Annotated in this window: 54 protein-coding genes, 1 pseudogene and 1 riboswitch (1 of these 56 running past the window's edge); of the genes and pseudogenes, 15 read left to right on the plus strand and 40 right to left on the minus strand. The window is 38.8% G+C overall.

The features are described from left to right. Positions 1 to 420 precede the first annotated feature (420 nt). From BUA72_RS07965 to BUA72_RS08050, 18 genes are all read right to left on the minus strand, one after another. The gene (locus BUA72_RS07965; protein WP_034728673.1) at positions 421 to 1,368 is read right to left on the minus strand and encodes a transketolase family protein; all 948 of its coding nucleotides are present in this window, start codon (positions 1,366 to 1,368) and stop codon (positions 421 to 423) included. Positions 1,369 to 1,453: 85 nt separating this feature from the next. Further along, on the minus strand, positions 1,454 to 2,308 hold the full coding sequence (locus BUA72_RS07970; RefSeq protein ID WP_291875108.1) for a transketolase: 855 nt from the start codon (positions 2,306 to 2,308) through the stop codon (positions 1,454 to 1,456). A gap of 283 nt (positions 2,309 to 2,591) precedes the next feature. Further along, complete coding sequence (locus BUA72_RS07975) at positions 2,592 to 3,281, minus strand: SGNH/GDSL hydrolase family protein (RefSeq protein ID WP_072922530.1); 690 nt, start codon at positions 3,279 to 3,281, stop codon at positions 2,592 to 2,594. Between the two features lie 104 nt (positions 3,282 to 3,385). Beyond that, on the minus strand, positions 3,386 to 4,825 hold the full coding sequence (locus BUA72_RS07980) for a sodium:solute symporter (RefSeq protein ID WP_072922531.1): 1,440 nt from the start codon (positions 4,823 to 4,825) through the stop codon (positions 3,386 to 3,388). Between the two features lie 95 nt (positions 4,826 to 4,920). Further along, entirely contained in the window at positions 4,921 to 5,283 is a 363-nt protein-coding gene (locus tag BUA72_RS07985) for a hypothetical protein (protein WP_072922532.1), read from the minus strand. 175 nt (positions 5,284 to 5,458) lie between these two features. Further along, positions 5,459 to 5,740, minus strand: coding sequence for a GNAT family N-acetyltransferase (locus BUA72_RS07990; RefSeq protein ID WP_175548867.1), 282 nt, complete (start codon positions 5,738 to 5,740; stop codon positions 5,459 to 5,461). A gap of 1 nt (position 5,741) precedes the next feature. Further along, positions 5,742 to 6,137 carry an OsmC family protein gene (locus BUA72_RS07995; protein WP_072922533.1) on the minus strand — a complete coding sequence of 132 codons (396 nt, stop codon included), beginning with the start codon at positions 6,135 to 6,137 and terminating at the stop codon, positions 5,742 to 5,744. Then, on the minus strand, positions 6,137 to 6,355 hold the full coding sequence (locus BUA72_RS08000; RefSeq protein WP_072922534.1) for a (4Fe-4S)-binding protein: 219 nt from the start codon (positions 6,353 to 6,355) through the stop codon (positions 6,137 to 6,139). The genes BUA72_RS07995 and BUA72_RS08000 overlap by 1 nt, the downstream gene beginning before the upstream one ends. Before the next feature lies 1 nt (position 6,356). After that, the gene (locus BUA72_RS08005) at positions 6,357 to 6,935 is read right to left on the minus strand and encodes a TMEM175 family protein (protein ID WP_072922535.1); all 579 of its coding nucleotides are present in this window, start codon (positions 6,933 to 6,935) and stop codon (positions 6,357 to 6,359) included. Next, positions 6,928 to 7,467 (minus strand): NADPH-dependent FMN reductase, encoded by a 540-nt coding sequence (locus BUA72_RS08010; protein WP_047455045.1) that lies wholly within the window; start codon positions 7,465 to 7,467, stop codon positions 6,928 to 6,930. The genes BUA72_RS08005 and BUA72_RS08010 overlap by 8 nt, the downstream gene beginning before the upstream one ends. 23 nt (positions 7,468 to 7,490) lie before the next feature. Further along, entirely contained in the window at positions 7,491 to 8,390 is a 900-nt protein-coding gene (locus tag BUA72_RS08015; RefSeq protein ID WP_072922536.1) for a pirin family protein, read from the minus strand. Between the two features lie 57 nt (positions 8,391 to 8,447). Next, positions 8,448 to 8,759 (minus strand): GNAT family N-acetyltransferase, encoded by a 312-nt coding sequence (locus BUA72_RS08020; RefSeq protein WP_047455050.1) that lies wholly within the window; start codon positions 8,757 to 8,759, stop codon positions 8,448 to 8,450. A 210-nt stretch (positions 8,760 to 8,969) separates the two neighbouring features. Beyond that, a complete protein-coding gene (locus BUA72_RS08025; RefSeq protein ID WP_072922537.1) occupies positions 8,970 to 9,845 on the minus strand; it encodes a pirin family protein in 876 nt (291 codons plus the stop codon). Positions 9,846 to 9,933: 88 nt separating this feature from the next. After that, complete coding sequence (locus BUA72_RS08030) at positions 9,934 to 11,337, minus strand: MFS transporter (protein WP_047455053.1); 1,404 nt, start codon at positions 11,335 to 11,337, stop codon at positions 9,934 to 9,936. A 139-nt stretch (positions 11,338 to 11,476) separates the two neighbouring features. After that, complete coding sequence (locus BUA72_RS08035) at positions 11,477 to 12,289, minus strand: hypothetical protein (RefSeq protein ID WP_034728649.1); 813 nt, start codon at positions 12,287 to 12,289, stop codon at positions 11,477 to 11,479. 416 nt (positions 12,290 to 12,705) lie between these two features. Next, positions 12,706 to 14,379 carry an asparagine synthase B gene (gene asnB / locus BUA72_RS08040; protein ID WP_072922538.1) on the minus strand — a complete coding sequence of 558 codons (1,674 nt, stop codon included), beginning with the start codon at positions 14,377 to 14,379 and terminating at the stop codon, positions 12,706 to 12,708. Positions 14,380 to 14,697: 318 nt separating this feature from the next. Next, positions 14,698 to 16,365, minus strand: coding sequence for a GLPGLI family protein (locus BUA72_RS08045; protein WP_072922539.1), 1,668 nt, complete (start codon positions 16,363 to 16,365; stop codon positions 14,698 to 14,700). A gap of 198 nt (positions 16,366 to 16,563) precedes the next feature. Continuing rightward, positions 16,564 to 17,769, minus strand: coding sequence for an RsmB/NOP family class I SAM-dependent RNA methyltransferase (locus BUA72_RS08050; protein WP_034728643.1), 1,206 nt, complete (start codon positions 17,767 to 17,769; stop codon positions 16,564 to 16,566). Between the two features lie 387 nt (positions 17,770 to 18,156). Between BUA72_RS08050 and BUA72_RS08055 the strand changes: the two genes are divergently transcribed. Next, a complete protein-coding gene (locus BUA72_RS08055) occupies positions 18,157 to 18,501 on the plus strand; it encodes a zinc ribbon domain-containing protein YjdM (protein WP_072922540.1) in 345 nt (114 codons plus the stop codon). A gap of 304 nt (positions 18,502 to 18,805) precedes the next feature. On the opposite strand, the gene BUA72_RS08060 is transcribed toward BUA72_RS08055, so the two are convergent. Continuing rightward, complete coding sequence (locus BUA72_RS08060; protein ID WP_072922541.1) at positions 18,806 to 19,741, minus strand: sulfate/molybdate ABC transporter ATP-binding protein; 936 nt, start codon at positions 19,739 to 19,741, stop codon at positions 18,806 to 18,808. 75 nt (positions 19,742 to 19,816) lie between these two features. Between BUA72_RS08060 and BUA72_RS08065 the strand changes: the two genes are divergently transcribed. From BUA72_RS08065 to BUA72_RS08075, 3 genes are all read left to right on the plus strand, one after another. Further along, positions 19,817 to 20,476 carry a YceI family protein gene (locus tag BUA72_RS08065; protein ID WP_034728637.1) on the plus strand — a complete coding sequence of 220 codons (660 nt, stop codon included), beginning with the start codon at positions 19,817 to 19,819 and terminating at the stop codon, positions 20,474 to 20,476. 126 nt (positions 20,477 to 20,602) lie between these two features. After that, positions 20,603 to 21,613, plus strand: a complete 1,011-nt coding sequence (pheS, locus tag BUA72_RS08070; RefSeq protein ID WP_034728634.1) for a phenylalanine--tRNA ligase subunit alpha — start codon at positions 20,603 to 20,605, stop codon at positions 21,611 to 21,613. 369 nt (positions 21,614 to 21,982) lie between these two features. Continuing rightward, entirely contained in the window at positions 21,983 to 22,540 is a 558-nt protein-coding gene (locus BUA72_RS08075) for a hypothetical protein (RefSeq protein ID WP_072923133.1), read from the plus strand. Between the two features lie 65 nt (positions 22,541 to 22,605). Here the strand turns inward: BUA72_RS08075 and BUA72_RS08080 are convergent, their stop codons facing one another. Continuing rightward, positions 22,606 to 23,376 (minus strand): DUF3108 domain-containing protein, encoded by a 771-nt coding sequence (locus BUA72_RS08080; protein WP_072922542.1) that lies wholly within the window; start codon positions 23,374 to 23,376, stop codon positions 22,606 to 22,608. Positions 23,377 to 23,533: 157 nt separating this feature from the next. On the opposite strand from BUA72_RS08080, the gene BUA72_RS08085 reads away from it, so the two are divergent. Together BUA72_RS08085 and BUA72_RS08090 are read left to right on the plus strand one after the other, a co-directional pair. Next, positions 23,534 to 24,589, plus strand: coding sequence for an NAD(P)/FAD-dependent oxidoreductase (locus tag BUA72_RS08085; RefSeq protein WP_047455067.1), 1,056 nt, complete (start codon positions 23,534 to 23,536; stop codon positions 24,587 to 24,589). 12 nt (positions 24,590 to 24,601) lie between these two features. Continuing rightward, positions 24,602 to 24,931, plus strand: a complete 330-nt coding sequence (locus tag BUA72_RS08090) for a 2Fe-2S iron-sulfur cluster-binding family protein (protein WP_072922543.1) — start codon at positions 24,602 to 24,604, stop codon at positions 24,929 to 24,931. A gap of 56 nt (positions 24,932 to 24,987) precedes the next feature. Here the strand turns inward: BUA72_RS08090 and BUA72_RS08095 are convergent, their stop codons facing one another. From BUA72_RS08095 to BUA72_RS08115, 5 genes are all read right to left on the minus strand, one after another. Further along, positions 24,988 to 25,536 carry a hypothetical protein gene (locus BUA72_RS08095; protein WP_072922544.1) on the minus strand — a complete coding sequence of 183 codons (549 nt, stop codon included), beginning with the start codon at positions 25,534 to 25,536 and terminating at the stop codon, positions 24,988 to 24,990. Positions 25,537 to 25,539: 3 nt separating this feature from the next. After that, on the minus strand, positions 25,540 to 26,121 hold the full coding sequence (locus BUA72_RS08100) for an LOG family protein (RefSeq protein WP_072922545.1): 582 nt from the start codon (positions 26,119 to 26,121) through the stop codon (positions 25,540 to 25,542). A 213-nt stretch (positions 26,122 to 26,334) separates the two neighbouring features. Continuing rightward, positions 26,335 to 27,777: an aminoacyl-histidine dipeptidase gene (locus tag BUA72_RS08105; RefSeq protein WP_072922546.1), complete on the minus strand. Its 1,443-nt coding sequence runs from the start codon at positions 27,775 to 27,777 to the stop codon at positions 26,335 to 26,337. Between the two features lie 109 nt (positions 27,778 to 27,886). After that, positions 27,887 to 28,378 carry a hypothetical protein gene (locus tag BUA72_RS08110; protein WP_072922547.1) on the minus strand — a complete coding sequence of 164 codons (492 nt, stop codon included), beginning with the start codon at positions 28,376 to 28,378 and terminating at the stop codon, positions 27,887 to 27,889. A 20-nt stretch (positions 28,379 to 28,398) separates the two neighbouring features. Beyond that, entirely contained in the window at positions 28,399 to 29,004 is a 606-nt protein-coding gene (locus BUA72_RS08115; protein ID WP_072922548.1) for an LURP-one-related family protein, read from the minus strand. Positions 29,005 to 29,338: 334 nt separating this feature from the next. Between BUA72_RS08115 and recR the strand changes: the two genes are divergently transcribed. Both recR and BUA72_RS08125 read left to right on the plus strand, forming a co-directional pair. Next, positions 29,339 to 29,950: a recombination mediator RecR gene (gene recR, locus BUA72_RS08120; protein ID WP_072922549.1), complete on the plus strand. Its 612-nt coding sequence runs from the start codon at positions 29,339 to 29,341 to the stop codon at positions 29,948 to 29,950. Positions 29,951 to 29,952: 2 nt separating this feature from the next. Then, positions 29,953 to 30,786, plus strand: a complete 834-nt coding sequence (locus tag BUA72_RS08125) for a glycosyltransferase family 2 protein (RefSeq protein ID WP_072922550.1) — start codon at positions 29,953 to 29,955, stop codon at positions 30,784 to 30,786. Positions 30,787 to 30,837: 51 nt separating this feature from the next. On the opposite strand, the gene secG is transcribed toward BUA72_RS08125, so the two are convergent. The 3 genes from secG to BUA72_RS08140 all read right to left on the minus strand — a co-directional run bounded on the left by secG (position 30,838) and on the right by BUA72_RS08140 (position 34,732). Continuing rightward, positions 30,838 to 31,200 carry a preprotein translocase subunit SecG gene (gene secG, locus BUA72_RS08130; RefSeq protein WP_047455085.1) on the minus strand — a complete coding sequence of 121 codons (363 nt, stop codon included), beginning with the start codon at positions 31,198 to 31,200 and terminating at the stop codon, positions 30,838 to 30,840. Positions 31,201 to 31,333: 133 nt separating this feature from the next. Next, on the minus strand, positions 31,334 to 33,364 hold the full coding sequence (locus tag BUA72_RS08135; RefSeq protein ID WP_072922551.1) for a M16 family metallopeptidase: 2,031 nt from the start codon (positions 33,362 to 33,364) through the stop codon (positions 31,334 to 31,336). A gap of 54 nt (positions 33,365 to 33,418) precedes the next feature. After that, positions 33,419 to 34,732 carry a M16 family metallopeptidase gene (locus BUA72_RS08140; RefSeq protein ID WP_034728606.1) on the minus strand — a complete coding sequence of 438 codons (1,314 nt, stop codon included), beginning with the start codon at positions 34,730 to 34,732 and terminating at the stop codon, positions 33,419 to 33,421. Positions 34,733 to 34,901: 169 nt separating this feature from the next. On the opposite strand from BUA72_RS08140, the pseudogene BUA72_RS24410 reads away from it, so the two are divergent. The 3 genes and pseudogenes from BUA72_RS24410 to BUA72_RS08160 all read left to right on the plus strand — a co-directional run. Next, a pseudogene (locus BUA72_RS24410) lies at positions 34,902 to 35,225 on the plus strand (thrombospondin type 3 repeat-containing protein); the annotation flags it as partial. A gap of 648 nt (positions 35,226 to 35,873) precedes the next feature. Beyond that, on the plus strand, positions 35,874 to 38,204 hold the full coding sequence (locus BUA72_RS08150; RefSeq protein WP_047455091.1) for an ATP-dependent helicase: 2,331 nt from the start codon (positions 35,874 to 35,876) through the stop codon (positions 38,202 to 38,204). Positions 38,205 to 38,653: 449 nt separating this feature from the next. Continuing rightward, positions 38,654 to 41,380 carry a TonB-dependent receptor plug domain-containing protein gene (locus BUA72_RS08160; RefSeq protein ID WP_072922553.1) on the plus strand — a complete coding sequence of 909 codons (2,727 nt, stop codon included), beginning with the start codon at positions 38,654 to 38,656 and terminating at the stop codon, positions 41,378 to 41,380. Between the two features lie 416 nt (positions 41,381 to 41,796). Here BUA72_RS08160 and tenA read toward each other — a convergent pair whose 3' ends face one another. From tenA to BUA72_RS08185, 5 genes are all read right to left on the minus strand, one after another. Continuing rightward, entirely contained in the window at positions 41,797 to 42,447 is a 651-nt protein-coding gene (gene tenA, locus BUA72_RS08165; protein ID WP_072922554.1) for a thiaminase II, read from the minus strand. After that, positions 42,434 to 43,267, minus strand: coding sequence for a bifunctional hydroxymethylpyrimidine kinase/phosphomethylpyrimidine kinase (gene thiD, locus BUA72_RS08170; RefSeq protein WP_072922555.1), 834 nt, complete (start codon positions 43,265 to 43,267; stop codon positions 42,434 to 42,436). Before thiD ends, tenA begins: the two co-directional genes overlap by 14 nt. After that, entirely contained in the window at positions 43,264 to 43,899 is a 636-nt protein-coding gene (gene thiE / locus BUA72_RS08175) for a thiamine phosphate synthase (protein WP_072922556.1), read from the minus strand. Before thiE ends, thiD begins: the two co-directional genes overlap by 4 nt. Next, positions 43,896 to 44,693 carry a hydroxyethylthiazole kinase gene (gene thiM, locus BUA72_RS08180; RefSeq protein WP_175548868.1) on the minus strand — a complete coding sequence of 266 codons (798 nt, stop codon included), beginning with the start codon at positions 44,691 to 44,693 and terminating at the stop codon, positions 43,896 to 43,898. The genes thiE and thiM overlap by 4 nt, the downstream gene beginning before the upstream one ends. A 62-nt stretch (positions 44,694 to 44,755) precedes the next feature. Next, positions 44,756 to 44,849: riboswitch (TPP riboswitch) on the minus strand. Between the two features lie 54 nt (positions 44,850 to 44,903). Further along, on the minus strand, positions 44,904 to 46,745 hold the full coding sequence (locus BUA72_RS08185; RefSeq protein ID WP_072922557.1) for a carbon starvation CstA family protein: 1,842 nt from the start codon (positions 46,743 to 46,745) through the stop codon (positions 44,904 to 44,906). A gap of 476 nt (positions 46,746 to 47,221) precedes the next feature. Between BUA72_RS08185 and BUA72_RS08190 the strand changes: the two genes are divergently transcribed. Together BUA72_RS08190 and BUA72_RS08195 are read left to right on the plus strand one after the other, a co-directional pair. Next, positions 47,222 to 49,300: a hypothetical protein gene (locus tag BUA72_RS08190; RefSeq protein WP_072922558.1), complete on the plus strand. Its 2,079-nt coding sequence runs from the start codon at positions 47,222 to 47,224 to the stop codon at positions 49,298 to 49,300. Positions 49,301 to 49,341: 41 nt separating this feature from the next. Beyond that, the gene (locus BUA72_RS08195; RefSeq protein ID WP_072922559.1) at positions 49,342 to 49,830 is read left to right on the plus strand and encodes a hypothetical protein; all 489 of its coding nucleotides are present in this window, start codon (positions 49,342 to 49,344) and stop codon (positions 49,828 to 49,830) included. Between the two features lie 58 nt (positions 49,831 to 49,888). Here BUA72_RS08195 and BUA72_RS08200 read toward each other — a convergent pair whose 3' ends face one another. Further along, positions 49,889 to 50,272 (minus strand): DUF3037 domain-containing protein, encoded by a 384-nt coding sequence (locus tag BUA72_RS08200; protein ID WP_047455103.1) that lies wholly within the window; start codon positions 50,270 to 50,272, stop codon positions 49,889 to 49,891. Continuing rightward, the gene (locus BUA72_RS08205; RefSeq protein WP_034728589.1) at positions 50,259 to 51,032 is read right to left on the minus strand and encodes a HipA family kinase; all 774 of its coding nucleotides are present in this window, start codon (positions 51,030 to 51,032) and stop codon (positions 50,259 to 50,261) included. The genes BUA72_RS08200 and BUA72_RS08205 overlap by 14 nt, the downstream gene beginning before the upstream one ends. Before the next feature lie 145 nt (positions 51,033 to 51,177). On the opposite strand from BUA72_RS08205, the gene BUA72_RS08210 reads away from it, so the two are divergent. Next, positions 51,178 to 52,020, plus strand: a complete 843-nt coding sequence (locus BUA72_RS08210) for an alpha/beta hydrolase family protein (RefSeq protein WP_072922560.1) — start codon at positions 51,178 to 51,180, stop codon at positions 52,018 to 52,020. A gap of 64 nt (positions 52,021 to 52,084) precedes the next feature. Continuing rightward, the gene (locus BUA72_RS08215; RefSeq protein WP_072922561.1) at positions 52,085 to 52,597 is read left to right on the plus strand and encodes a hypothetical protein; all 513 of its coding nucleotides are present in this window, start codon (positions 52,085 to 52,087) and stop codon (positions 52,595 to 52,597) included. Positions 52,598 to 52,978: 381 nt separating this feature from the next. Here BUA72_RS08215 and BUA72_RS08220 read toward each other — a convergent pair whose 3' ends face one another. The 5 genes from BUA72_RS08220 to BUA72_RS08240 form a co-directional block, all read right to left on the minus strand. Continuing rightward, on the minus strand, positions 52,979 to 53,803 hold the full coding sequence (locus BUA72_RS08220; protein ID WP_072922562.1) for a flavin reductase family protein: 825 nt from the start codon (positions 53,801 to 53,803) through the stop codon (positions 52,979 to 52,981). Between the two features lie 134 nt (positions 53,804 to 53,937). After that, the gene (fahA, locus tag BUA72_RS08225; protein WP_072922563.1) at positions 53,938 to 55,185 is read right to left on the minus strand and encodes a fumarylacetoacetase; all 1,248 of its coding nucleotides are present in this window, start codon (positions 55,183 to 55,185) and stop codon (positions 53,938 to 53,940) included. Between the two features lie 68 nt (positions 55,186 to 55,253). Next, entirely contained in the window at positions 55,254 to 55,712 is a 459-nt protein-coding gene (locus tag BUA72_RS08230; protein WP_072922564.1) for a hypothetical protein, read from the minus strand. 71 nt (positions 55,713 to 55,783) lie between these two features. Continuing rightward, positions 55,784 to 56,914 carry a 4-hydroxyphenylpyruvate dioxygenase gene (gene hppD, locus BUA72_RS08235; protein WP_034728580.1) on the minus strand — a complete coding sequence of 377 codons (1,131 nt, stop codon included), beginning with the start codon at positions 56,912 to 56,914 and terminating at the stop codon, positions 55,784 to 55,786. Between the two features lie 234 nt (positions 56,915 to 57,148). Beyond that, positions 57,149 to 57,671: the 3' portion of a hypothetical protein gene (locus tag BUA72_RS08240; RefSeq protein ID WP_072922565.1), read on the minus strand. It continues 272 nt past the right edge of the window; only the last 523 of its 795 coding nucleotides appear in the window; its start codon lies beyond the right edge, outside the window; it ends in the stop codon at positions 57,149 to 57,151.

Here is a 57,671-nt window from a genome sequence, read left to right on the forward strand (position 1 = left end):
AAAAAATCTTTTTTTTTGTCTTCTTTTTTGCAGATGTCCAAGGTTCTTGCACTGATATCAATGCCAATTATTACTTTTTCCATAACTTTGGGTTTAGGTTAAAAAAGGGAAAAGAGATTTTTCATTTTTACTCAACTCCTTATAATGGGCCTCAATCCCGTATTTCTATTTGAGTTTTAAATGAATAAAGCATTTAATTCTTTATCAGCCCATGAATCTTATTCGGAGGCACTCTTAGTTTAATTAAATGCTTTCTCTTTCTCTAAAGTTAGTAACTTTTATCCTCTGCTAATCTAAAGGAGGCACTCGAAGCCACCAGGACTATCTGAAATCTGATGTCTAATGTCTGGCATCTCATATAAAAAAGCTCGGGCTGTTTCGAAGAAACAGCCCGAGCCTGTATATCATAGTCTATTCAGACTAGTTAGCTAAAATTCTCTTCACAGCTTCTTTTACAGCTTCTGCATCGATTTTATATTTCTTCATAAGTTCAGCAGGCGTTGCAGACTCTCCGAATGTATCGTTTACGGCTACGAATTCCTGTCTTGTAGGTCTCTTTCTTGCAAGCATACCCGCAACAGATTCACCTAAACCACCAAGATAGTTGTGCTCTTCAGCCGTAACAATCTTACCTGTTTTTTCAACAGATTTTAAGATGATTTCATCGTCTAAAGGTTTGATCGTGTGGATATTGATTACCTCACAAGAGATTCCTTCTTTTTCAAGCTCGTCAGCAGCTACAAGAGACTCCCATACAAGGTGTCCTGTTGCAACAATCGTTACATCAGTACCTTCCTGAAGAAGAATTCCTTTTCCGATTTCGAAAGGCATATCTTCCGGAATGAATACAGGAACCGTAGGTCTTCCGAATCTTAAATATACAGGACCTTCGAAGTCAGCGATAGCAATAGTCGCTGCCTTAGTCTGGTTATAGTCACAAGGGTTGATTACCGTCATACCCGGAAGCATTTTCATCATCCCGATATCTTCCAGAACCTGATGAGTAGCACCGTCTTCACCTAAAGTAAGACCCGCGTGAGATGCACAGATCTTTACATTTTTTCCTGAATAAGCGATAGACTGACGGATCTGGTCATACACTCTTGAAGTAGAGAAGTTCGCGAAAGTTCCGGTAAAAGGAATTTTTCCTGTGATGCTTAAACCTGCAGCAATTCCCATCATATTAGCCTCTGCGATACCTATCTGAAAGAATCTTTCCGGTGCTTTTTCAATGAATTTCTCCATTTTCAAAGAACCGATAAGGTCTGCACAAAGTGCCACTACGTTAGGGTTTTTGTCGGCAAGTTCTGCTAATCCGGCGCCGAATCCTGAACGCGTATCCTTTTTTTCTGTATATGTATATTTCATTTTTTTTTACTAAAGTTTTTAATAATGGATAAATGACATTTCTAAAGATGTAAAAACACCATCACTTATCATGGATTATTGATGATTAATAATCAGCGGGAGCTTCCAGATATAATTGTTTGAATGCTGTTTCAAGCTGCTCATCATTAGGAGCTTTTCCATGCCATGCATGAGAACCCATCATATAATCTACACCGTAACCCATTTCTGTATGAAGAATGATCACTACAGGTTTTCCTTTTCCTGTTTCAGTTTTTGCTTTCTCAAGGATTGCAATCACTGCTTCAAGATCGTTACCGTTTTTCTCTTCCAGAACAGTCCATCCGAATGCCTCAAGTTTAGCATGAAGATTTCCTAAGCTTAATACATCGTCTGTATCACCATCAATCTGGCGTCCGTTGTAGTCAATGGTTGAAATAATGTTGTCAACTTTTTTAGCCGCAGCATACATCAAAGCTTCCCAAACCTGACCTTCCTGAAGTTCACCATCACCGTGAAGCGTGTAAACAAGAGAAGTATCTCCGTCCAGTTTTTTACCCTGAGCTACACCAAGCGCTACAGAAAGTCCCTGACCCAGAGATCCGGAAGCAATTCTGATACCCGGAAGACCTTCATGAGTAGTAGGGTGGCCCTGAAGTCTTGAATCCAGCTTTCTGAAAGTTTTAAGTTCTTCTACCGGGAAAAAGCCAAATCTCGCCAATGTAGAATAGAAAACCGGCGAAATATGCCCGTTTGAAAGATAAAAATGGTCCTCATTCTTACCCTCCATTGTAAAAGGCAGCTTATAATTCATTACCTTTCCATAAAGCGCTGTGAAGAATTCCGTACAACCTAAACTTCCGCCCGGGTGTCCTGAATTGACAGCGTGAACCATTCTTAAAATGTCTCTTCTGATCTGCGTAGTAAGAGATTTTAACTCTTCAATACTTTTACTCATTATATCTGATTTATTTACACGCGAATTTACAATTTTTTACTGGCTTACGGAAATGCAAAAACCCGGACTTGTGATCCGGATTTAGAATTATTTCAGAGAAATACTGGTTTTAACAGCCTTCGTTGAGGTATGCCGATATTTCTGTAATGATGTTGTTAACAAATTTAAAAGTAAGTTGAGTGCAGGTTGCTGGTTCGAATCTCGGAACACGAATCTCAAAACCCATATCCCGGAACATATTAAAATCTAATGTCTGATGTCTGAAATCTGATGTCTAACATCTAAATTAATTCTTTCCTAATGCTTTATCAATAGCTTTCTTGACAATAGGCTCCATAATAGTATATCCAGCAGGATCGGGATGAATGCCATCACCTGAGAGACCGTCACGCATACCGCCTTTGTCATTACGCATGGCTATATTATAATCAATGAAAGTGATTTTGCTGCTGTGAGAATACTGTTTTAATCTGCTGTTCAAAGCATCTACTTTTTGAGGAACATCGGTGATTTCTTTACGCCACGGAAATGCAGCTGCAGGAAGTATAGAGGCAATAATTACCTTAATTCCATTGCTTCGGGCAATATCCGCCATTGCTTTAATATTGTTGAATGTAAAGTCCGGATCATACGCTCCTGAGTTTTGAGCAATATCATTAGTACCGGCATTAATGATCACCAGTTTCGGCTTTAGAGCAATTACATCATTTTGAAACCGTAAAAGCATTTGCGAAGAAGTCTGTCCGCTGATGCCTCTGCCTACATAATTATTTTCAGAAAAAAAGGTAGAATGGCTTTTTACCCATCCTTCCGTAATGGAATTGCCCATAAAGACCACATCCACTTTTTTCTTTGTATTTAAAATGGCTGTATTATCGTCTTTATACTTGGTCAGATTAGCAAAATCAACAGAACTTTGTGCGTGTACAAATTCGCCTGCAAAAAGGCCAATGGCTATGAATAGGGATAATTTCATATCGAATGTTATCTGTTAGAAAATTCAATTTTCAATAGGAACGGGCTTTAGCGCGTTTGCATCAAAATGTAATAGGGTGATCAGGCTTTAGCCAAATCTAATCATTATTTCTTTCTGATCAGCCAGAGTCCTATGAAAGTCAACAATCCGTTGATGATCAGTAATTCCAGACCGATTTTGAAATCCCCGAACATGTTTTCCTGGTATTTGTCGATAAAGTATGAGATCACAGGTGCTGCAATACATACGTAAGGAACCAGTTTATCATTTACCTTGTATTTGGTGAAAATTCCAAAGGCAAAAAGCCCGAGAAGAGGTCCGTAAGTGAATCCTGCAAGCTTCAGAATAAGCCCGATCATGGAATTGTCATTGATCATTTTAAAAATAACCACCATAATCAGGAAAGAAAGGGCCACAATTAAGTGTATATTTTTTCTGAATTTTTCTTTTTTGGAATCATCCCAGTCTTTCTTTTCTTTCATCCCAAAAATATCGATGCATAATGAAGAGGTAAGAGCGGTCATAGCACCGTCTGCACTTGGAAATAATGCCGAAATCAGTGCAATAATGAAGATGATGGAAATAAAGCCGGGCATATGATTCAGGGCAACATCAGGGAAAAGCTGGTCTCCTGCACTCGTCACATGCTCCTGTGCTCCGTAAAGATGAAGAAGTCCTCCCATATAAAGGAATAATGAGATAACGCCAAGAAGAATAAATCCTAAAGTCACCATATTTTTCTGTGAATCCTTCAGTCTCGTTACCGATAAACTTTTCTGCATCATTTCCTGATCGATTCCCGTCATGGTAATGGTGATGAAAGCCCCGGCCAGGATCTGTTTAACAAAGAAACTTTTCTGGTTCGGATCAAAATCAAAAATTCTGGTGTAGCCTTTGTCCTGCATCGCAGTAAAACTTTCGCCAAAGCTTAGACCCAAATGATTCAGCATATACACCGTACAGATGATTAATCCCAAAAGCATACATGACGTTTGTAAGGTATCTGTCCAGACAATGGTTTTTACCCCTCCTTCATACGTATACAGAATGATCATTCCTAAAATAATCAGTGTTGTTACAATGAATGGAATGCCTAAACTGTCCAGAATAGTAATCTGAAGGATATTCACGACCAGATACAGTCTTGCCGTGGCGCCTACCAATCGGGAAACAATAAAAATCCAGGCTCCTGATTTATAGGAAAGCTGGCCCATTCTCTGCTGGAGATACCCATAAATAGAGGTCAGTTTAAGACGGTAATACAACGGAAGAAGAACGTAAGCTACCACAATATATCCGATGAGATATCCCAGTGTGATCTGCAGATAGCCGAACTTATCATTTCCTACGGCCCCCGGAACGCTTACAAAGGTGACACCGGAAAGTGATGTTCCGATCATCCCGAAAGCGACCAGCATCCAATTGCTCTTACGGTTTCCGATAAAGAAACTCTCATTATCACTTCCTTTTCCTGTTTTGTAGGCTACCCACAACAAGAGTGCGAAATAGGCAATAATGATAATCAGCAGTAGATACGGGGACATATTTATGAATTTTTAAATTTCACAAATATAGTTTTTTTAAAGAAATTTTGAAGTTTAAAAACAATTTCGTTTTGGGTACCGGCGATCTTGAAAAATTAAATCAATCTGCAGGGGATTTCCAAATCTTCATTCAGATAATAACTGGCACATATCCTGTGATAGCCATCTGCAATGATGAGTTTATTGCTCCCACGAACTAACAGAATAGGGGATAGTTTGATGCTGTCTTTGATTTTCTGTAAATCTTCCCGGACATATTTATTTTCGTGGGGTAGCAAAGGAAGCTCACTGGCCCGAAGAATGTCTTTGCATTTTTTATAAATAGTTTTAGCTTCGGTAAGATTTTTAACGAGCTCTGTGGTTTTCTGCTCATCATATAAAAGTTCTAAATAATCTGCAGCGGCCGGGAAATCATGTTTTTCAGGATTTTTTTTAAAAATATCGTTTGTCTTTTTCATATATTCTGGATTGTAATTTTATATTTCGAACAGTAATGGCATTATATCAATCACTGATAATAAATGAACAATTGTTTAATAGAAGGTAATGACAGTGCGATCTTTAAAAGATCAAATCCTGTAAACTTATTAATTACAGGATTTGAAAATATTTTAATTAGTATAGACTGGAATCTTACAAAACGTCTTTTAAGCTTTCATCTTTTTGAAAACTGGCTTTTGCAAAAGGGCAAAGAGGAATGATCTTTTTTCCTCTATCTCTTGCGAAATTTACAGCTGTCAAAAGCATTTCTTTACCTACCCCTTTACCGTTATAAGCTTCTTCAACTTCGGTGTGATCTATAATGAATCTATCTTCTCCGGCCCAGGTATACGTCATCAGGCCTGCGTGGTTTCCATCTATGAAAGCCTCAAAACTTCCGTGTTTTTCGTCGTTGTTTTGTTTTACTTCGATCATATTATGAGAATTTTGTTAGTATTTCTATATCGTTAGTTAATATTTTGTGTACAGGGCAGGCATCGGCGATGGTATGCAGTCTTTTCAGCTGCTCATCATCCAGAACACCTTCGAAGCTGATGTCTCTTTTGAAAATAGCTCTTTTCGTTAAAGGAAAATTTTCGAGTTCTACTTCTACGCTGATGTTTTCAACGTCCCATTCCTTTCGTTCGATGTACATTCGCAAAGTAGCTGCTGTACAGCTTGCCAGAGATGTGGCTAAGATTTCCATAGGGTTGAAACCTTTATTTTGACCGCCTTTATCGATGGGTTCATCGGTAATGATCTGGTTTTCGCCGGCCGTTACCTCAGTATAATATTTTGTTTTTCCTAAACTTGCTTTTACGGTTACCGCCATTATTGTTCTGTATTGAATTTATAACTTAATGCGCCTGACGGGCATTGGTCTATTTGGTTTTTAAGTTCTTGAGGAGTAGCGTTTTCAGCTTTTATCCAGGGTCTGTCTTTGGGATTGTAGACTGTGGGAAGCAGTTTTACGCAGACAGCCGAGTGGATACACTTCTGGGGCTGCCAGAGGACAGTGATACTGCCGTTGGGATATTCGTGTATGTCCATATCAATTTTCTTTTAGTGATTTTTCGATTCTTCGGTCCGGAATCAGCCATATGAGAGCCACGATATAATAAAAACCTATGGCAATATAAGGATAAAAAAATGAAACGGCGATTCCGAGGACGTAAAATATAAGCGAGATATATTCTTTAAATTTTGAATATATAGCCTCTTTCAGCAGAGAACTTTCCCCTTCACAGCGCACGATTACATGCTCAAGAATCGTATAGGCCACAGCAGCCATGATGAGACAGATCCCATAAGCTGCCACCGGATTTTTTGCAAAATGGGTCGTACCTATCCATTCTGTAGCAATCGGCATCAGCGAAAGCCAGAACAGCAGATGAAGATTGGCCCAGAGAATACTTCCGTTGACCTTTTTTACTGCCTGAAAGAGGTGATGATGATTGTTCCAGTAGATGCCTACATAAATAAAACTGAAAATATAAGCGAGAACTCTTGGGATAAGAGGCTTTAAACTGGCCCAGCTGCTCCCTTCCGGAACCTTCAGCTCAAGGACCATGATGGTAATGATGATGGCCAAAACCCCATCACTGAAAGCTTCCAGTCTCCCTTTAGTCATTGGTCTTAACCGCGTTTTTAAAGTTTCCTATTTTGTCCTTAAGCTCTTTAAGCATATCAGGGTTAATAACGCCGCTTTCCAGATCGAAATTTTCATAAAACTTGGGAAGGGAGAACGTATCCTTGATATCTGCTGCAAACTGAGGGAAAAACGTTTTTGCCGTATTCATTACATTCCCGCCGCCGTAGCCTCCCGGAGAAGTGCTCATCAGAAGCATCGGTTTGTTTTGAAATACCTTGACGTTGATCCTTGATGACCAGTCGAAAACATTTTTAAAAGCAGAGCTGTAAGATCTGTTATGCTCTGCAAGCGAACAAATGATCACATCACAATCTCCGATCTCCTTTAAAAAGTTGTGGGCTTGCTCCGGAAATCCTTTCTTTTCAAGGTCAACGGAGAAAACGGGCATGGTGAAATCGTTGAGGTCAATCAGATTGATTTCTTCATCCTGAAAATCTTTCAGAACAAATTTTACCAGTTCCCTGTTGATCGAAGTGGAAGACGTACTTCCCGCAAATGCTAATATTTTCATGGTTAATGAATGTGGCCTTACTGTTATTTTCTGTTTAAAATAGCCTTAGGTAGCGGGACGTATTCTTTGTCGTCACCGGGTACCAAAGGAAACGCATCATGGTTCTGATCATTCCAGTTGACTTTGGCCTGATCAAGCAATTCTTTGTCTGAATTTACAAAATTCCAGAATATAAAACGCTCCTCATCAAAAGGTTCGCCACCAAAAAGATAGACCGTACCGTTTTCACTCATATCAAATTCACACAGTTTGGTATCTTTAGCGATCATCAGCTGTTTTGAACCGTAGGTATTTCCTTCTGTGGAAACTGTTCCGTCCAGTACATACATCGCTGCTTCACCGTAAAGATCTTTTCCAATGCTTATTTTCTTTGCTTCTTTGGTTTTGATTTCAATGAAAAATAATTTACTGTGAACAGGAACCGCAGAAGTTCTGCCGAAAGCCTCACCAGCAATCAGTTTATACTGAATTCCATCCTCTTCCCATGTAGGGATTTCATCCGCTTCGATGTGATGGAAACTAGGTTCTGTCTGCTCCAGATGCTTCGGAAGACCTACCCAGATCTGGAATCCGTGAAGTCTTTTATCGCTGTGTCTTAAATATTCAGGCGTTCTTTCTGAATGCACTACGCCTTTTCCGGCAGTCATCCAGTTTACAGCGCCCGGTTTGATTTCAATCGCGCTTCCGATGCTGTCTCTGTGAAAAATAGATCCTTCCAAAAGGTAGGTTAAAGTTGACAGACCGATATGAGGATGCGGAGGTACATCAAGATTTTGGTAGTCCTTCAGCTCTGAAGGTCCCATATGATCGATGAAAACAAAAGGTCCCACCGCTCTTTTTTCACGGAAAGGAAGAAGTCGTCCCACCAGGAAATTTCCTATATCTGCTGCTTTTTCTTCTATGATAAGTCCGATATTTGACATAATAAAGTAAATGTTTTTGAATTGTGTTTAAGCCGATGAATTTTTTTGAATCTGAGATTACAGTTTGTCGTAGCCTTCAAATTTTTCATCAACAATGCGTTTCCATTCCGGATGTTTCTTGATGTAGGCAAAAACATAAGGGCAGAAAGGAAGAAGCTTTTTTTCATTCTCTTCAATATAAGCCAGTGTTTTTTCTACCACAGCAACAGCTGCCCCCGTTCCGGCCAGTTCCGGATCTGCTTCTGTGTGTACCAGAGCGATCTGGTGACCCATTTCACGGTAATCGATAAAGGCAAAATGTCCGTCTATTTCTATTTCAAATCGTGTTGCTGCTTTTACAAGCGGTATATTTTCAAATTCTGGTTTCATAAATTTTTATAGGATAAATAGGTTGGCGGACCGCAAAGAGAAAAGATCAAATATGAGAATGCTTTTCATTATTTCACTAAACCTATAAGGTTTGATGCATTGATTAAACATTACATTTCAATTGAACTTTCGTCTTTGCGTTTCACCAAACACATTAGATAAAGTTAATAAAAAAGGAATAATGTAAGATGAAGAGAAATTTAAATTCTGTTAATCTTCCAGATAACCGAACTTCCCGGTATTGTAATCTTCGAACGCCTGCATAATTTCCTCCCTTGAATTCATTACAAAAGGTCCGTGAGGATAAATCGGTTCATTGATTGGTTCTCCACTAATGATCAGAACTATGCTGTCATCATGAGCTTCAATACTGAACGTTTCACCTTCATTTTTAAATAAAACAAGATGATCCGCTGCTGCTTTTTGCTCTCCGTTTACGGTAATACTTCCTTCAATGACCAATGCTGCGGTATTAAAGTTGGCAGGGAAACTGAACTCAGCTTTTCCGCCTGCCTTTAATTTAGCATTCATCATATTTAAAGGAGTGAATGTTTCCGCAGGACCTTTATGTCCGCTATATTCTCCGGCGATGATTTCCACTAAACCGTTTTCACCCAGATCAACATGTTCCATTGCTGCATTTTCTATGGCCTGGTATTTCGGACAGCTCATTTTATTTTTTGCGGGAAGATTGACCCATAACTGGACCATCTGAAAAATACCGCCTTTTTTAGACCATTCGGTTTCGTGATATTCTTTGTGAAGAACTCCTTTTGCGGCAGTCATCCACTGTACGTCGCCTTCGCCTATGATTCCGCCGCCGCCGGCGCTGTCATGATGTTCTACTTTCCCCTGATAGGCTATCGTTACTGTTTCAAAACCTCTGTGCGGATGAACGCCCACGCCTCTTGGTCTTTCCGAGCCATTGAAGTGAAATTTTGAATTGTAATCAAGCATAATGAATGGGTCCATTCTTTTCATATCCAATCCGTGTACCCCTGGTATAAAATTATGAACCCTAAAACCGTCCCCTACAAAATGGGCTGGTTTTGGAGATACTACGATTTCTACTTTTTTCGCTGTCATAATATTGTGAATTTTATATAACAAAAATACGGTAGAGAGAAATCAGATACATTGATCTGTGTTAAGTTCGGTGGGGAGGTGGCAGTTCTTATTCTTCCTTAGATTTCATGTTTTTTCCATCCGAAATGTGAAGTCTTCTGAAGACAAAACCGGAGATAATGGTTAATATCCCTACAGTAAGGAAAGTATAGCGGAAAGCGTTGTGAGTTTCTCCTTTGATTAGGTCCGAACTTTCAAATAATTTTAATACAATAAGTCCGAAAGCAATTCCGAAACCGATGGCCAGCTGCTGATTAACGGATATTAATGAATTCCCGCTGCTGGTTTGGAAATTTCTAAGATCGGCAATGGAAATGGTATTCATGGAAGTGAACTGGATAGAGTTGAAAAATCCTAATATGGCAATAATGGGGACAAACCAATATAAAGAGGCATGAATATCGGGAATGGCGAGAAGACAGATCAGGGTTCCGATGATGAAGGTGTTCACCATCAATGTCTGTCGGTAGCCATATTTATCTAAAATTTTGATGACCGATGATTTCCCGAACATAGCGGTCAGAGCCATCGGAGCAATGATCCATCCGGAAGTTACTGCCGACTGTTTGTAAGCAATCTGAATCATTAAAGGAAGCAAGAGTGGAACCGAGCTGATTCCCAATCTGGTCGCCAGGTTTCCGACAATACCTACCCGGAAAGTTCTCACCTGAAAAAGATCCAGCGGGAAAATAGGATTTCCTCCTCTTCTTGCATGTTTGTAATAATAGTAAAGGAATAGAAAGCCCAAAATAAATACAAAGAGGACGGGACTTATATTCTGCATATCTCCGAATAGTTCAAGGGAAATAGAAAGCAGAAGCGATGCTGCCGCAAAGATTAAAAATCCTTTTAAATCAAAATCAACATCAGTGGATTTGTAATCCGGCATATATTTTAACCCTAAAACAATTCCTAAAATTCCAATAGGAATATTGATCAGAAAAATCCAGTGCCACGAAAGATAATCCACCATATAGCCTCCGACCAATGGACCAAGTACAGGCCCTATCAGTGCAGGAATGATAGCGAAGTTCATGGCTTTCAGTAATTCACTTTTATCAAATGTTTTAATCAACGCCAGTTTTCCTACCGGTGTCATCAAACTTCCCCCGACACCTTGAATCACCCTTGAAATAACCAAATGCGTAAGATTTTGTGACATGGAACAAAACAGTGAACCTAAGCTGAAAAGAATCAGTGAAAAAATAAATACTTTTTTGGTTCCGAACCGATCCGCCAGGAAACCGCTGGCAGGCATGAAGACCGCCAATGTCAGAACGTAACTGATGATGGCATTCTGCATATTGAGCGGAGATTCATGAAGGTCCTTGGCGATGGAGGGCAGGGAAGTGTTCAGGATCGTGGAATCCAGCATCTGCATAAAGATCGCAGTCGCAAGGATGAGCGGAAGTATTTTTTTTACAGAGATCTGTTGCGGGTTTGTTTCTGTCATTCGGTGTAGACTGAAAATTCAATGATTTCCAGATTTATTTTTATTGAAAAGAATACTGTTTTAAAACAGTCTGATTCTTAGATAAAGAATTTCATATAAAATTAAAAAAGTCCTGTGAATTTTCACAGGACTTTTCAATTTATTTTCTAGGTTTTTCTACTCCTTTCCATTCGTTGCCGGCTTTTCTGTACTGGCTTAAGATGTAAGTTTTGAAATCTTTTGTTTTGTACTCGATGTTATCGGTGTTCTGTTCGAACGGCATGATATAGTAGTAATCGATATCTGTTTTGTCTGATTTGTTTCCTTTTTTCACAGTCGGAACATATTTGGAAAACTTATAGCCTGGAAGATACTGTTTTAGTCTTACGTAGAAATCTTTATCTTCTTTTTCGCTAGGGATGATGTCTACAATGTTTAAGTCATCTTTTTTCTTGTCGATCCACAGGTAGTAGGTTTTTTCTTCTCCTAAGTTTCTGTTTAAAGAGTTGAATGCAAACAGTTCTTTAGGAACAAGCTCCTTGATTTTCTCAGGATCTACTCTTGTATAGAATTGTCCTTTAGACGGATCTACATACGTTTCAAGATTGTACATCAAAACCGAATTGTTCTCGAATTTTTTGTTCTTAAAATATTGATTTAAAGATAATTCAGCCGTTGCTCTAAGCTCTTTTCCTCTGTCGTCCAGTTTTTTGGTAGGATTCTGTGGATTTACTTTTTTCACGAACTCATATAAAACAATTGGTTTTACATCTTTAAGGTGAGGATACGTTTTAAGCTGCTCTGCTTTTACCAGCCAGTAGAACTGCTGATAATAGTCATCCTTGTCCTGATCTTTTACAGTCTTATAAGATAAAGCAAGCTTTTTTGAATTTAAGTATTTGCCATATTTTCCCTGTCCAAAAGCAAAACTGATGGATAGTAAGGCAAATAAAACAGTAAGATTTCTTCTCATTTTTTTATAATTGATATTTTCGTTGTCCAAATATAATTATTTCTTAGATATTATTTTTGATTGTCAGTTAAATTATATTATATTATTAACGTTTATTCAAAAGAAAATCCCGTATTGCTACAGGATTGATAAAATATTATATAGATGTGAGATTTCAGACACGAGACTTCAGACCAGATTAAGGCCGAGATTGAGGTTGAAAATGGTCAATTGTGAATTTTGCTTCGAAAGTGAATGGTGAATGCTGGATTAGAGAACCAAGAACCAAGAGCCAAGAACCAAGATTCTAGACTTTAGACATGTTTCGGGATACGAATTCCCAGATTCGAACCAGTAACTAGCAACTAGTAACCAACAACTCCCTTACTCTCAAACCCTAAAACTCTCCAACACTTAAACTCTCCAACTCAAACTCATCACGAACCATAACTCGTTTCATGCACCTTCACCGCTCTTCCGCTCGGATCGTTCATCTTTTTGAAAGCCTCGTCCCATTCTAAAGCGATAGGCGTAGAGCAGGCTACCGAAGGAACGGAAGGCACTGTTGCTGCTGCCGTTTCACTTGGGAAATGTTCTTCGAAGATCGTTCTGTAGCGGTATTCTTCTTTATTCTGAGGCGTGTTGAGCGGGAATCTGAATCTCGCGTTGGTCATCATTTCGTCAGTGACTTCTTTTTCGGCAACTTCTTTCAAAGTGTCGATCCACGAATAGCCCACACCATCTGAAAACTGTTCTTTCTGTCTCCATACGATAGCATCGGGTAGAACGTCTTCAAAGGCTTTTCTTAGTACCCATTTCTCTATTTTTCCTTCTGCCACGTTGATCATTTTGTCTTTTGGGTTCACGGCCATAGCAATGTCCATGAATTCTTTATCCAGGAAAGGAACCCTTCCTTCAATTCCCCAGCTCATCAATGCTTTGTTGGCTCTTAAACAGTCATATAAATGGAGCTTGCCTAATTTTCTTACCGTTTCGTCATGGAATTCTTTTGCGTTAGGTGCTTTGTGGAAATACAGATAACCTCCGAAAAGTTCATCTGAACCTTCCCCCGAAAGAACCATTTTAATTCCCATAGATTTAATCACTCTTGCCAGAAGATACATCGGAGTGGAGGCTCTGATGGTGGTTACATCATACGTTTCAAGATGATAAATCACATCACGTACGGCATCCAGTCCTTCCTGAACCGTGAAATTAACCTCGTGATGTACAGATCCGATATGTTCAGCTGCTTTTCTTGCGGCGGCCAGGTCGGGTGATCCTACCAATCCTACTGCAAAACTGTGAAGTCTCGGATACCAGGCTTCCTGAGTGTCACCACTTTCCACTCTCTGTCTTGCAAATTTCGCGGTAACTGCTGAAATAACGGATGAATCTAATCCTCCGGAAAGTAATACGCCATAAGGAACATCGCTCATCAGCTGTCTGTGAACGGCATCTTCAAGGCCTTTTCTTATTTTTGAAATATCGGTTTCGTTGTCTTTTACGCTGTCAAAGCTTTCCCAGTCTCTTTTATACCACTGCTGAAGCTCTGTACCGTCCGGACTGTACAAAAGATGTCCGGGCAGGAAAGTTTCTATGGTTTTGCAGATGCCTTCCAATGCTTTTAATTCAGAAGCTACATAATAGTTTCCGTTTTTGTCCCATCCTTGGTAAAGAGGGCAAATTCCCATATGGTCGCGGGCAATCAGATAAATACCTTTTTCTATATCGTATAGGGCAAATGCGAAGATTCCGTTCAGTTTCTCGATAAAATCTTTTCCGTATTTCCCGTACAGAGCAAGAATCACTTCACAATCCGACTGAGTCTGAAATTCAAAATCAGGAAATTCTTCTTTTAATTCTCTATGGTTGTAAATCTCTCCGTTCACGGCAAGAACGATCTTTCCGTCTTTGGTTAATAAAGGCTGCTTTCCTGAAGTAGGATCTACGATAGCCAGCCTCTCATGAGAAAATACGACTTTTTCATCCTGAAACACACCGCTCCAGTCCGGACCGCGGTGACGGATTTTTTTTGACATTTCCAGGACCTGAGGTCTCAGTATTTCAGTCTTTTGTTTGGCATCAAACAAACATACTATTCCACACATATTGTTACTTATTTGAAACAAAATTAGCTTTGATGTTTAAAAATAACAATAAAAAATAAATAAAAGTTAATATTTTTAACTTATTAATTTATTTAAGCGAAAAATATTAACTATTTCGATCAATTATCGCGTATTTAATTAATTTTTTTCGCTGTTGAAAAATGGGGCTTAATCCTATACAAAATTAAAATGAAATAATTAATAATATATGGTAATTTATTATATGAATTTTAGCCCTTACTTTGTGGCTCGAAATAATTTTTTTTCATCATTTGTGTTTTTACCTTCTTGCAATTCTCTTTGCAAGAAGGTTTTGTTTTATTGGGACCCTAACAGAACTCCGGAGACATTCCACGAACTGAAACTTGTGCCTTCTGAAGCTCCCTGAGGGATTTTTACCTGTATGGTATGCGTTCCCGCTTTCAAGTCCCCGAGTGGTATGAAATTAGGATTTGTAACCGTTCCGGGACACCAGTTTGACCTGCTGAGGTCTGATGACGAAAGTCCGTCCGGAAAATTCCCTGATGCAGGGTTGTAAAGACGGTAAGAACCACAATCTGATCTCCATGGAACAAATGAAAACGTCATTTTTCCGTCTAAAAATACAGAATTGGCTTTCGGAACAAATTCATCACCGTTTTCCCAGCCTCCGTGTCCGGTAGTGATGTATCTCAATTGAGCATTTTTCAGATTTTTTTTTAAGGTAAATTCTACAAAAAGACCTTTATCCTTATCGAACATCGTTGAATAATCCTGACCGGCCATTTCCATAATATTTAAAGTGTTGAAAAGAGGAATCACCGTATTGTTTTTGTACACAGTCTGATCACTTTTATGAATGGTGATGTCCAGACTTATTTTATGGCCACCTTTATCATAGTTTCCAATAAAGGCTCCCACCCAAAGTTCTTTTTCGGAAAGCGACGGTTTTAATTCTGTGATATCCTGACGGTATGGGCTCACCGTCTGCCAGTCTTTTCCTTTCAACTGAATATGATTGAATTTCTGAATCCCGAAAGCGGTAAAAAATCTCATCATTTCTATCGCCGGGCTATAATTTTCAGTGGCTGTTACCCCATAATACTGCTTTCCGTTTCCATTGTCATATAAAGGAAGCGTTTTAGCTCCTTTTTCCAGTCCGTCAAAAAAAGAAGACGTTTTATCCTGAGGTATAAAAAATACGGTTCCCGTTCTGTCGTAGGCATCACCATTGGATTGTTGCTTCACTTCTACAAATATATTTTCACCTTCCCTGATGGCTGGAAATTTTATTTTTTTAAGGATAATCGTTCCGTTGGCGAATTTTTTTACATTTTCACTGGATTTGGATTCATCTGAAAAATTGATCGTTTCATTGTCAAAAACCTTCAGTGTGGTAAAACGGCTTTTCCAAAGCAGGTCTTTATACCCTAAGAGATCGGTAGATTGTACGGATCCTTTTATAATAGCATCAATCTCTGTTTTCTTTACTTTTTTAATTGAGCTCGCCGTGATCAGTGAATTTTTATTTCTTTCAATTTCTAATACAAAACCTAAGTTCTGCCCTAAAACAGATGGCCCACCGTTGATTTTTAAATCATTGGTGTACCATACTTCGATGGTATTGGAATTGATTTTTGTGACTGCTTTTTTACAGGTGTAGCCTAGAATTTTTTTCGTTTCATTGGTTAATTCAAAGGACTGTTTTCCGATGGATTCTGCATCTGAAGAAGAGATGATTTCTCCCGGTTTCAGGAAAGCATAGGAAACAACGGTATTGGAAGGCTTCTCGATCTTGGTAATTTCATATGGATAATCGCTTTTCTGCTGCCGGATTGTATTATTCAGAATAAAATTCTCTTTCGCATCTGCCCAGACAAGGGTAGGAGACTGCTCTGTAAGAACTTTTCCATTGTAAGAACTGGTGTACTGGATTTCATAAGTTTGTGCATATGCCAGACAGCATAAGAATAAGGCGAAGAAATTGAATAGCGTTGTTTTATACATATAAGAAAGGTTTTCTGCGAAATAGTTCTAATATTTATGCTAAGTTCTGCATGGTTTTGAAACGGTTCTGCAATATAATAAGTAGGGATTAGTGAAGCAGATGTTACATCTATCTTAAATATTCTCTCCGATTAAAATTTTTTAACAAAAAAAGCTGCCCTGAAATAGAGCAGCTGTATATATTTCGAGGGATTCCTATTAAGAAACTCTTTCAATCAATGCCATATAGAATCCATCGTAACCCTGACTAGGCATTACTTTGTCATCTTTAACCATTTTGTATCCCGCATTGTTTTTCAAAAATTCTTCTACCTGTAAATTATTTTCAGACGGTAAGATAGAACACGTAGCATACACCATTTTTCCTCCTACTTTAAGCATTTTGGAGTAATCCTGAAGGATCTGCTGTTGCTCTTTTTTGATTCTGTCGATAAAATCCTGATCAATTTTCCATTTACTGTCCGGGTTTCTTTTTAAAACACCAAGTCCTGAACATGGTGCATCGATAAGAAGTCGGTCTACTTTATCATGAAGACGCTTGATCACTTTGTTGTCAGAGATCATACGGGTTTCGATATTGTGGGCACCTGCCCTTTTGGCACGACGCTTCAGTTCAGCCAGCTTCCATTCGAAGATATCTAAAGCCACGATCTGACCTTTATTTCCCATCAATGCAGCTAAGTGAAGTGTTTTTCCACCCGCACCCGCACATGCATCTACCACTCTCTGGCCTTCTTTTACATCAAGGAAATATCCTATTTTCTGCGAAGAAGCATCCTGAACTTCAAACAAACCTTCTTTGAAAGCGGTCGTAAGAAAAACATTTTTCTTTTCCTCAAGCTGTACAGCATCAGGATAATTTCTTACCGTATATGCCACAACACCTTCGTCAGAAAGGTCAGAGATCAATTCTTTAGGCGTTGTTTTCAGACTGTTTGCTCTTAATACCGTAGCAGCCTGCTCATTTAAAGCGTGCATTTCTTTTTCCCATCCGGAACCTAATTCTTTTTCCAGGGTTTCAGCCAGCCATTCAGGAATAGAATGCTCGATAGCTTTCGTAGGAACGGTATTCTTTTTAAGTTTGGTAAGGATATCCGCGATTTTGATTCCGTCAAATTCCTCAAATTTCTTATAATTGGTCTTGCTCCAAAGCAGGTACGCAATCATTAGTTTATAGATATTGGTAGGTTTTACCCCCTCACCCATATAATATTCAAGACGTTTTTTCCAGCGGATAATATTATAGAAAATCTCAGAAACAACGGCTCTGTCCTGGCTTCCCCATTTTCTGTGGGCTTTTAATAGTCTTTCGATCACCTTATCGGCGTATTTATTTTTCTCGAAAAAGGTTTCCTGTAAAGCATCGTGAATTCCGATCGCTAAGTTTCTGTGAATAAGTTCCATAAATTTGCTTCGCTGTTTGAATCTGCAAAAGTACGAATTATAGTTGAGAGTTGAGAAGCGGGTTGATGAGTTTGAGAGTGGGAGGGTTTAAGGGTTGCGAGATATGGGGTACGGGTTTGAGAGTCGGAGTGTTTGAGAGTTGCTAGTTGCTAGTTGACGGTTGCAGGTTCGAACCTCGAAACCCTGAACTCGCCTCCCGAAACATGTCTCATATCTCATATCTCATATCTAAAATCTTGGTTCTTGGCTCTTGGTTCTCTACCCCAGCATTCACCATTCACTTGCGAAGCAAAATTCACCATTGACGTCTTCCTCTCTCAGTCTGATGTCTCGTGTCTGAAATCTGAAGTCTAAAACAAAAATCCTACCTTTGCAAAAATCAAAAATATGAGTGATACTGTACTTTGTCCGAAATGCAGCTCTGAATTTACCTATCCAACAGATAATATGATGACCTGTTCACAATGCTTTTATGAATGGAGTCCTGAAGAAGCGGCTGCTGAAACAGCTGGTGAAGGTAAAATTCTGGATTCGAACGGAAACGAGCTTCAGGATGGAGATTCTGTAGTCGTAATTAAAGATCTTCCTGTAAAAGGAGCTCCAAAACCTGTGAAGGCGGGAACTAAAGTGAAAAACATTCGTTTAAGACCGGACAGCGACCATAATATCGATTGTAAAATTGATGGTTTCGGGTCTATGGCTTTGAAATCTGAGTTTGTTAAGAAAGCGTAAGGCTTATTGCAAAAAATAAAAAAAAGGAAAAAATTGGACAGTGTAATCTTTCAAAAAGACTTGATTGCAGGGAGGTGCTAATGTCCGTCTCAAGGCAGAAAGAGAATTAACCAAAAATTTCCTTATGCTGTGGAAATACAAATGTAAGAAAAAGTTTTAAACGGGTTTCTTATATTTGTATTTTTTTTATCCACATATTAACAATAAGTGTAAGGGAATGTAGGAGTTATGATTTTTGAATGATGGGTTTTGAGTCCTGAGAATGGTGAAAAGACGGATCACAAAACAGGCTTCTTTCTTTGCTTTAAACAAATGAAATTTTAATATTTCCTGCTAGCTTTTCATCAGTATACACGACAAGTTCTTTACTGTGAACTTTCACTTTATTCCAGTAATGATTTCCTGCAAATCGGCTCTCTACAAGATCTGCTTCCATTCCATCTTCTGAAATTTTTATTTCTTTAGGATAATATGAGAATTTAGAAATCTGAAATGCTGCTTTTTCTTCTTCGCTGAAAATATTGACTTCACCAAAAAGTTTAGCTACATAAGAATTGTAGGGATTTTTATAGGTTTCTTCCGGACTGTCGTTCTGGATAAGTCTTCCGTCTTTTAGAATAACGATCTGGTCAAGCCACGGCATGATTTCCTGAAGTTCATGAGTGGAAATAATCAGAGAAATCTGATGCTGTTTCACATATCTGAAAAGTCTTTCGCGAAGTTCTATTTTTCTTGAAAAATCCAGATTACTGAAAGGTTCGTCTAAGATAAGTAGTTTTGGAAGTACAGAAAGCGCTCTGGCAATAGCAACACGCTGCTGCTGGCCACCGCTTAAATATTTAGGAAGAATATGAGCGAACTCCTGAAGACCTACCACTTCAAGAAGTTCCATGACGGTTTCTTTTTTCTGAGATAAATTAATATTGGAAATAAATTTACCCACATTTTCGGCAACGGTAGCGTAAGGCATCAGATCAAAATTCTGAGCGACCAGTTTCATTTCCGCTTCTCCGGGAACAAGGTTTCCTTTCGGTCCCAAAAGACGCTTTCCGTTAAAAACAATTTCACCGCTTTCCCAGTCCAGAAGTCCGTAAATAAGATTGAGCATTGTAGACTTTCCACATCCGCTTTCTCCTGCAAGAGCAATGATTCTGCCTTCCTCAAAACCCAGATTAAGGTTCTGAAACAGGGGATTATCTTTGGTGTGGGAAAAATATAAATTGTTTATTTCTAATAGCATAATACAAATGTAAGGTTTTTATGAAAAAATAAAATTTTTTATTATATTAGCGGAAGTAATAAAAATATATCAAAAATGAGAAAAAAACTGTTTTCTTTAGCTATTCCTGCTTTATTTGTGGCAGCTGTAGCGGTTTCTTGTAAAAAAGACAAACCGGTTACCAGCGAAAGCAATGAGGTGGCAACTACAAAAGACGGGAACCAGTACACACTGGATACATTAAACAGTAAAGTGGAGTGGAAAGGATATAAAGTATTCAAGTCTGAAAGCACAAGCCATTTCGGAACCATCAAATTTGAAAGTGGTGATGTGACGGTAAAGGATGGAAAGCTTGAAAGCGGAAAATTTGTTGCTGATATGGCTTCTCTGACATCTGTAGATCTGAAAGATGATGCTGAACAGTTAGGCAAACTGAATGGTCATCTGAAGAGCGGAGATTTCTTCGAAGTGGAAAAATTCCCGACGGCTTCATTTGAAATTACGAAAGTGACCCCTTCTACGGAAGGCGATTACAATACGCTTCTTGATGGTAATTTAACGATCAAAGGCATTTCAAAACCGGTTCAGTTTAAGGCTAATGTCTCTGTGAAAGACGGAGAAGTAAGTGTAGCTACCGAGCCTAAGGATATTAAAAGAGAAGAGTTTGGCGTAAAGTTCCAGGCTCCTGCTGAAAACGGCGTGATCAAGGATGATGTAACTCTTCAGATCAGCGTTAAAGCTTTAGAAAAGAAATAATTTTTTTATTTAAGTGAAATAAGTGATTGAAGTCTGCCTCCCATAAAGGGGCAGATTTTTTTATCACAGATTCATTATTAAACTTAAAAAACGTATTTTTGCAAAACATTTTGAAAGGGTAAAACAATGATAGAAAAGATAGAAGAACTACTTACCGAAGTAAACAGCTTCAATGCTACGTCTAAAGAGGAAATTGAAAACTTCCGGATTAAGTATAATGGTAAAAAAGGTGTTCTGAATGATTTTTTTGAAAAATTTAAAGAAGTTCCAAACGACCAGAAAAAAGAATTCGGACAGAAGATCAATTCTTTGAAACAGGCTGTTGCAGGAAAACTGGAAGATCTTAAAGACTCTTCCCAGTCTGCTATTGTCACAGAAAAAGAAGATCTTACAAGACCTGCTTTTCCATTGGATCTTGGGTCCAGACATCCGATCAATCTGGTGAAAAACAGAATTATTGAGATTTTCAAATCAATAGGTTTCGCAGTAGCCGATGGTCCGGAAATAGAGGATGACTGGCATAACTTTACCGCGCTTAACCTTCCTGAGTACCATCCGGCAAGAGATATGCAGGATACTTTCTTCATTGAGCAGAATCCTGACGTCCTTTTAAGAACGCATACTTCTTCCGTGCAGATCCGTTATATGGAAGAAAATCAGCCGCCGATCAGAATTCTTTCTCCGGGAAGAGTATTCAGAAATGAGGCTATTTCTTCACGTTCACACTGTATATTCCATCAGATCGAAGGTTTGTATATTGACGAGAATGTAAGTTTTGCAGATCTTAAACAGACCATCCAGTTCTTTACGACGGAGCTTTTTGGAAAATCCAAGATCAGAATGAGACCTTCTTATTTCCCGTTCACGGAACCCAGTGCTGAGATCGATGTATATTGGGGATTAAACTCTGAAACCGATTACAGAATTACAAAGGGAACAGGCTGGCTGGAAATCATGGGTTGCGGAATGGTAGATCCTGCCGTTCTGAAAAACGTGAATATCGATGCAGAGAAATATTCAGGATACGCTTTCGGAATGGGTATTGAAAGAATCACAATGCTTCTTTACCAGATGAGCGATATCAGAATGTTCTTCGAAAATGATATCAGAACTTTAGAACAGTTTAAATCACTATAAAAAATAAACCTCCGGAAATTCCGGAGGTTTTTGTTTTTAATTACTGACCTAAGAAACAAAACGTAATTAAAAACGATTTTATTGAAAATGTACAACGTGTATTGTCTTTTTTATCAACTGACATAAAAAACACTTTTCTTATCTCCAAATCATATTCATGGTGTGGTATTTTAAAGTATCCTCCATATCTGCTTCTATTAGTAAGACAACCCACATTAAAAATCTATTACAGACTTTTGAAAAAAAAGAAAATAATTTTCTTAGTCAGAGGTATTGCTTACACCCTATAACGATTAAATGTTAAACAGGAGCCTAACTCCAGCGCCGGATGCTTTTTTATTTACTTTTAATTTCTTAAACAACCTAAAAATGAAAAAAGTATTATTATCGCTATTATTAGCGAGCGGGCTCTTTAGTGCCCAAAAAATAGAGGTTTCTGCGAGTTATGGAATATCTTCTATGTACGGCGGATCTTATGGACTGTCGTATGATATTGCAAACGGTATTATTCCATCCAGTGTTAGCAATGGAGATGGCCGTAGCCCTTCAAGTATGGGAGTTGCTATCATAGGAGTAGCGATGTACAGTGAAAATACGAAATGGCGTTTTGGGGTAGATATTGCGAATGAGTTTTTTAATAACACATCTACTGCCAAAGAAAACATGTTCTCGGTATTACCGAAAGTAGATTATTTCTGGCTTAAAAAAGAAAAATTAGGCTTGTATTCAGGTGCAGGTGCCGGAGTCAATTTTGTAAGCAATACCTACATTAATCAAAACAATAATCAAATAGAGGATAACTATGGGATGTTTGCATTCAACGTTACTCCTATTGGCGTTAAGTATGGCGGAGATCTGAGTGTTTTCCTTGAAACCAACGTCGGGATAAAGGGAATTGTCCAGGGAGGCGTATCCTATCGATTTTAATGACTGAAAATAAAAAAGGAACAGTTTAAAACGGTTCCTTTTTATATGATAGATGATTTTATCTTTTATTTAAGATACTTCAAAGGGTATTTCACATTTTTAAGGTCATCAATACTTGCTTTCAGGGATCCTACAGCCAGTTCGGCTTTCAGAAGCATCGGGATATGGTTTGCATCATTGGTCACCCACATCGTAACACCTTCTTTTTCCTTGAAAACCCTTCCGCTTTTTACAGACGGAATAATTTTAAGACAGTTGATCGTCCCGAATTTTGTTTTCAGATCTTCATTGCCCGTTACTTTCAGCTGAAACGGAAACATTTCATCGTCAATCCAGACATTCATATTGATTACGGTTCCTACTTTCAGTTCGCTGGTGCTTTTGCTTCTCAGATAATAAAAGCAGGAAAGCATATCCTGAACCCCTTTGATGGATTTCAAGACCTTTGAGCCATTAGCCGGAGTTTTTTTATCCGTTAGTATCAGGGTGTGGTTATCGTGGTTGAAAACAGTCTCAAAATGCTGGCGATAGTTGCCTTCACGCACATTTCTCACATAAAAGCTGGGAAGCCCGGTATCTGTATTGATGAAACTTTCATAGAGATCTTCTACTTTAAAGAAGGCTTTTACAGCTCCCGTAGTCTGTCCAGTACCTTTAACGTAGAGATGGGGAGCGCCCATATAAGTTGTTTTTTTGGCGGTTAGATTAGCGGTTCCTGCATTCAGGATTCCGTAGTGGATTCTAAAGGTAATAGACTCACCGTCAGCAATATTATCGATCTGAGCGTAACTCAGCAGGAACGTAAATACTGCAAAAAAACTTAAAATTTTCTTCATGATATGACATTTAACAAAAACACTGCCAAATTTAAGATTCTTAATGATTTACATAGATTTGATAAATCTCAGGTTTTTATTTAGAATCAATTAAATATGCTTCGCATTAAAATTAGTAAATTTGCAGTTACATGTATAATTAAATTATCTTATTATTATGATAACCACTGATATATTGATCATAGGTGCCGGACCTACCGGGCTTTTCGCTGTTTTTGAAGCAGGTTTATTAAAAATGAAGTGCCATATTATTGATGCGCTTCCACAGCCGGGAGGACAGCTAGCTGAGCTTTATCCTAAAAAACCTATTTTCGATATTCCGGGATATCCTTCTGTGAATGCAGGAGAATTAGTAGATAATTTGATGGAGCAGATCAAGCAGTTCCAGCCAGGATTCACTTTGGGAGAAACTGCAGTTTCTTATACCAAGGTAGATGATGAATGGTTTGAAGTGATCACCAACAAAGGAACGGTTCACAGATGTAAAGCGATTGCTATTGCCGGTGGATTGGGAACTTTTGAGCCAAGAAAACCTACTTTCGAGAATGTAGCTGACTATGAAGAGAAAGGTCTTGAATATTTCGTGAAAGAACCTGAACATTTCAGAAACAAAAAAGTAGTGATCGCCGGAGGTGGAGATTCTGCTTTGGACTGGAGTGTTTTCCTTTCGAATGTAGCAAGTGAAGTGACTTTGATCCACAGAAGAAATGAGTTCAGAGGAGCTTTGGATTCTGTAGAAAAAGTACAGGATCTTAAAAACCAGGGAAAAATTAAGTTAATTACGCCTGCAGAAGTGACTGGTATCAAAGGTGACGGAAAAGTAGAAGCGATTACGGTAGAGATTGAAGGGCAGGAAGCTTTTGATATTGAAACAGATTATTTCATTCCTTTATTCGGACTGACTCCAAAATTGGGTGAGATCGGAAACTGGGGACTGAATATCGAGAAAAATGCAATCGTTGTGAACAATGCACTTGATTATCAAACGAACATCGATGGAATCTACGCAATCGGAGATATCAATACCTATCCGGGTAAACTGAAGCTGATTCTTTGCGGTTTCCACGAAGCGACTTTGATGTGTCAGAGTGTTTACAACAGACTGAATCCAGGGAAAAAATTTGTACTAAAATATACGACAGTAAGCGGTGTAGACGGATTTGACGGTAGCCGTAAAGAAGCAGAAAAGGCAGTTGTGAAAAAAATTGACTAATTTTGCATTATTATGTCAGATATTAATATAAAGATCACCGATCGGGAGGGGATCACCCATGATGTTGTAGCACCTACAGATATGTCTATGAACCTGATGGAGATCATCCGTTCTTATGAATTGGCGGAAGAAGGAACTATCGGAGTTTGTGGCGGAATGGCTATGTGCGCCTCTTGTCAGGTATATGTGATCACTGATCCGGGCCTTGAGCCTATGGGCGATGAAGAAGATGCCATGCTGGCGGAAGCTTACCACGTAAAAGACAACAGCAGACTGGGATGCCAGCTGCATATGATGGACTCGATGGAGGGTCTTGAAGTGGCGATTGCTCCTTATCCTTAGAATATATTTAATTTAAGTTAATATAAAAACCGCCTGGAAATTTCCGGGCGGTTTTGCTATAGATTGAATAGGGTAATAAGCTCAGGATATAGTTGATTTAAATATTCTGTATCTGGTGAGCAGTTACCATTATCCATTTCCAGATACTGATCTTTTCGTAAGGCGTATACTAATATTCCACCTCCGTCCATACAGATTGATTCGACTTTGTAATCAGTTTTTTGCCATAAATTATTTTTCGTTATTAATGTTGAAAATTTGTGAAATTGGTCATTGGTTAACCTTTCTTCTTTTAAAATTTCAACTCTTGGTTCCTGATATTCTCCAGTTTTTTGGTTATACCCACTTTTGTAGATTTTTTTCTTTACGATCGTTTTGATCTTTCCTTTTTTTTCAATCCGGATGAGATAATCTTCCTTGAATGCAGACCACTTAAAAAACTGATAAATTTCTTCATCATTTTTAAGTTTCGAGCTATTCATGCACTTTAATGGTTTTTCTTTTAGATCGTTTGAGAAATATTGGCAGATAGCTTCGTCCGTATTCTGAGAATATAGATTGGAAACTCCAAATATCAATACTAAAAGTGAAAGAAGTTGTTTCATAACTTATATTTCATCCTTCGAAATCCATTTCCCAACTGTTGGCGCCTCATAATTCCTCATTTTCTCCAAAAGCTCATCAATGCTACCGCTTATCAAAAGCATATCACGATTCACCAGCTTTAAAAATCCTTTATCTACCATGGTCTGAACCAGTTTTATCAGATCATCATAAAACCCGTCAATATTCAAAATCCCGATCGGTTTTTTATGAAGTCCAAGCTGTGCCCAGGTGATCATTTCAAAAAACTCTTCCAGCGTTCCATAGCCGCCGGGAAGAACGATCACGCCCTCGCAGAGGTCATTCATCTTCGTTTTTCGTTCGTGCATGGTTTCTACGATGATCAGCTCGGTGAGGTTTTTATGGGCGATTTCTTTGGATTGCAGGAAGTGGGGGAGAATTCCTGTCACTTTTCCTCCTGCGTTTAAGGTTCCGTCTGCAACAGCTCCCATCAGACCTGTGTCTGCACCGCCGTAGATCAATTGTATGTGTTGTTTAGCAAGTGTTTCACCAAGCAGGAAAGCCTGTTCTCTAAAAATGTCATCTGTGCCGAAACTTGAGCCGCAGAATACTGTTATACTTTTCATTGTTGTAAATCTTGTTATATAATTTTTGAACCATTAAGATCAATTAAGTTATTAAGGAAAGTTAAGTAAAATATCAAAGATATTTTTAAGTTGTACATTCTAAAGCGAAGCTAAATCTTAATATTCTTATAAGCTTAATAAATCTTAATGGTTTAAATTAAAAATATCCAAAATCATACGACTTTGGATATTCAATATAGTAATTTTATCTTTTTATTTTAAAGGAATATTCGCTAAAATATCTTTAGTGAAACTCCAGAATTTCTGAGCAGAAGGAATATTCGCTTTTTCATCCGGAGAGTGTGCTCCTCTGATCGTAGGTCCAAAGCTTACCATTTCCATTTCAGGATAATTGGCTCCGATGATCCCACATTCAAGTCCTGCGTGACAGGCAACTACGTGAGGTTTTTCGCCAAATTTTTCGGTGTAGATTTTCTCCATCAGCTGTACGATCTCAGAACCCGGTTTTGGTTTCCATCCAGGATAAGAACCACTGAATTCAACGTTCATTCCTGCTAATTCCGCCACAGATTTTAATTGTTCTGCCACAGAATATTTAGATGAATCTACCGATGATCTGGTAAGGTTTAAAATTTTAAGCTCTCCGCCTTTTAATTCCACTCTCGCAACATTGTTGGAGGCTTCTACAAGATCTTTTACGTCCGGACTCATTCTGTAAACGCCATTATGAAGAGATTTTAAAGTAAGAATGATCTTTTTTGAATCTTCCTCAGAAATAGCTAAGTCAGATGTTGTAGAGTTTTCAATATTGATATGAAGACCAGGTTCTACGGTAGCAAATTCTTCTAAAATATCTTTTTTAAGAGCGGTTGCCGCTTCAATGAATTCGTGGGCATTTCTCACGGAAATAAGCGCTGCTCCTTCTCTTGGAATTGCATTTCTCAATCCACCTCCGTCTACAGAGATCAGCTGGATATTCTGATTAGCTAAACCGGTGTAAAGAAGTCGTCCTAAAATAATATTGGAGTTTCCGAAACCTTTGTGAATATCCATTCCTGAATGTCCTCCCTGAAGGCCTTTTACTTCAATTCTTACAATCTGTCCTTTTGCACCTTCTGTTCCGTAGTTTTGAGTAATCGTTACATCTACACCACCTGCACAACCGATATCGATCTCATCGTCTTCTTCCGTATCAAGGTTTAATAGGATTTCTCCAGTTAATTGTCCCGGCTTCAAACCTAAAGCACCCGTCATTCCCGTTTCTTCATCAATGGTAAAAAGAGCTTCCAAAGCTGGGTGAGGAATATCTGAACTTTCCAGGATAGACATGATCGTCGCTACTCCTAAACCGTTATCAGCACCTAAAGTCGTTCCTTTTGCTTTTACCCAGTCACCGTCAACTTCCATTTTAATACCTTCTGTATCGAAATCAAAATTGGTATCGCTGTTCTTCTGGCATACCATATCCAGGTGGGACTGAAGCACGATAGACTTGCGGTTTTCCATTCCTGCTGTAGCCGGCTTTCTGATGATCACATTTCCTACTTCATCTACGGTAGTTTCCAACCCTAAATCTTCACCAAATCCTTTGATGAAGGCAATCACTCTTTCTTCTTTTTTAGACGGTCTTGGAACTGCATTTAGTTTGGAGAAATTTTTCCAGATAATCTGCGGTTCTATATTAGATAATTCCATGAAATTTTATTTTTATCAAAATTACAAAATAAAAAATGCTTCCGTGAATCCGAAAGCATTTTTTATAAGGAGTACTGGGGTAAATTTATTTTTTAACCCTTTCGTTTTTCTAGCATCCGCATTCACCATAAATAGGCATGGTTTCTACGGTACCGTCCGGTTTTTCAATCGTCAGTGTACCTTCGAACAGTAAAGCTTCTTCATGCTTTATTTTTTTACCTTTTACAGAGATCTTGTAGTTGTCGCTTTCAATCTCTTTGGTCAGTTCTTCATCTACTTCCATGTCGCTGGACGAAATAAGATTCATTGCCAGTCTTTGGCCATCCAGTTTCATATAAGCGGTTTTTCCGGCATCGTCAGCATAGATGTATTTTTCTGCTTCAAACTCAGCTTTATTTCTTGCAAAATAGCATGAACATTCTTTGATCTCTTTCGGAAAAGGAATAATGTCTACCTGCACCTTTCCTGATGCAGTATTTGTTTTAGCAGAATCCTTAACAATGTTCAAAGAATCTGTTGAAGCATTATCCTTTACGGTTTCTTTATCTTTTTTACACGCGGTCAAAAGGAGCGCTGAAAAGAAAATGATTAGATATTTCATTGTCTGCGGTTTTTATTGTTTTAGCCTCTTGCTCTTTCCAGAAGAACCATCATCAGTAATGACAGGATCACTAAACTTTCGTCTTCGTCATCAATATCAATTACTCTGTCAAGCTGGAATCTTCTTCCAAAGAATGAAGGCATTTTTTTTAGTTTAAAATATTCCTTTCCGTCTATGCCTCTTACCGTGTAAGCCGGGTTAAGAAAATACCCTGTAAACATTCCTATAATTGGAATCTCGCTTACCATTCCGTCAAAGAATTTTGTCCATCCATTATCCTCTGTAACGATGAATTTAGGTTGGTCATTTGAATCCAGAATGTCATAGGTAGATTTCCAGAGAGAACGCATTCCTTTTCTGGCCAGTCTTCCGTAGTTTTTGTTGTCGATAAGATCATTTAAAGAGTAAGAAGCATTGAAATCGATCCATTGGTTGGCTTTGATTCTGAAAAGCTCCTTAGTTTTGCTTTCGTCATTGAAAACAATTACGTCTTCTTTCAGTTTGAACATTTTCTGACGTACATAAGCAACATAGCTCCCGTTTTTGTCAGTAATATTGAAGTCACTCGATAGAGTGGAGATCTTAAATTTGAAATCCAGAGGATAATTTAGATTCTTAAGTACCATTTAGTTTATTTTTTTCATATTAGATCCCAAAGATAGAGGTTTTTTTAGAATGTTGGCGGGGCAAGAGGTCAATGGTGAATTTTGCTTCGCAAGTGAATGGTGAATGCTGGATTCAGGAACCAAGAAATGTAAGTTCGACGAAGGCAATCAAGATTTCAGATATGTTTCGGGATACGAGTTCCGGGATTCGAAACGGCATCCATCAATCATCAGCTTTTTTTCACCCACAAACTCTAAAAACCTCAAACACCCAAACCCTCTGACTCTCCAACCCTCAAACTCTCCGACTCTCAAACACCTACCAACTCTCAACAATATTCCTTATTTTTGTACTATGGATTACCCTAGTAAAGTTTTAGCAAAAGCCGTAGACGAAATTTCGGGGCTGCCCGGGATCGGGAGAAAAACAGCTTTGAGATTAGCGTTACATCTGTTAAAACAGCCCAGTTCCAGAGCGGTAAGTCTTGGAAACTCATTAATCAACCTTGTCAACGAAATAAAATACTGCAAAGAATGTCACAATTTTTCAGATTTTGAAGTGTGTGAAATCTGCAGTAATGAAAAAAGAAACAGCGAAGTGATCTGCATCGTTGAAGACGTACGTGATGTGATTGCCATTGAAAATACAGGAAAATTTACAGGAAAATACCTGATCTTAGGTGGGAAAATATCACCGATGGAAGGAGTAGGACCGAATCAGCTGAATATTCCAAGCATTGAAAGAAAAGTGAGCGAAGGCGGAGTGAGGGAATTTATTTTCGCATTAAGTGCTACAATGGAAGGAGATACCACAGCGTATTATATTTACAAGAAATTTAAGAACTCCAATGTTAATTTTTCAAGTATTGCGAGAGGAATTTCAGTAGGAGATGAATTGGAATATGCAGATGAAGTATCTTTGGGAAGATCTATTATGAACAGATTACCCTACAACGAAAAGGATTAAATATGAAGCTGTCGATAATTATTGTCAATTATAATGTCACCAGGCTGTTGAGGAACTGCCTTTTGTCTATTCAGAAATATACGGAAGGAGAGGACTATGAAGTGATCGTTATAGATAATGCGTCTACCGATGCTTCCTGGGGTGATCTTATCCCGGAATTCCCTAAAGTACGTTTTATATCTTCAGAACATAATGACGGTTTCGCAATAGCCAACAATAAGGCAATCAATACCGCAGCGGGAGAATATGTTCTGCTCCTGAATCCGGATACCGAACTGGAAGGTTATTATATGAAAGATCTTCTGGATTTTGCTGATTCTAAAGCAGATTTCGGATGTCTTGGTGTAAGAATGCATGACGCGGAAGGTGTTTTTCTCCCTGAAAGCAAGCGTTCTGTACCGGATATGTTCAATTCCTTTGAGAAACTGTTTACGAGTTTTAAAAGAAGCAATTCAAAATCTTATTACAGAAGTGATATTGAGGAAGATGACGTTGCAGAAGTAGATGTTGTGACCGGAGCGTTTTTATTGGTCAAAAAAGACATTTACGAAAAGATCGGAGGGCTGGATGAAACGTATTTTATGTACGGGGAAGATATCGACCTCTGTTATACACTATTGAGAAACGGCTACAAAAATTATTATTACGGAAAAGCTTCTCTTCTTCACCATAAAGGAGAAAGCACGATTAAAGATGAAGTGTATCTTAACCGTTTTTACGGAGCGATGCAGATCTTTATTGATAAATACTACAGAGAATCTAAACCGATGCAGTATTCGTTTTTAAAAGCGGGGCTGAAGCTTCGGCACAAGATTGAGAAAATCAAGCTAAAATAAAAAAGCAGTTCAATTTGAACTGCTTTTGTTGTATATAAGATAGGTCTGTTATTATTTAGCTGGAGCTACAGGTGTTGTCTGAGCCGGAGCAGTAGTTGTAGCCGCCGGAGCAGTTTGCTTAGCCGGAGCTGTAGTTTCCTTTTTCAATGGCTGCTGCTGTGCAGGAGCTGCTGTTGTAGGCTTCCCTGTGATTACAACGCTTATAAGAATAAGAACGATGATTACTGCGCCCAGAGTCCATGTTGCTTTTTCCATGAAATCGTTGGTTCTCTGTACTCCAAACTGTGCAGGTGATGCACCTCCGAAAGTACTGGAAAGACCTCCTCCTTTAGGATTTTGAGCCATAACGATGATTACCAATAAGATGCTGGCGATCATAACAAGAACCATCAATAGTATAAATATAGTATCCATTAATTTTGATATCTTTTTGAATGGGCAAATTTAATCTTTTTTTACCGAATGACAAAGAAGATCGTGGTAAATGTTGGTAAAAATAAAAACGGCAGCGTCAGCTGCCGTTTTTTCTATAATAAAAAGGCTATTCTTATTTAAAATCGGAATCTTTAGCCTGATTCACCTCGCGGGATTTTACCGCCAGATTGATATCCATTCCACCCATATTCTGGATGATCGTGAATGGGAACTTAACTCCTGAAACCTCTTTGTAATCTGCAAAGCTTGTAGGGATAGAACCTCCATCGCTGGATTTTGTTTCCCCCGTTTTAAGTCCTGTTTTTACACTGTAATAATAGGTGTCTTTTGGTCCTTTCACTACGTAAGAATCTTCATTGTTATACTTTTCGATTCCTGTTACCTTGTAATCTGCAGATTTAGCGAAAGCAAGTTCCGGGAACAATTCCGGATCAGCCATATCAGCCTTCTGCTTATCAGTTAAAGGCATTTTTTTGCCTTGACCTTCAATATAACCCTCTTTACCGTCAAACACGATTTTTTGTACCGTGTTGCCCATCATTTTCATATCCATCAGCATTTTTCCGCCTTTGGCCTGAACCAGTTTCATATTCATTTCCATTCCCTGAACCTTTGTAGAAGCATCAGTCGTAATAGAAGTGATTTTCTGAACCGCTGCCAAACCTCCGATGGCATTGATGTATTTATCAGCAACAGATGCCGTAGTTACAGCTGCATCTACTTTCTGTGCAGCAGCTTTAGCTACCGGATTAGCCTGCTTGTCGAAATATTTTACAGGATATCCTAATTTCTCAAGTCCTTCAGAAATATCAGATGCTTTACCGGCGATGAAAATTCTGCTCTGGTTTGGAAGAATATTAGCTTTTACTGCATTGGAAATATCTGCAGCAGTTACTTTATCTATTGACTTTAAATAGTTCGTATAGAAATCAGAAGGAAGGTCCTGAACCTTTTGGTTTAAAGCAAATTTTGCAATCGTTTCAGGCTTCTCTAATGACATGATGAACGAGCCTTTCAGTTTAGCCTTAGCATTTGCCAGTTCTTCAGGCTTTACGGTAGAAATCGCATTAAGTTCATTCATGAATTCCTTAACGGCTTTATCAGTAACTTCATTTCTTACGCTGGCATCAGCTGAGAATTCAGAAGAATACTTATCAGCACTCATACTGGAATAAGCTCCGTAAGTGAATCCGTTTTTCTCACGAAGGTTCATGAAAAGTCTCGCTTCACCACCACCCCCTAAGATGTAGTTAGCCATAGTAGCCGCGAAATAATTAGGATCCTTCATTTTAAGATTGTTCAGGTTGCTTACAGAAACTACAGACTGTACCGCTGAAGGGACGTCTACAATATTAATTTCCGTTTTACCAACATTGGCTGTCGGCTCCAAAGGAACGATAGGCGTATTCGCCTTTTTCCATCCGTTGAATGCTTTTTCCACCAAAGGTTTGATCTGGTCAAATTTCACATCTCCTACAATCACTAAATAAGCATTGTCCGGAGCGTAGTATTTTTTATAAACGTTTTGTACGTCAGCAAGCTGAATTTTGTTGATAGATTCTTCAGTTTCAAATTCACCTCTTGCTGTATTTTTACCATACATCAAAGCGTTAGAAACTTTTGAAGCGATCGCTGAAGCATTTTTTTCTCCGGATTTCAGACCTTCTAAAGCTCTTTCTTTTGAATTTTGAATTTCTTCAGCTGAGAATTTAGGATTAATGATCGCATCTGCCATTAAACTTAATACCTCAGGGAAGTATTTGGAAAGAGAATTTGAAGCGGCACCATTGGAAGAGAAGTTTAAGTTAGCTCCCAGATAATCTACTTTTTTGTTGAAATCGTCTTTGCTTAAATTAGTTGTTCCGTTTTCGAACTGTTCAGCCATGATAGAGCTTACTCCCGTTACGCTTCCTTCGTTGAACGGAGGTCTGTCCATAGAAAGCGTCGTGTTTACTCTTGGCAGTTTGTTGTTTTCCACAACCATTACCGTAAGACCGTTGCTCAGTTGGAAAGTTTTTGGTTTTGCAATGTTGATCGCAGGAGTAGGTCCCGGTTTCGGCATTGCGTTAAGATCAATTTTTTGTGCTGAAATCGTTCCTGCGAAAAAAAACGCTGCAGCTATATATGTTAATTGCTTTTTCATTTGTAAAAATTTAATTTTTAATAATCATTTTTTAAACCTGAAAGTTTTAAATGATTACTTTTTTTCAGGAACGTAATTAATGATTACTCTTTGATTGGAATTCAAATACTTCTTAGCAGCGTTCTGCAGATCCTGTCTGGTGATCGATCTGTAGATGTCGATTTCCTTATTGATCAGATTGGTATTTCCCATCAATACGTGGTTCGTTGCCAATGAAGCAGCAATTCCCTGAATACTTGAATTGGCGTTCACAAACTGATTTTCATACTGGTTCTGAAGTTTCTGATAATCTTCTTCAGAAATCAGACCCGTCTGCAGCTTTTTGATTTCAGCATCAATGTCAGCCTGTAAAGTCTGTTTTGTAGTCTGTCCCATCGGGATTGCAAAGAATGCGAAAATACTGTAATCTTCAAGACCCTGGTTGAAAGCCTGTACAGCAAGTGCCTTTTTGTCCTGGTCAACTAATTTTTTATATAAAACTGAAGATTTACCGTTGCTCAGATAAGACGAAAGCATATCTAGAACATAAGCGTCTTTCTCTTTATTAGCCGGAGTTCTGTACGCGAAAATATACGCAGGAAGCTGAATGTTTGGGTCTGTAGCCGTTACCTCTTTTTCCTGAGTGATAGGAGCATCTTTCGGGAAGTCTTTTGGATAAAGAGTTCCTTTCTGAATGCCTCCGTAATATTCCTGAATCCATTTCTTAGTCTGCTCAGGTTTGATATCTCCTGCAACTACCAATGTAGCGTTGTTCGGAACGTAGTATTTTTTATAGAAAGCCTGGAATTCTTCAAGCTTTGCAGAGTTAAGATCTTCCATAGAACCGATGGTAGGCCAGTTATACGGGTGATTCGTAAACAAGTTTTTCTGAATCGTAGGGAAAAGGTTTCCATAAGGCTGGTTGTCCATTCTTAATCTTTTCTCTTCTTTTACAACTTCTCTCTGAGTATCTACTCCCACCTGGTTGATCTCGGCGTGACGCATTCTTTCAGATTCCATCCAAAGGCCAAGCTGCTCATTATTCGAAGGGAACGTTTCAAAATAATACGTTCTGTCATTCGTGGTGTTAGCGTTATTTTGTCCTCCGTTTGAAGAAACGATTTTGAACCATTCACCTCTTTTGATGTTTGGTGTTCCTTCAAATAAAAGATGTTCGAAGAAGTGGGCAAAACCTGTTCTTCCCTTTACTTCATCCTTCGCACCTACATGGTACATTACCCCTGTAGTGACTACCGGCGCAGAATTATCCTGGTGCAGAATTACGTGAAGGCCGTTTGGCAGGTCATACTCTTCGAATTTAATTTGCTGTGCATTCAGGACCATTCCGAAGAAAGATGCTGCTGCCACAGAAAGAAGTCGCTTTTTCATAAAGTAGAAATTGTTTTGTATCAATTAGTAGGACAAATACAGTATTTGTTACATAATTACTCTACTTTTTTTTAATTTTTTGTTTATTTGTAAACTCTTTAACTCCACTATGAGAATTTATTTTACTTTACTTTTTCTTTTCTCCCTTTTTCTAATGCACGCGCAGGAAATCATGGATAAAGATGCGTTGAAAAAATGCAGAAAAGAATTCAATAAAAAGACCTGCCTGTCCGATGAAGACGGGGATGGAATACTTTTTTATCTGGATCAGTGCCCTAAAGAGAAAGGTCCCGTTGAAAATAACGGCTGCCCTTGGCCTGATAAAGATAAAGATGGGAGCATAGATAAGGAAGATAGCTGTCCGGATCTATCCGGTCCTGTTGAGAATAATGGTTGTCCATGGCCGGATACCGATAACGACGGAATTTTAGATAAAGATGATAAATGCCCCACAGTGGAGGGACTTCCCGAATATGGAGGCTGTCCTAAACCATTTAGAAGGGATTGCAGAGCAATAGCTAAAAAAGACAGTCTGGATATGATGAATTTGCGTGCTAGCTATAAAGATGTTGATAAGATTTATAATCAGCTCAGCAAAAAAATTCTGGAGCCCATCAACAAATATAATCTGAAAAATATAAGGCTGTATATTAAACTTATTGATTGGGGACCTTCCTGTCTTACAGGAGATGGTTGCGATCAGAATTGGAAACATATTCAGTCAAATTACTTGAGTACTCAATTTTGGAATAAAACTACACTGGAAAGATTGTATAACAGGAAAGATATCAACGGGATCTTTTTCTCTACAAAGTTTTGGCCTGAAATATTTCCGGAACTGAAAGAATTTGTAGATCCTCCTTTATATAATTATTTGGTGAAGCATTACAAAAAAGAAAGGACGATTTCCGTATTGAAAAATGATAAAGATCAATATCAATTGGTTATAATATCAATGTATTTTGAAAATCCACATCAAATCAGAGTTTTAATGACAGACAGTAACCGTTTTTATACGGACACTACTTATATGTATAATGGAAAAACTTGGAATACAATAAAATAGGTAAGTGCTGTTTTATTAAAGTTTGAATTGTCCTTTGAATACATTAATTTTGTGTTCCCAAAATTTTTTTGCAGTATGGATTATCTGAAAGGACTCAATGAATCACAATATGAAGCCGTTACCTCTCTACAGGGACCTTTGATGGTACTTGCAGGAGCCGGTTCCGGAAAAACGCGTGTGCTGACCATGCGTATTGCCCACCTGATCCACAACGGTGTGGACCCTTTCAACATCCTGGCCCTGACGTTTACCAATAAAGCCGCCCGCGAAATGAAAGACCGTATCGCCAAAGTGGTAGGAGACAGCAATGCAAGAAGTTTATGGATGGGAACTTTTCACTCGGTGTTTGCAAGAATCCTGAGAATTGAAGGTCATTATCTGGGCTATCCATCCAATTTTACGATCTATGATATGCAGGATGCCCTGAATGTCATCAGAAAAGTATTAAAAGACATGAATATCGATGCCGATCTTTATAAACCTAAAAAAGTTCAGGCAAGAATTTCAACCTACAAAAACAACCTGATCACCGTAAAAGCATATTTCAACAATCCTGAACTGATGGAAGCTGATGAAAAAGCGAATATGAAATTCATCGGGCAGATCTACCAGAGATATGTGGATGCATGTTTTAAAAACGGAGCGATGGATTTTGATGATTTATTGTTAAAAACCAACGAATTACTCACCCGTTTTCCGGAAGTGTTGGCCAAATATCAGGACAGATTCAGATACATCATGGTGGATGAGTACCAGGATACCAACCATTCCCAGTATCTTATTGTAAAAGCACTGGCTTCAAAATTTGAAAATATCTGCGTGGTAGGAGATGATGCACAATCTATTTACTCTTTCCGTGGGGCCAATATTTATAACATCTTAAACTTTAAGAAAGATTATCCTGACGCAATCACGGTTTCTTTGGAACAGAACTATCGTTCAACTCAGAATATTGTGAATGCAGCTAACGTTGTCATTTCAAAAAACCTTCAGCAGTTCAAGAAGAACGTTTTCAGTGATAACGAAGAAGGGGATAAGATCAAAATATATCGTTCTCTTTCCGATGCCGATGAAGCGAATTTCGTGGCCGGAAATATCTGGGAGCTCAGAAATACGGACCAGAGAAAGTACAGTGATTTTGCGATTTTATACAGAACGAACTCACAAACCAGAGCATTTGAAGATGCGCTGAGACGTAAAAATATTCCATACAAGGTTTACGGAGGACTTTCTTTCTACCAGAGAAAAGAAGTAAAAGACCTGATCGGTTATCTGCGTCTTCTGGTCAATGAAAATGACTCCGAGGCATTGATGAGAATCATCAATTACCCTACAAGAGGAATCGGGGAAACAACCCAGAATAAGCTGATCGTTTTTGCAGATTCCCATAATGTGACCATTTCACAGGTATTGAGTAATTTACCAATGTATGCGCCTCAACTGGGGCTGAACAATGGTGTTTTAACCAAACTGAATGACTTCTGGTCCATGATCAAAGCGTTCCAGGTATTGCTAAAAACCGATACGGCGTATAGCGTGGCAATGGAAGTGGCCAAACGAAGCGGTCTGATCAAGTTTTTAAAAGACGACCAGACTCCGGAAGGGATTTCCCGTGTAGAAAACGTTCAGGAATTGATGAACTCTATGCAGGGATTCATTGAAGAGCAGATCCAGCTTGAAGACGGCGATCCGAGCCTTCCGAATTTCCTTGAGAATATTGCCCTTTCTGCAGATACTCAGGATAAAAGTTTAGAGGAAGATATGGTTTCGTTAATGACAATTCACCTGTCAAAAGGTCTGGAATTCCCTGTGGTACACCTTGTAGGTCTGGAAGAAAACCTTTTCCCGAGCTTTATGAGTTCCGCAACCAGAGAAGATCTGGAGGAAGAAAGACGTCTGTTTTATGTAGCATTGACGAGAGCCGAAAAGCAGGTCTTTTTCTCTTATGCAGTTTCCCGTTTCCAATGGGGAAAAATTACAGATGCGGAGCCTTCAAGATTCTTAAGTGAAATTGATGACCAGTATATTGAGTTCTTAAACCCGGCTCTGGAAAAGAGATTCATCAATAATACCGGCATCAAGTCCAATATCTTTGATGAACATCCTTCGGAACAGAAAGCATTCAGAAGAGTTGAAAAGAAAACGATTGATAAAGGTGACAATTCAAAACCTGCACCGGAAGTCAGAAAACTAAAACCGGTCAGTACCGCGAAAATTATCAATCCAAGCGGAGCTTCCTCGCAGGACATTGAGGTGGGAGATAAGGTGAGACACGACCGTTTCGGAATCGGGGAAGTTTCTTTCCTGGATGGTACGGATCCTCAGAACATCAAAGCCAAAGTAGTTTTCATTCATGAAGGAGAGAAAAACCTTATCCTGAAGTATGCGAAACTTACGAAAATATAATAGTTAATTGTTCAGCGGAAAAGCTGATGATATATTTTAAAACGGATTCCATTTTTGGGGTCCGTTTTTTTATTCAAACACAAATTGCACGAATGTTTTTCACGAATAACACGAATATCTTTGACGCTGTTAGTGCCATTTTTGAAAGTATTTGTGTCCTTCGTGTTAAAAATATCGCTCTCAAAACACAAATTGCACGAATGTTTTTCAGTAATAACACAAATAGCTTCGGCAGCTTAGTGGCATTTGTGAAAGTATTTGTGTCCTTCGTGTTTAAAAAAATCTCAAAAGACCAATATATTTTGAGACTTAATCATTAGTGTTTAAAATAATAGACTGAAACTATCTTAAATTTTCATAAAATTAAAGTCTATTAATTTTGTAGACTAATGAATTAGTTTTACATTTGCCACTCAAAAAAAACATAAACTATAAATTGATGTAAGGGTATGAAAAATAAAACGACTATCGTATCAGCTTCTGTACTTTTTTTCCTCGGAACGTATGCTTTCGGGCAGGAAAAAGGAAAAGACAGTGTGAAAACCAATAATGTAGAAGAAGTAGTGGTACTGGGCTCAAGAGCCGGTGCCCGATCTAAAATAGACAGCCCGGTTCCTGTGGATGTCTTCAATATAAAAGAATCTTCAGTAGTTCTTCCGCAGTCCAGTATAGGACAGATTTTGAATGCGGTAGCGCCGTCTTTCACCTCTACCATCCAGACGAATTCAGACGGAACGGACCATTTGGATCCTGCTCAGCTGAGAGGATTGGGACCAGATCAGGTATTGGTTTTGGTTAACGGAAAAAGAAGACATACCTCAGCATTGGTCAATGTGAACGGAACTCCGGGAAGAGGAACGGTAGGAACCGATTTAAATTCGATTCCTTCCTTTGCCTTAAATAGAATTGAAGTCCTGCGTGACGGTGCTTCAGCCCAATACGGATCTGATGCGATTGCCGGAGTGATCAACCTTGAACTGAAAAAAGACATCGGAAAACTAACCGGACAGGTAAGCTACGGAGGAAATTTAACGCCGACTGCCAATGATCATACCGGAAATTTCGACGGACAGAATATTCAGGTTGACCTTAATTACGGAAATAAAATCGGAAATAAAGGAGGTTTCTATAACATCACCTGGTCATCACAGTTCAGAAATCCGACTTCAAGAGCGGGAGCTGAAAGCGGATCAATCTACAACGCCTACAATGCGATTGAAAGACGTGCACAGAACGATGGCGTGAATTTATCTTCCCTTTTTTCAAATATCAATAATGTACCGAACTCCCAGCAGCTTATCAATTACATCCATCAATATGCTCAGGGCGTAAGTTATTTTTCTCAGGATCTGCAGAACCAGATTCAGGGAGCCAACAGCATCGGAGTTTTACAGGGACTTTTGAAGGGAGATTTTACAGATCAGGAACTGGCGTACAGAGGGCAGGAAAGAAAAGATTTCAATATGCAGGTGGGACAGTCGAAACTGAATAACAATCAGCTTTTTGCTAATATCGAGGTTCCTATTAATGATAACTGGAAAGTATATTCTTTCGGAGGTTACAGTTTCAGACACGGAACTTCAGGAGGATTTTACAGAAAACCGAACCAGAGCAGAACATTTACAGGGCTGTATTCAGACGGTTATTTACCACAGATCGGAACTGATATTCAGGACCTGTCGCTTTCCGCAGGAATCAAAGGAAACTGGGATGGCTGGAATATTGATTTAAGCAATACATTCGGACAGAATTCATTCAGTTATAATATTCAGAACACAGGAAATACATCTTTACGTTTTGCATCCCCGAAAGAATTTGATGCCGGAGGTTTAAGATTTTCCCAGAATACCATCAATTTAGATTTCTCTAAAAAATATGATGTCTGGAGTGGAATCAATGTCGCTTTTGGAGCGGAACACCGTTACGAAAATTTTAAAATAACACAGGGTGACGAAGCTTCCTACACGACCTATGATGCTGCAGGAAATGTTTGGAATAATACAAGCCCGAGAGCTACGGATTTCTTTGGAAATGCACTTCCGGGAGGTTCACAGGTTTTCGGAGGATTTAAGCCGGTGAATGCAATTGATAAAAACAGACAGGCAGTAGCAGCTTACGCAGATGTTGAATTTAATTTCACCAACTGGTTATTAGTGGATGCCGCCGCGAGATATGAAAATTATTCAGATTTTGGATCTACCTTTAACTATAAATTAGCGTCAAGAATCAAAGTTGCTCCCAATTTTAATGTGAGATTAGCGGGTTCTACCGGATTCAGAGCGCCTTCTATTCACCAGATCTATTATAATGTGACCTCAACTTTGTTTACCAACAGCCAGCTTCTGGAAGTGGGAACCTTCAGTAATGATTCACAGATTGCAGGACTGTTGGAAATGCCAAAACTGAAGCAGGAAACGTCTAAATCTGCCAGCGTAGGATTTACGTACAGAATTCCTTCAGCGAGTCTGACCTTTACCGCAGATGGATATTTTACCAGAATCAACAATAGGATTATCCTTACCGACCAGTTTTTAAGAGCTGATGTACCTGTCGCAGCACAGGCCGCCTTTGATGCACAGGGAGTTAATGGAGCTCAGTTCTTCACCAATGCCATTGATACGGAAACCAGAGGTATAGACGTTGTGATTTCCCATAATGCAAGATTTTCAGGGATAAAGCTTGACAATAATTTTGCGATTAATGTAAGTGAGACCAGAAAAGTAGGGGATACGCACTCTTCAGGACTTTTGCAGTCTCCAAATCTTGAGAAAATTTATTTTTCTGAAAAGTCAAGAGTGTATCTGGAAGAAGCGGTTCCAAGGGTAAAAGCCAGTTTATCCCACACGCTTTCATGGAAAAATGCAAGTGTGTATCTTAGAAATACCTATTTCGGAAAAGTAACGGGTGCAGATGTGATTGATGCCAACGGTGACGGAATCATCGGATTCAATGAGCATCAGCAGATTGGAGACAAGATCATTACCGATCTTTCATTAGCTTACCAGTTTACAAAAAATGTAGGACTGACCATCGGAGTTAATAATCTCTTTGATATTTATCCTGATAAAAACCTTCCGGCCTCTACCAATAATGACCAGTTCGTTTATTCACGTTCTACGTCTCAGTTTGGCCAGAATGGAAGATATGTATTCTCACGACTTAATTTTAATTTTTAAATCATAGTCCGTTTAAAAACCATATTTTCTGGTTGGAAAAACGCAAAGGCGCAAGATATTTGAATGCATTAGGTTTTAAGGCGCCAGGATTTTATCTCCGATAAAATTGAGTACCGCTGTCATTGCGAGGAGCAGGGCGACGAAGCAATCTCAAAAAAAGGTATTGTTAAATAATTTGAGATTGCTTCACCTAAAGGTTCGCAATGACAGAGGCATAAAAATAGCTGAAAATTTATGATTTTCTTGCGCCTTAAAAACAGTTTCATATTAAAAAAACTTGCGCCTTTGCGTTTACCAACAAAAAAAAACATATCAAAAAGCGGATTCAAATTTTTGAATCCGCTTTTAATATCTGGTGGCTGAGGGTCTCGAAGTCACCAGATATTTGCCTTTTGTTCAATTGAACTCAGATTAATCTACTTCCATGTTTTCAGCTCGTACGCGCCTTCCCAGAAATGGAATTCCATTCTCGTGGACATGATAAAAGCTTCGGTCATTTTCTCCCTTGTTTCCTCTGTACTGTTCTCAGCCAGTCGGTCACAGATGGCAATAGCCTGATCTACGGCAACAGAAAATTCCTCGCCTCCATACGTGTCAATCCACTTTTGATAAGGGTTGTTGATCGTGTTTTGATTGCTGTAAATATAATCTCCAACCTCTCTGTAAATCCAGAAGCAGGGAAGAACTGCCGCCACTGCAATTTCTACAGATTCCAAAGCAGCGGTACTTCTCAGAAAGTGAATGTAATGATGACAGGCAGGTTCCGCTACGCCTTTATCTGAAACCCCAAAATCTACAAAATAAGATTCATGTAGCGCATTTTCCACGACAATGGCATTTTCAGCAAATCGCATAAACGCAAGTACATCCTGAAGATCCTGAATTTTAGCAGCAATCAGCGAAAGCGTTCTCCCAAAATGTTCAAGATATAAAGAATCCTGAGCCATATAAAACCTAAATTTCTCCTGCGGTAAAGTTCCATCTGATAATTCTTTGATAAACGGCATGTCCAGAATAGACTCATAACGTTGTTCTATAGCTTGCCAGGTGTGTTCAGACCATTTCATTTTTGATAAGTTTTTGAGGATTAAAAAAGTGATTAAGCGGACCGTTTCCATGTCCTGTTTGTACGTCTTTTCCGTTGTCTATGGCTTGATAAACGTAGTCTTGTCCCAAAGAAACGGCATCGTATAAATTTTTACCCTGAGCCAGATAGGAAGCAATAGCAGAAGAAAGCGTGCAACCTGAGCCGTGGGTATTGTTGGTGTTAAATTTCACCGTCTCGAAAGAATGAAATTTTTCATGTTCATCATAAAATAAAGACGTGATCGTTGAGGTTTCCTGATGTCCGCCTTTCAAAAGAATGCTTCCACAGCCCAGCTTTTTTATTTCTTTTCCGGCAGTATACAAATCTTCAAGGGTTTTGACTTTCATCTTTGCTAAAATGGAAGCTTCGTCCATATTAGGCGTAATGACATCAGCAATCGGGAAAAGTTTCTCGGTAATAGCCGCTATGGTATCTTCTTCAATCAGGCGGTGACCACTTGTGGCGACCATGACAGGATCAAATACAAGCGGTATTTTTTTATACTTTATTAGCGTTGAAACAATCGTTTCGACCAGTTGTGGGGTATGAACCATCCCGATTTTTATAGCATCCGGAAAAATATCATCCAGAATAGCTTCGATCTGATCCGCTACAGCTTCTACCGGAATAGGATATATGGTTCTTACACCCTGCGTGTTCTGTACCGGTAAAGCCGTTAATACAGATGTCGAGAAACATCCTAAAGCAGAAGCTGTTTTAATATCTGCCTGAATACCTGCGCCGCCGCTTCCGTCAAATCCGGCGATCGTTAATACCGATGGATAAGTGTATTTTTTCATTTTAAGATTTCATTTTTTAATTGATAGGCTGCTTTTTGAGGATCAGGAGCGCTACATATTGCGGAAACTACAGCAAGACAATCTGCCCCTGCATTCATCACCTCCTTTGCATTTCCTAGATGAATATGACCTATGGCTACCAAAGGTTTTTCAGTAAGCTGTCTGATCATTTTAATCCCTTCAAGTCCCCATTCTGTTATGGTGTCCGTTTTTGTATCGGTTCTGAAAACGGGACTGATTCCGAGATAATCAGAAACGGCGGTCTGTTCATTGCCAAGCTGGGTAAGATATTCAATGGAGTAACCAATGATCTTTTTATGGAGAAGAAGCTGTTGTCTTAAATAAACCGGCGAAGCATCGCTGTTTCCCACATGAATGCCTGCGGCATCGACCTTTTCTGCAACCTGAATATTATCGTTAATGATGAGCGGAACTGAATATTTATCTGTCAATTCAATAAGCTGTTGAGCTTTTGCAAGAAAGGAATCTGTACTGCTGTTTTTTTCTCTCAGTTGAATCACATCAACTCCTCCGAGGATAGCGTGTTCGGCCACCTGCAGAAAATTTCGTCCCAAACAGTCAGCTTCAGAAATGACCAGATAAAGTTGATAAGGAAAAGAATTTAAACTCATTTCCTTTCTATTTTTAAACGGTTGGAGAATTCCTGTTCAGTAATCGTATACAGATTATCGATGAGGTTCACCTGAAGACTTCCGGGACCTTTACTTTCTTCAGCAGCCAGCTCCCCCGCAATCCCGATGAATGCCATGGCAGCAGCTACCGCTATTACTTTATCCTCTGTAATTCCTATAAATGCACCGATTAAAGCGGTGGCAGAACATCCCAGACCGGTTACCTTCGTCATAAGCGGATGCCCGTTTTTAATGAAAATTTCCTGTTGGTTATTCAGAATAATATCGGTCTCGCCGGAGATACAGACAATGGTGCCGTATTGGTCAACAAGACTGCGGGCAGCACCTATAGCTTCATTACTCTGTGCAGTACTGTCTACACCTTTGGTAGCGGTGGTATTGCCTTTGGCCAGTGCAATAATTTCAGAAGCATTTCCCCTGATAACGGTAGGTTGATGTTGTAATAGCTGATGTAAAACCTCATCCCTAAAAGAGGTAGCTCCGGCGCCTACAGGATCTAAAACCCACGGCTTTCCGGTTGAATGTGCTGTTTTAGCGGCCAGAATCATACATTCCGACCAGTATTCATCCAGCGTACCAATATTGATCACCACCGAATGTGCGATGCCGATCATTTCCTGAATTTCAGATTTTGCGTGCGCCATGATAGGAGAGGCTCCTGCAGCCAAAAGGGCATTGGCGGTATTGTTCATCACCACATAATTGGTGATATTATGAACCAGAGGAGACTGTTGTCTGACAAGCTGTACCTGTTCCCAAAGAATTTTTTCCATTGTTATCATTTAAAATAAAAATAGCTTCAGGAAAAAATCCAAAACAAAAAGTACACTGTCAACAATGTCATTTTGCTTTTCCCTACGTCGGTGTTAGCCGTATCAGGTTCAAAGGGACTCTCTCAATTCTTTTTCAGAATACCCCTAAAGCAAAACAAATGTATAAAAATTATCAGAGCAGGCAAAAACTCACAAAGGATTTATGACTTCCTATCTTTCTACAAGCTCTTTTACAGGTTCTCCATAATAATCCGTCACAGTGGTTTTGATCTGCAGAAGCTGGTACCATTTGATAAATGCCCCAATGAATACGATCAGCATCAGAACCATGGCTGTTACGGCTAAAGCTGCCAGCAGATACTGTTCTTTGGGAAGATAGATTGCAGTGACCTGAATATAACCGGCCCAAAAAGTAATTCCAGCCATAAAAACTCCCGGAATGGCTGAACATAAGGCATATTTCCCCCTGTTCATCCGGATCAGCATCGTTGTACAGACAATAAGTCCGCAGGCTGCCAGTAGCTGGTTACTGATTCCAAAGAGCGGCCAGATACTGCTGACATTCCCGGTAAATACCAGATAACCCCATGCAAAAGTAAACAAGAGACTGCTGATAATAATTCCCGGAATCCAGTTCTTATCATTGAATTTAGGAATTACAGAACCCAGCATTTCCTGTAAAAAGAAACGGCCTACTCTTGTTCCTGCATCAATAGCGGTAAGGATAAACACCGCTTCAAACATGATGGCAAAATTATACCAGTAAGCAGTCAGCTGATCCATGTACGGGATTTTATTGAAAATATGAGCCATTCCAACGGCTAAAGACACCGCTCCACCCGTTCTTCCGTGAAGCTCAATGCCTATTTTTTGTGAATAATAATCGATATCTACGCCGTGAAGGGAAGGATGTGCTGCCAGGAACGCATCATAAGATTCTTTAGGAGTATTGATGGCAAAATAATCACCCGGCATCAGTGTACAGGCTGCGATCAGAGCCATTAAAGCGACAAAACCTTCTACCAGCATCGCTCCGTAGCCCACAAAAAGGATTTCTTTTTCTTTGTTAAGCATCTTGGGTGTTGTTCCTGTTGCAATCACAGCATGGAAACCTGAAATGGCTCCACAGGCGATCACAATAAAAATAAAAGGTAGTACAGGACCGCCAATGACAGGACCTCCACCATTTATAAATTCTGTAAGGGCAGGCATCTGAATCGTAGGGTGAATCACAATCACACCCACCGCAAGCATAATGATGGTTCCTATTTTTAAGTAGGTTGAAAGATAATCTCTCGGCACCAAAAGCAGCCAAACCGGAAGCACAGAAGCCAGAAAACCATACAGCGGAATAGCAATCGAAATGGTTTTTATATCCCATGTAAACAGGTTGTTCATCGTTTCGTTCTGCATTAAACTATGCCCACCGATAATTCCTGCTATTAAAAGGATCCCGCCTAAAATACTGGCAAAAAGCACACTGTTTTTTCTGTATCTCATGATCAATCCCATGATCACGGCAATAGGCATGGTAATCACAACGGTAAAGAGTGACCACGAAGCTTCATGCATTGCATTGATACAGGCCAATGATAAACCGGCCAGTGTAAGAATCAGTATGAATAAAATGGCAAAACCTGCCACTGTTCCGGTAGTCTTTCCAATTTCCTTGGAGGCAATAGTCGCAAGACTTTGTCCTTTATGCCGTACGGAAGCGAATAAAACCACCATATCATGCACACCACCGCCCAATACACATCCGATCAGGATCCATAATGCGCCGGGAAGGTATCCAAATTGCGCAGCCAAAACAGGTCCCACCAAAGGTCCTGCTGCAGCAATCGCAGCAAAATGGTGTCCGAAAAGAACATTTTTATTGGTTGCCACATAATCTTTTCCATCTGCAAATTCTACAGCAGGCGTTGTATTTTTATCATTAAGCCGAAGTACTTTATTGGCAATGAAAATACCATAAAAACGATAGGCGATCGCAAAAATAAGGACTGATACGAAGATCAGGGTAAGCGCATTGGTGTTATTCAGAAAATCCATACCATTTGTTTTTTAAGAATGAATAATTAAAAATATTGGATATTTTGTTAAGAATAATTTAAACAAAAGCCAAGTTAATTATTTTAGATATAAAAAATGATGATATGTATACTAATCTAGCAAATTTGTATTTTTTTTGAGAATTTTATTTGTTTTTGTTCTGATTGTTAATTAATTGAGTATTTTATGTTTCGAATTTATATATATTCTCCTTTATTTTGAAATTTTGAATGAGCAGATTATTTGTGGATGGTTTTCCCTTTGCATTTACTTGGAACTGTAAATGTATTTATCAGTTAGTTTTTGAATTGTTTTGATGTAATATAAAAAATAAGTATAAATATTAGTTTTTATGTATATTTTTTATATAATTAATAAGTTTATTACGTTTTCGTTGATGAAATATTATTTCACCTCATTAATGTTGGCGATTTTTTGAGATACATATATTTTTGTTGAAAAACATAAATGAATCTATGAAAAATCTATCTTTTTTGGGAGCTTCTCTTCCCCGTATTTTATTGTTTTTTGCTCTGTTTATTTTAATTTCTCCAAAGTTGTATTGTCAGGATTCCCAATTAACCAATACAAGCTACAGCTCCTATGCGCTTTCTACCAACTCACAAAGTTTTAGCTATCTATCTGGAGGAACAGGGGTAAGCATTAATGGAGATGATAAAACAAGTGGAAGTATCCCTTTAGGTTTTACCTTTAAATTTGCCTGTTTAGATTATACTAATGTATATGCAAGCTCAAATGGGTTTTTGTCTTTTTTAGCTCTTGGTTTCTTTGACAGTAACTATAATAATTCATCGGCACCAACCGGCAAATTTTTAGCTCCTTTTTGGGATGATTTAGATGGAACAGGAGGTACGGCAAGTTACAAGACTGAAGGTGTGGCTCCAGGCAGGGTCTTCAGTATAGAATGGAAAAACTGGAAAAGATCAGGTAACTCATCCGGTTCTATTTCTTTTCAAATTAAACTATTTGAAGGAACGAATGCCATCCAATATATCTATAAGCAGGAAAGTGCAAGTGGAGGGAATAATATTTCTGCCAGCATCGGCCTTTACGATGATAATGATTCGTCAAAAAAAAGATGGCTGAATAATTCATCTGCATCTCCTACAGCTTCTGATATTAAAACTTCAGATATTGCCAGCAGACCGGCCACTAATCAGGTTTATATTTTTACACCTCCCACCAACTGTTCTCTAATCTGTACCGGGAGGACTTTACTCAATGGGACTGGCGGAACAAATACGACAGACGGGATGCGTGTCATTATGAGTGGTGCGGGTAATTTACAGATCCTTAGAAATAATAAAGGACAAATTTACGGACAGAACAATGTACTTGCTTCAGGATCATCCAGCCCTTATTCAACACCGTCTTCACTTGGTTTTCACGGAATCGTATTGGGTATTGGAAAAACACAGTATACAGGGGGAGGAACAGAGGCTTTATTTGGGTATACAGACGGAGGGAGACTAAGCATCTTATCTAGTACATGTCAAAGCAGTACAGGTCCTGATGCACAGGGGTTTGAGCAAAATGTTATCCGTTTGAAAGCCGTCAAAAATAATCTGGAATATTATCTTACCGTTACGTATACCTATAAGAAACCTGATGGTTTTATTATGGTTGATTATCATGTTGATATTCCGGCAGGTAATACAGAGGAAATAAAGCTGGCTCACGGCTGGGATACCTATTTGTCCGGAAATGACAAAGGTCCTGGATTTGTTTACGGAAAAGTACCTAATTTAACAGTAGGAGTATATAATCCCAATATGGAAGGGATTTATGAAGCCTTTCAATATGTGTCCGGAGTAAAGTGGAGTGGATATTATTCTGCCAGTTATAGCGGAGGAAATGATGATCTATCCAATAATCTGACTTTTAAAAATACTATCGATCCGGATGCGGGTACAGATAATGGAATTGGTATTTCCATTAATTTTGGAAGTACTGCCGGCCAATATAATAATAAAACTAAAATTCTTTTTACCTGTAATGCTCCCAATTCAGCACCGGTTCTCACTTCAACTTCTATTGCCTGTGCCAATGGAATGGTTAATCTCAATAATTTTGTGACTTCCCTAAACCCCAATCCATACAATTTGAAAATCGTCTGGAGGTCAGGCACTACCAATGCTGAGATATTGGATCCTACTCATGTGAACCATCCGGGAACCTATATTGTTTCATATAAAGATACATTAAATAACTGCGAATCTCCAGGCAGTACTTTTACGATAACAGGAAAATGCTCGGATTCATGCGTTAAGTCGCCATCTACAGCCACACCTGAAAAGTTTACGAAAATTGGAATATCCGGATATGAAAAAATCCAGAATAACTGGCCCGATAAGATACCCAACGGTTTTATTGCAGTAGAATCCGGATTTGAAGGAATAGTCCTTACTAGAACTACGCCGGAAAAAATTCTTAAGCCTATTGAAGGAATGCTCATTTATGATACATCAAAAAACTGTTTCAGTTTATATAACGGTACGGCTTGGAAGTGTATCCAGAAATCATGTAATGAATAATATATCTGCTAAATATGAATAATAAATATCTAACAAGAAATATGACTTTTTTTCTATTCTTTTTTGCTGTGGCAGCAAGCGCACAGATAGGAGTGGAAAGAGAATCCGTAAGAGGAAGTGGAATTCTGGATTTCGCAGAAGGACAGGATAAAGGAATTATTATTCCCATTTTGAATACATCTGTTAACCTCAATCCTTCACCGGGAACTATACTGATGCATCAAAGTGTCATAAAAGGAATAACGAGTAGCGGACCACTGAATCTTAGCGGTACCGGAGATACTTCTGTGGTAACCTATAACAGTTCTGCACCAAGAGCATCGGAAGTTAATCATATGATCATAGGAAGCTCAAGCTCTTCAGTTTCCGGTGGTGCTTTGATTTTTGAAGCCGAAGATAAAGCATTAATATTGCCGTACGTTTCCGATGTAGAACAAATGCCAAGTCCCTATCCCGGAACAATCTGCTATGATGTTAATAGCAAGAGTTTTGCTGTATTTGATGGGAAGGTCTGGAATTTTTGGAAATAAATATTGTTCATGATCAATCCGCAGGAATGCCGCTGCGGAATGATTGATGAATAAAAAATTATTTTACTAACTCCTCAAAAAGTTTACCAAAAGTCTTTTCCAGGTCTTTAGATTTTCCCGGATGAGGTCTAGAAGTCTGAACGACAGAACTTCTCACAGCCGTCAGCCAGCGGAATCGCTCAGGAATGTCCATCAGGGCAATCGGGCCTCCTTCTTTGTCACCATTTGCAATTTTCTGGAAGCTTTCCAGATTCTGAATGATGTCGTCGTAATCAATTTTATTGTGCATCAGCTTGAATTTATCCGGACACAGATGAAATTCCACGCGGATAAACTTCTCTTTTTTAGAAAACATCACGAGTCCTATGTTGAAAAATTCTTCTCTTTCAACCTTCGGTACTAGGCGTATAACGGCGTATTCGTATATTTTATCCTCTTGCATTTTTCGCTTCGTTTACAAAGATTTGAGAATTTTCTAACCTGGTTTTCATGAACTGGAAATAGATCTCACGAATCTCCTCCGGTGTTTCATCGGCATCATTCCACTGGAGCCAGTCTTCAGGAATCAAATTGACGATATCCCTGAATAATGTATCATTCAATACTTCGTGGGCGAATTGATCGGCTTCATCCAGCCTGTTGGCTTTCGGAAGTAATACATGATCTTTCACATATTTGAAAGGTGTTTTGGCTGCTGCATCAAAATTCTGCCACGAATGATGGAAATAAAATGATGCTCCGTTGTCGATGACCCAAAGCTCTTTATGCCACATCAGAAGATTCGTATTCCTGAAAGTACGGTCGATATTCGTGATGAATGCATCCAGCCAAACGATTTTTGAAGCCAGAAGCGGATCCACTTTTACGCCCGGATCATAGGTGATAGAGCCTGAAAGATAATGAAGTCCCAGATTCAGGCCTTCCGAAAATTTCAGCAGTTCCTGAATTTCCTCATCAGCTTCCGTTCTTCCGAAGTCAACATCAAGGTTTACAAATACCAGCTCAGGAATCTGTAGTCCCAAAGCTTCTGTGATCTTACCGCCTAGAAGTTCGGAGATCAGCATTTTTACCCCGTGGCCAGCGCCGCGAAATTTCAGTACATATTTAAAATCATCATCAGCTTCTGCCAAAGCAGGAAGAGATCCACCTTCCCTCAGGGGCAGGATGTAACGCATGACGGTTACCGTTCTTAAATCCAGCATACCGCAAAATTAAGGTTATTTTTTGATAAGTTATGGTCTGTACGAATGAGAACGAAAATAAGATGAAAACAAAAGCGCTAAGGATTTTTTCATTAATTTAGAGTGTTGCGAAATGCCACAAAGACTAAATAAAAGTTTTAATTCTATGAAATTGATAAAAGAAATTAATATAAAGCTTGGAAACCCCGAAACCAGAGATTTTCTGGCAGATGCATTGTATCCCGAAACGGATGAAAAATTACCGTTGGTGATTTTTGTTCATGGCTACAAAGGCTATAAAGACTGGGGTGCATGGAATCTGATGGCGGAAAAGTTCGCTGAAGCCGGTCTTTTCTTTGTGAAATTCAATGCTTCCCATAATGGAACTACAGTGGAGGATCCCCATAATTTTGCTGATTTAGAGGCGTTCGGGAATAATAATTATTCAAAAGAGCTTTCAGATTTGGGGGTGGTGATTGATCATTTTGTAAAACATCCGAGTGTGGATAACCAGAGGATTGTTCTGATCGGTCACAGCAGAGGAGGAGGAATTTCCATCATCAAGACTTTTGAAGACGAAAGAATCAACGGACTGATCACACTGGCCAGTGTAGATACTTTGGAACGTTTTCCCAGAAATGAAGCGCTTGAAAACTGGAAAAAAGAAGGTGTATACTATGTTCTGAACGGCCGTACAAAACAGGAAATGCCGCATTACTATCAGTTTTACGAAGATTTTGAAAATAACGTACACCGTTTCGATGTGGAAAGAGCGACAGAAATGGCCAAAGCGTATGTACTGATCGTTCATGGAACGAATGATGAAAGTGTAAGCGTAAAAAATGCGGAACATCTTCATATCCTGAACCCCAATTCGGAACTGTTCTTAGTTGAAAATGCAGATCATACCTTCGGATCAAAGGAACCGTGGACTGAAAAAGAGCTTCCGGAAAACTTAAAAGTCGTGACTGACAAGTGTATTGATTTTATTAATAAGAATATGGAATAAGGTTAATAGTGGAATAAAATTTGAATACTGACGTTCTAATTATTAACCACCATATTAAATTATTATGAAAAAATTGATCGTAAGCGCCTGTGCGTTTTCATTATTCGCCGTGATCTCATGTAAAAAAGAAGCCAAAACAGATGTACCAGCCACCGGCGATTCTGTAACGACCGTCATGCCGAAAGATTCTGCAACGGCACCTAAAACTGACTCAACAGCTTCTACAACTGCAGTAACAGCTTCTACGGAGAATATTATCACCAAAAATACAGGTAAATATCCTCATGATATTAAGCTGTTTGAAGACAAAAGTTTTGCAGACCGGGTTAAAAAACTTACCGGAGCGCAATATGATGAAATGCTTAAGAATTTCAACGTAGAATCTCCAATTGTATCTGAGAACGGAATCTATAAAGTAACAGGCTGTAAGCAGCATGACTGCCCGGGATATTCAACGTCTATCTTCTATGATTCGAAGAACGATAATCTGAATGTGTCTATTGATAAAAACGGGAAAGTAACCGATTTTGCTGAGAAAGGGAAAATTACGGTTACTGATGCGTTGAAATCTAAATAAAATCTAGACTGTAAAACCTATCTGTCATTGCGAACCTTTAGGTGAAGCAATCTAAAGTGTTTTTTTTTGAGATTGCTTCGTCGCTGCGCTCCTCGCAATGACCATCGGGATTCAATTTTATCGGAGATAAAATCATTGCGCCTTAAAGCAGTGTAATTAGATGTTTAGCGCCTTTGCGAATTCCAACATTTTAAAAAATATTAAGCGAATTTTTTTGACGCAAAGTTTTAAAATTAGAATCTATTATTTAGGGGAGCAAAGAGGGAATCAACGTGTTGATTCGATGAAGGAGAATGTGAGAGCGTTTAAATTTTACAGCTAAGAAAATAAATAAAAAACCAGCCTGCAAATCAGGCTGGTTTTGTTTTGTATAAGCTTATGTTATGCTATTGTTAAAAGCGTCCAGGCCTCTTCAATTTTACTTTCCAACAGTAATTTCTGAGCGTCTGTATGAATATTTTCATCCGCATGGAATTCTCCTGCAGGAAGTATTTCTACATTGGCGAGCATTCCCAGATCGTTTCCTGTAAATATTTTACTGTATTTGATAGAATCCGGCAGAAGATCAAACCCGATTCCTTTTGTTACTAAAGGTTTAGGTACTTCAAAAATACTGTTCTCATTGCTTCTGGAGTAAAAGTTTCCTCCTAAGCGGGCCACCATATCCAGTTTTTGCTGATCTAAATTCCCGGCTTCATTCAGGTATTCTTCTCTGATATGAATTTTCTGAACCTCACAGATCACCAGATTTCCGGCACCTCCCTGATCTCCCAGAGATTTCACTTCTAAAACTTTACATTCAAAGTTAACCGGGCATTCTTCAATCAGTTTAGGCTGTACCAGATCTGCATCTTTCATGGTCAGTCCGGATTTGATGAATTCATTGATTCCGGTTTCATATTCTGTAGAAGCCAGAGAAATCTGCTGTACGATTGGGAAATTTACGGTTCCGATTACTACTTCCGGAACTTCCAGAACATTTTCAAGCGTATGTTTGGTCGTATTGTCGCGTACTCTCCTCGATGGTGAAAAAATCAATATCGGAGGAACTGTACTGAACATATTAAAAAAACTGAATGGGGATAAATTGATCGTTCCGTTTTTATCTACCGTAGAAGCCAAAGCAATCGGACGCGGAGACACGGCGGTCTGCATGATGGTCTGAAGCTGGACGGGGGATAATTCGGATGGGATAACTGTTTTCATTGTTTATTTTTAACACTTAATTAATTTTTGTCTTAAAACCTCATAGGTTTTCAAAACCTATGAGGTTTAATATTCTATTGTTTTATTAAGTTTAATTTCTTACTAACTTAATTAAAACTAAAGTGTTTAAAAGATTAAACCGTTGGAATAATTTTTCCTGAAACATCACCAAAACCTACTCTCACACCGTCTTTTTCAGCCCATGCTTTCATCGTAACGGTATCGTTATCTTCGATGAATTTTCTTTCCTGGCCGTCTTTTAACTGTAAAGGATTTTGTCCTCTCCATGTTAGTTCCAGCATGGATCCGAAAGATTTTGGATCGCTTCCTGAAATAGTTCCGCTGGCGTATAAGTCTCCAACTTCTACATTACATCCGTTTATCGTATGGTGAGCCAGTTGCTGAGTCATATTCCAGTACATGAATTTATAATTACTTTCTGAAATCAGGTTTTCTTCCCCGTTTTCAGGTTGTAAATAGACTTCAAGATTGATATCGTAATTTTTATCGCCTTCAAATTTTAAATAGTCTAAAACTTCAGGTTCCTGCTTTGGAGAAGCTGTTCTGAAAGGTTCCAGTGCTTCAAGGGTAACTACCCATGGAGAAATAGATGATCCGAAGTTTTTACCAAGGAATGGTCCCAGTGGAACATATTCCCAAGCCTGAATATCTCTTGCTGACCAGTCGTTGAATACCACCATTCCGAAGATGGCTTCTTCAGCTTCTTTTGTGGAAATACTTTCACCCATTTCTGAGTTTCTGTTCAGGATAAAGGCCATTTCCAGTTCAAAATCCAACTGCTTACTTGGTCCGAAAAGTGGTTTTTCTGCATCTGCAGGTTTCGTCTGACCTTTAGGACGGTTAATTTCTGTTCCTGAAACCACGATAGAAGAAGCTCTTCCGTGATAGCCTACAGGAAGGTGTTTCCAGTTGGGAAGCAATGCGTTTTCCGGATCGCGGAACATTTTTCCTACGTTGGTGGCATGCTCGATGCTGCTGTAGAAATCCGTGTAATTCGGGATGTGTACCGGCATCATCATTTTTACCTGATCCAGGTCATAGAATGCGTCTGCAATTGTTTTTTCGTCTTTTGACAGCGTTGAACCTTCCTGCAGAAGTTCCTGGATTCTCACACGTACCGCATTGGTGATCGGTTTTCCCAGCTCGATAAATTCGTTGATGGTATAAGCTTCAAAGATATTGTCGTCTAATCCCTGAATATCTTCAAAATATCCAAGATCGTAAAGGGTCGCAAGATCTACTACCTGATCTCCGATCCTTGTACAGCATCCGATATATTCTTTATTAAAAACTGCTACTCCGAAAGGAATATTATGTATAGAAAAGTCTGAATCCGAAGAATACTCTACAAATGATTTCATAATTTTTTTTGGAATTAAATTAAGGTGTAAGATAACAAATCCCTCATGATTTGCTGTCTGAAAAGAATTTATTTCTTTTTGGAATAAGAGGCTTCATCAATCCATCTGTCTTTTGTATTGACATCAATAAGATACAGAATGTCTTTCTGCCTGGTAAGCAGTAAAGTTTTGGTCACGGGAAGCGGCACTTTTTTATTTTCGAGCTTGTCTGCACGCAGGGAAACAATATTTTTTCTTCTGACAATATCACCCGTAAAAACGTTTGAACTGCTTTCGCCGGTAGCTTTGTCATCAAAAACTTCTACGTAGGTTGCTTCATTTCCTTTGATAATGATAAAATCTCTTTCCGTGTGGTCTTCCGCATCTTTAATGAAGACAAACTTCTTGTTGTCGATATTGACACTTTCAAGATTTTGGTTAATGCCCTTTCTTTCTTCCAGTCGGTTAAGGATTTCATTCAGGGTTCCATATTGAGCTTTAAGCCCTAATGCTCCGAAAAATAAAATCCCAATAAAAAATTTTCTCATACGGTGTGTTTTTATAAAAAAGTTTTGTCAAGACTTCTCATCCTGACAAAACTTATTCTTCTATTGTAAAATTAAAGATTTCCTCTTCTGTCCTGCTCTCTTTCAAGTGCTTCGAACAATGCCTTGAAGTTTCCGGCACCAAAACTCTGTGCACCGTGTCTTTCAATGATTTCGAAGAACAGGGTAGGACGGTCTTCTACAGGCTTCGTAAAGATCTGAAGCAGATATCCTTCCTCATCATGATCAATAAGGATGCCTAAGTCCTGTAATTTTTTAAGATCTTCGTCAATATGACCCACTCTTTCAGGAACCATGTCATAATAAGCTTCCGGCGGAGCAGATAAGAATTCTACACCACGCTTCTTCAGTTCAGTGACAGTGTGGATGATGTCTCTTGTGGCTACGGCGATGTGCTGTACACCTTCACCTTCGTAGAAATCAAGGTATTCTTCTACCTGAGATTTCTTTTTACCTTCTGCAGGCTCATTGATCGGGAATTTTGCAAATCCGTTTCCGTTGGACATTACTTTAGACATCAGTGCAGAATACTCCGTATTGATCTGTTTGTCGTCAAAAGAAAGGATGTTCACAAAGCCCATTACTTTTTCGTACCATTCTACGGTAGGGATCATTCTGTTCCAGTCTACGTTTCCTACACAGTGGTCTACGTATAATAAACCTGCATCTTCAGGATTGTAAGCACTTTCCCATTTTTCGTAGCCAGGCATGAAAGCACCTTTGTAATTTTTTCTTTCGATGAACATGTGGATGGTTTCCCCGTAAGTATAAATTCCGGACATTCTTACTTCACCCTGATCATCGGTTAAAGTTACCGGCTCTAGATAAGGTTTTCCACCTCTTTTAGTAGTTTCCTCGAAAGCCTGGTAAGCGTCATCTACCCAAAGTGCCAAAATTTTCACTCCATCACCGTGTTTTTTTACGTGTTCGCTGATAGGTGAATCGGATTTAAGCCCTGTTGTTAATACCAGTCTTATCTTCCCCTGTTGAAGAACATAAGAAGCACGGTCTCTTACTCCTGTTTCAGGACCCGCGTATGCTACAGACTGAAAACCAAATGCGGTTTTGTAATAATGGGCAGCCTGTTTAGCATTTCCTACATAAAACTCAATGTAATCTGTACCGTTGATCGGTAAAAAATTCTCAGCTTGAGCAATTTTTTCGGCAAATGTAAGTGTTGACATATTTCTATTTTTACTTTTTTTAATGGTATGCAAATTACAAAAATCTTGTAAATAGCGAAAACATTCAAATGGATTCCTTGAATATACTTAACATAAAATTAAAGAAGTGTTCATTTAAGTATATTTAAGTTTATTTATAATGAAAAGGGATGTCTACATTTGTTATTACAAAGAACAAGTGAAAAAGAAAAATATTTTCGAAACAGGAAAGCCGTAGAAGTTCTACGGCTTTCTTTATTTTTCTATATCTACTTTCCTGTTCAGTCTTCCTGCATCAGGATTATAATTGTCCCAGATCTTCCATACATTGTCTATTTTACGCATAAAATAGATTTGTGTATTAAGCTGATTGACAAAATGTTCTTCGCCGGTTTCTCCAACTTTGAATAACAGATTCCAGAACTCCTGGGTTTCCAGAATTTTTTTATCCGGTTCATCCGTAACGAGATGGATGTCAAAAACTTCATAGTTGGAACGGTTGTTTTTCGTCACCAGCTGAAAATCTCTTTCACACAATTCTCTGCTGAACTGTGAAGTTCTTTCCAGAAATGGGGAACCGTCAAATACCAGCTCTTTAAAAATATCCGTTTTATGTTCCGGAAAATGTTTGTAAAATTCAAAAGCGGTGGCGCAATAATCGTAGACCATTTTAGTCAGAAATTCAAGGCCTTCCCCTAATTCCTTCTCGTTGTTCTTTATTTTTACAGACTGTATGTAGTCGTTTAAATCTTTGTAACCGAGGAAGATACAGATCTTA

The sequence above is a fragment of the Chryseobacterium sp. OV279 genome (assembly GCF_900128945.1).
GTDB lineage: Bacteria > Bacteroidota > Bacteroidia > Flavobacteriales > Weeksellaceae > Chryseobacterium.

Bases quoted from the DNA above. Each gene is read 5' to 3' on its own strand.
- BUA72_RS07965 (WP_034728673.1), bottom strand. From the start codon at position 1,368: ATGAAATATACATATACAGAAAAAAAGGATACGCGTTCAGGATTCGGC.
- BUA72_RS07975 (WP_072922530.1), bottom strand. From the start codon at position 3,281: ATGAAATTATCCCTATTCATAGCCATTGGCCTTTTTGCAGGCGAATTT.
- BUA72_RS07980 (WP_072922531.1), bottom strand. From the start codon at position 4,825: ATGTCCCCGTATCTACTGCTGATTATCATTATTGCCTATTTCGCACTC.
- BUA72_RS07985 (WP_072922532.1), bottom strand. From the start codon at position 5,283: ATGAAAAAGACAAACGATATTTTTAAAAAAAATCCTGAAAAACATGAT.
- BUA72_RS07990 (WP_175548867.1), bottom strand. From the start codon at position 5,740: ATGATCGAAGTAAAACAAAACAACGACGAAAAACACGGAAGTTTTGAG.
- BUA72_RS07995 (WP_072922533.1), bottom strand. From the start codon at position 6,137: ATGGCGGTAACCGTAAAAGCAAGTTTAGGAAAAACAAAATATTATACT.
- BUA72_RS08000 (WP_072922534.1), bottom strand. From the start codon at position 6,355: ATGGACATACACGAATATCCCAACGGCAGTATCACTGTCCTCTGGCAG.
- BUA72_RS08005 (WP_072922535.1), bottom strand. From the start codon at position 6,935: ATGACTAAAGGGAGACTGGAAGCTTTCAGTGATGGGGTTTTGGCCATC.
- BUA72_RS08010 (WP_047455045.1), bottom strand. From the start codon at position 7,467: ATGAAAATATTAGCATTTGCGGGAAGTACGTCTTCCACTTCGATCAAC.
- BUA72_RS08015 (WP_072922536.1), bottom strand. From the start codon at position 8,390: ATGTCAAATATCGGACTTATCATAGAAGAAAAAGCAGCAGATATAGGA.
- BUA72_RS08020 (WP_047455050.1), bottom strand. From the start codon at position 8,759: ATGAAACCAGAATTTGAAAATATACCGCTTGTAAAAGCAGCAACACGA.
- BUA72_RS08025 (WP_072922537.1), bottom strand. From the start codon at position 9,845: ATGACAGCGAAAAAAGTAGAAATCGTAGTATCTCCAAAACCAGCCCAT.
- BUA72_RS08030 (WP_047455053.1), bottom strand. From the start codon at position 11,337: ATGACAGAAACAAACCCGCAACAGATCTCTGTAAAAAAAATACTTCCG.
- BUA72_RS08035 (WP_034728649.1), bottom strand. From the start codon at position 12,289: ATGAGAAGAAATCTTACTGTTTTATTTGCCTTACTATCCATCAGTTTT.
- asnB (WP_072922538.1), bottom strand. From the start codon at position 14,379: ATGTGTGGAATAGTATGTTTGTTTGATGCCAAACAAAAGACTGAAATA.
- BUA72_RS08045 (WP_072922539.1), bottom strand. From the start codon at position 16,365: ATGTATAAAACAACGCTATTCAATTTCTTCGCCTTATTCTTATGCTGT.
- BUA72_RS08050 (WP_034728643.1), bottom strand. From the start codon at position 17,769: ATGGAACTTATTCACAGAAACTTAGCGATCGGAATTCACGATGCTTTA.
- BUA72_RS08055 (WP_072922540.1), top strand. From the start codon at position 18,157: ATGAGTGATACTGTACTTTGTCCGAAATGCAGCTCTGAATTTACCTAT.
- BUA72_RS08060 (WP_072922541.1), bottom strand. From the start codon at position 19,741: ATGCTATTAGAAATAAACAATTTATATTTTTCCCACACCAAAGATAAT.
- BUA72_RS08065 (WP_034728637.1), top strand. From the start codon at position 19,817: ATGAGAAAAAAACTGTTTTCTTTAGCTATTCCTGCTTTATTTGTGGCA.
- pheS (WP_034728634.1), top strand. From the start codon at position 20,603: ATGATAGAAAAGATAGAAGAACTACTTACCGAAGTAAACAGCTTCAAT.
- BUA72_RS08075 (WP_072923133.1), top strand. From the start codon at position 21,983: ATGAAAAAAGTATTATTATCGCTATTATTAGCGAGCGGGCTCTTTAGT.
- BUA72_RS08080 (WP_072922542.1), bottom strand. From the start codon at position 23,376: ATGAAGAAAATTTTAAGTTTTTTTGCAGTATTTACGTTCCTGCTGAGT.
- BUA72_RS08085 (WP_047455067.1), top strand. From the start codon at position 23,534: ATGATAACCACTGATATATTGATCATAGGTGCCGGACCTACCGGGCTT.
- BUA72_RS08090 (WP_072922543.1), top strand. From the start codon at position 24,602: ATGTCAGATATTAATATAAAGATCACCGATCGGGAGGGGATCACCCAT.
- BUA72_RS08095 (WP_072922544.1), bottom strand. From the start codon at position 25,536: ATGAAACAACTTCTTTCACTTTTAGTATTGATATTTGGAGTTTCCAAT.
- BUA72_RS08100 (WP_072922545.1), bottom strand. From the start codon at position 26,121: ATGAAAAGTATAACAGTATTCTGCGGCTCAAGTTTCGGCACAGATGAC.
- BUA72_RS08105 (WP_072922546.1), bottom strand. From the start codon at position 27,777: ATGGAATTATCTAATATAGAACCGCAGATTATCTGGAAAAATTTCTCC.
- BUA72_RS08110 (WP_072922547.1), bottom strand. From the start codon at position 28,378: ATGAAATATCTAATCATTTTCTTTTCAGCGCTCCTTTTGACCGCGTGT.
- BUA72_RS08115 (WP_072922548.1), bottom strand. From the start codon at position 29,004: ATGGTACTTAAGAATCTAAATTATCCTCTGGATTTCAAATTTAAGATC.
- recR (WP_072922549.1), top strand. From the start codon at position 29,339: ATGGATTACCCTAGTAAAGTTTTAGCAAAAGCCGTAGACGAAATTTCG.
- BUA72_RS08125 (WP_072922550.1), top strand. From the start codon at position 29,953: ATGAAGCTGTCGATAATTATTGTCAATTATAATGTCACCAGGCTGTTG.
- secG (WP_047455085.1), bottom strand. From the start codon at position 31,200: ATGGATACTATATTTATACTATTGATGGTTCTTGTTATGATCGCCAGC.
- BUA72_RS08135 (WP_072922551.1), bottom strand. From the start codon at position 33,364: ATGAAAAAGCAATTAACATATATAGCTGCAGCGTTTTTTTTCGCAGGA.
- BUA72_RS08140 (WP_034728606.1), bottom strand. From the start codon at position 34,732: ATGAAAAAGCGACTTCTTTCTGTGGCAGCAGCATCTTTCTTCGGAATG.
- BUA72_RS08150 (WP_047455091.1), top strand. From the start codon at position 35,874: ATGGATTATCTGAAAGGACTCAATGAATCACAATATGAAGCCGTTACC.
- BUA72_RS08160 (WP_072922553.1), top strand. From the start codon at position 38,654: ATGAAAAATAAAACGACTATCGTATCAGCTTCTGTACTTTTTTTCCTC.
- tenA (WP_072922554.1), bottom strand. From the start codon at position 42,447: ATGAAATGGTCTGAACACACCTGGCAAGCTATAGAACAACGTTATGAG.
- thiD (WP_072922555.1), bottom strand. From the start codon at position 43,267: ATGAAAAAATACACTTATCCATCGGTATTAACGATCGCCGGATTTGAC.
- thiE (WP_072922556.1), bottom strand. From the start codon at position 43,899: ATGAGTTTAAATTCTTTTCCTTATCAACTTTATCTGGTCATTTCTGAA.
- thiM (WP_175548868.1), bottom strand. From the start codon at position 44,693: ATGGAAAAAATTCTTTGGGAACAGGTACAGCTTGTCAGACAACAGTCT.
- BUA72_RS08185 (WP_072922557.1), bottom strand. From the start codon at position 46,745: ATGGATTTTCTGAATAACACCAATGCGCTTACCCTGATCTTCGTATCA.
- BUA72_RS08190 (WP_072922558.1), top strand. From the start codon at position 47,222: ATGAAAAATCTATCTTTTTTGGGAGCTTCTCTTCCCCGTATTTTATTG.
- BUA72_RS08195 (WP_072922559.1), top strand. From the start codon at position 49,342: ATGACTTTTTTTCTATTCTTTTTTGCTGTGGCAGCAAGCGCACAGATA.
- BUA72_RS08200 (WP_047455103.1), bottom strand. From the start codon at position 50,272: ATGCAAGAGGATAAAATATACGAATACGCCGTTATACGCCTAGTACCG.
- BUA72_RS08205 (WP_034728589.1), bottom strand. From the start codon at position 51,032: ATGCTGGATTTAAGAACGGTAACCGTCATGCGTTACATCCTGCCCCTG.
- BUA72_RS08210 (WP_072922560.1), top strand. From the start codon at position 51,178: ATGAAATTGATAAAAGAAATTAATATAAAGCTTGGAAACCCCGAAACC.
- BUA72_RS08215 (WP_072922561.1), top strand. From the start codon at position 52,085: ATGAAAAAATTGATCGTAAGCGCCTGTGCGTTTTCATTATTCGCCGTG.
- BUA72_RS08220 (WP_072922562.1), bottom strand. From the start codon at position 53,803: ATGAAAACAGTTATCCCATCCGAATTATCCCCCGTCCAGCTTCAGACC.
- fahA (WP_072922563.1), bottom strand. From the start codon at position 55,185: ATGAAATCATTTGTAGAGTATTCTTCGGATTCAGACTTTTCTATACAT.
- BUA72_RS08230 (WP_072922564.1), bottom strand. From the start codon at position 55,712: ATGAGAAAATTTTTTATTGGGATTTTATTTTTCGGAGCATTAGGGCTT.
- hppD (WP_034728580.1), bottom strand. From the start codon at position 56,914: ATGTCAACACTTACATTTGCCGAAAAAATTGCTCAAGCTGAGAATTTT.